At 54.2% G+C, this 43,895-nt stretch carries 44 protein-coding genes, 1 tRNA gene and 2 pseudogenes (1 of these 47 cut by a window edge); 28 read left to right on the forward strand and 19 right to left on the reverse strand.

Annotated features, from left to right (window positions below):
• Together FDW88_RS20615 and yjgA are read right to left on the reverse strand one after the other, a co-directional pair.
• Positions 1-210 carry the start of a DUF2628 domain-containing protein gene (locus FDW88_RS20615; RefSeq protein WP_117342407.1) on the reverse strand. Its footprint begins 234 nt before the window's first position, so the window shows 210 of its 444 coding nt (coding positions 1-210); the start codon lies at positions 208-210; its stop codon lies beyond the left edge, outside the window.
• A 205-nt stretch (positions 211-415) separates the two neighbouring features.
• Positions 416-967: a ribosome biogenesis factor YjgA gene (yjgA, locus tag FDW88_RS20620; protein ID WP_115259582.1), complete on the reverse strand. Its 552-nt coding sequence runs from the start codon at positions 965-967 to the stop codon at positions 416-418.
• Positions 968-1,062: 95 nt separating this feature from the next.
• Here yjgA and pmbA point away from each other — a divergent pair, with 95 nt between their 5' ends.
• The 13 genes and pseudogenes from pmbA to FDW88_RS20685 all read left to right on the forward strand — a co-directional run bounded on the left by pmbA (position 1,063) and on the right by FDW88_RS20685 (position 11,272).
• Entirely contained in the window at positions 1,063-2,415 is a 1,353-nt protein-coding gene (pmbA, locus tag FDW88_RS20625; protein ID WP_137363260.1) for a metalloprotease PmbA, read from the forward strand.
• 80 nt (positions 2,416-2,495) lie between these two features.
• On the forward strand, positions 2,496-2,882 hold the full coding sequence (cybC, locus tag FDW88_RS20630; protein ID WP_096758524.1) for a cytochrome b562: 387 nt from the start codon (positions 2,496-2,498) through the stop codon (positions 2,880-2,882).
• A gap of 344 nt (positions 2,883-3,226) precedes the next feature.
• Positions 3,227-3,547: a glycine dehydrogenase gene (locus FDW88_RS20635; protein WP_096758523.1), complete on the forward strand. Its 321-nt coding sequence runs from the start codon at positions 3,227-3,229 to the stop codon at positions 3,545-3,547.
• Positions 3,548-3,557: 10 nt separating this feature from the next.
• On the forward strand, positions 3,558-3,920 hold the full coding sequence (locus FDW88_RS20640; protein ID WP_096758522.1) for an SFCGS family glycine-rich protein: 363 nt from the start codon (positions 3,558-3,560) through the stop codon (positions 3,918-3,920).
• 2 nt (positions 3,921-3,922) lie between these two features.
• Positions 3,923-4,222, forward strand: coding sequence for a DUF4312 family protein (locus FDW88_RS20645; protein ID WP_096758521.1), 300 nt, complete (start codon positions 3,923-3,925; stop codon positions 4,220-4,222).
• 22 nt (positions 4,223-4,244) lie between these two features.
• A pseudogene (locus tag FDW88_RS20650) lies at positions 4,245-5,001 on the forward strand (DUF4311 domain-containing protein).
• A gap of 11 nt (positions 5,002-5,012) precedes the next feature.
• Positions 5,013-5,657 carry a DUF4310 family protein gene (locus tag FDW88_RS20655; RefSeq protein ID WP_096758519.1) on the forward strand — a complete coding sequence of 215 codons (645 nt, stop codon included), beginning with the start codon at positions 5,013-5,015 and terminating at the stop codon, positions 5,655-5,657.
• A 113-nt stretch (positions 5,658-5,770) separates the two neighbouring features.
• Entirely contained in the window at positions 5,771-6,904 is a 1,134-nt protein-coding gene (locus FDW88_RS20660; protein WP_137363261.1) for an amidohydrolase/deacetylase family metallohydrolase, read from the forward strand.
• The gene (locus tag FDW88_RS20665; RefSeq protein WP_096758517.1) at positions 6,888-8,006 is read left to right on the forward strand and encodes a DgaE family pyridoxal phosphate-dependent ammonia lyase; all 1,119 of its coding nucleotides are present in this window, start codon (positions 6,888-6,890) and stop codon (positions 8,004-8,006) included. Before FDW88_RS20660 ends, FDW88_RS20665 begins: the two co-directional genes overlap by 17 nt.
• Positions 8,003-8,743: a KDGP aldolase family protein gene (locus FDW88_RS20670; protein ID WP_115259578.1), complete on the forward strand. Its 741-nt coding sequence runs from the start codon at positions 8,003-8,005 to the stop codon at positions 8,741-8,743. The genes FDW88_RS20665 and FDW88_RS20670 overlap by 4 nt, the downstream gene beginning before the upstream one ends.
• A gap of 21 nt (positions 8,744-8,764) precedes the next feature.
• Complete coding sequence (locus tag FDW88_RS20675; protein ID WP_137363262.1) at positions 8,765-10,678, forward strand: BglG family transcription antiterminator; 1,914 nt, start codon at positions 8,765-8,767, stop codon at positions 10,676-10,678.
• A gap of 77 nt (positions 10,679-10,755) precedes the next feature.
• Positions 10,756-10,998 (forward strand): type II toxin-antitoxin system RelB/DinJ family antitoxin, encoded by a 243-nt coding sequence (locus FDW88_RS20680; RefSeq protein WP_115259576.1) that lies wholly within the window; start codon positions 10,756-10,758, stop codon positions 10,996-10,998.
• Positions 10,988-11,272: a type II toxin-antitoxin system RelE/ParE family toxin gene (locus FDW88_RS20685; protein WP_117342404.1), complete on the forward strand. Its 285-nt coding sequence runs from the start codon at positions 10,988-10,990 to the stop codon at positions 11,270-11,272. Before FDW88_RS20680 ends, FDW88_RS20685 begins: the two co-directional genes overlap by 11 nt.
• A gap of 3 nt (positions 11,273-11,275) precedes the next feature.
• On the opposite strand, the gene nrdG is transcribed toward FDW88_RS20685, so the two are convergent.
• From nrdG to treR, 5 genes are all read right to left on the reverse strand, one after another.
• Positions 11,276-11,740 carry an anaerobic ribonucleoside-triphosphate reductase-activating protein gene (gene nrdG / locus FDW88_RS20690; RefSeq protein ID WP_096759476.1) on the reverse strand — a complete coding sequence of 155 codons (465 nt, stop codon included), beginning with the start codon at positions 11,738-11,740 and terminating at the stop codon, positions 11,276-11,278.
• 121 nt (positions 11,741-11,861) lie between these two features.
• Complete coding sequence (gene nrdD, locus FDW88_RS20695; protein ID WP_137363263.1) at positions 11,862-14,000, reverse strand: anaerobic ribonucleoside-triphosphate reductase; 2,139 nt, start codon at positions 13,998-14,000, stop codon at positions 11,862-11,864.
• A 418-nt stretch (positions 14,001-14,418) separates the two neighbouring features.
• Positions 14,419-16,071: an alpha,alpha-phosphotrehalase gene (treC, locus tag FDW88_RS20700; protein ID WP_137363264.1), complete on the reverse strand. Its 1,653-nt coding sequence runs from the start codon at positions 16,069-16,071 to the stop codon at positions 14,419-14,421.
• A 49-nt stretch (positions 16,072-16,120) separates the two neighbouring features.
• Positions 16,121-17,539 (reverse strand): PTS trehalose transporter subunit IIBC, encoded by a 1,419-nt coding sequence (gene treB, locus FDW88_RS20705; protein WP_161959012.1) that lies wholly within the window; start codon positions 17,537-17,539, stop codon positions 16,121-16,123.
• A 157-nt stretch (positions 17,540-17,696) separates the two neighbouring features.
• Positions 17,697-18,644: a trehalose operon repressor TreR gene (gene treR, locus FDW88_RS20710; protein ID WP_137363265.1), complete on the reverse strand. Its 948-nt coding sequence runs from the start codon at positions 18,642-18,644 to the stop codon at positions 17,697-17,699.
• Between the two features lie 190 nt (positions 18,645-18,834).
• Between treR and mgtL the strand changes: the two genes are divergently transcribed.
• The 5 genes from mgtL to FDW88_RS20730 all read left to right on the forward strand — a co-directional run bounded on the left by mgtL (position 18,835) and on the right by FDW88_RS20730 (position 24,985).
• Positions 18,835-18,888: a mgtA regulatory leader peptide MgtL gene (gene mgtL, locus FDW88_RS22880; RefSeq protein ID WP_223240171.1), complete on the forward strand. Its 54-nt coding sequence runs from the start codon at positions 18,835-18,837 to the stop codon at positions 18,886-18,888.
• Positions 18,889-19,031: 143 nt separating this feature from the next.
• A complete protein-coding gene (gene mgtA, locus FDW88_RS20715; protein WP_137363266.1) occupies positions 19,032-21,740 on the forward strand; it encodes a magnesium-translocating P-type ATPase in 2,709 nt (902 codons plus the stop codon).
• 378 nt (positions 21,741-22,118) lie between these two features.
• Positions 22,119-23,096 (forward strand): TRAP transporter substrate-binding protein, encoded by a 978-nt coding sequence (locus FDW88_RS20720; RefSeq protein ID WP_096758508.1) that lies wholly within the window; start codon positions 22,119-22,121, stop codon positions 23,094-23,096.
• A 62-nt stretch (positions 23,097-23,158) separates the two neighbouring features.
• A complete protein-coding gene (locus FDW88_RS20725; protein ID WP_096758507.1) occupies positions 23,159-23,668 on the forward strand; it encodes a TRAP transporter small permease in 510 nt (169 codons plus the stop codon).
• Positions 23,669-23,698: 30 nt separating this feature from the next.
• Positions 23,699-24,985 carry a TRAP transporter large permease gene (locus tag FDW88_RS20730; RefSeq protein ID WP_006686394.1) on the forward strand — a complete coding sequence of 429 codons (1,287 nt, stop codon included), beginning with the start codon at positions 23,699-23,701 and terminating at the stop codon, positions 24,983-24,985.
• A gap of 91 nt (positions 24,986-25,076) precedes the next feature.
• Here FDW88_RS20730 and ridA read toward each other — a convergent pair whose 3' ends face one another.
• The 4 genes from ridA to pyrL all read right to left on the reverse strand — a co-directional run bounded on the left by ridA (position 25,077) and on the right by pyrL (position 27,086).
• Entirely contained in the window at positions 25,077-25,463 is a 387-nt protein-coding gene (gene ridA / locus FDW88_RS20735) for a 2-iminobutanoate/2-iminopropanoate deaminase (RefSeq protein ID WP_006686395.1), read from the reverse strand.
• Between the two features lie 76 nt (positions 25,464-25,539).
• Positions 25,540-26,001, reverse strand: coding sequence for an aspartate carbamoyltransferase regulatory subunit (gene pyrI, locus FDW88_RS20740; RefSeq protein ID WP_003025816.1), 462 nt, complete (start codon positions 25,999-26,001; stop codon positions 25,540-25,542).
• Positions 26,002-26,013: 12 nt separating this feature from the next.
• On the reverse strand, positions 26,014-26,949 hold the full coding sequence (pyrB, locus tag FDW88_RS20745) for an aspartate carbamoyltransferase (protein ID WP_137363267.1): 936 nt from the start codon (positions 26,947-26,949) through the stop codon (positions 26,014-26,016).
• Positions 26,950-26,951: 2 nt separating this feature from the next.
• The gene (pyrL, locus tag FDW88_RS20750) at positions 26,952-27,086 is read right to left on the reverse strand and encodes a pyr operon leader peptide (RefSeq protein WP_137363268.1); all 135 of its coding nucleotides are present in this window, start codon (positions 27,084-27,086) and stop codon (positions 26,952-26,954) included.
• A gap of 239 nt (positions 27,087-27,325) precedes the next feature.
• Here pyrL and FDW88_RS20755 point away from each other — a divergent pair, with 239 nt between their 5' ends.
• Positions 27,326-27,778 (forward strand): YhcH/YjgK/YiaL family protein, encoded by a 453-nt coding sequence (locus FDW88_RS20755; RefSeq protein ID WP_117342398.1) that lies wholly within the window; start codon positions 27,326-27,328, stop codon positions 27,776-27,778.
• A 117-nt stretch (positions 27,779-27,895) separates the two neighbouring features.
• On the opposite strand, the gene argF is transcribed toward FDW88_RS20755, so the two are convergent.
• Both argF and FDW88_RS22885 read right to left on the reverse strand, forming a co-directional pair.
• Complete coding sequence (gene argF, locus FDW88_RS20760; protein WP_096758496.1) at positions 27,896-28,900, reverse strand: ornithine carbamoyltransferase; 1,005 nt, start codon at positions 28,898-28,900, stop codon at positions 27,896-27,898.
• Positions 28,870-28,965, reverse strand: coding sequence for a hypothetical protein (locus FDW88_RS22885; protein ID WP_371414759.1), 96 nt, complete (start codon positions 28,963-28,965; stop codon positions 28,870-28,872). Before FDW88_RS22885 ends, argF begins: the two co-directional genes overlap by 31 nt.
• Before the next feature lie 99 nt (positions 28,966-29,064).
• Here FDW88_RS22885 and rraB point away from each other — a divergent pair, with 99 nt between their 5' ends.
• From rraB to FDW88_RS20775, 3 genes are all read left to right on the forward strand, one after another.
• Positions 29,065-29,496 carry a ribonuclease E inhibitor RraB gene (rraB, locus tag FDW88_RS20765; protein ID WP_117342397.1) on the forward strand — a complete coding sequence of 144 codons (432 nt, stop codon included), beginning with the start codon at positions 29,065-29,067 and terminating at the stop codon, positions 29,494-29,496.
• A 51-nt stretch (positions 29,497-29,547) separates the two neighbouring features.
• Positions 29,548-30,306 carry a tRNA isopentenyl-2-thiomethyl-A-37 hydroxylase MiaE gene (gene miaE, locus FDW88_RS20770; protein WP_137363269.1) on the forward strand — a complete coding sequence of 253 codons (759 nt, stop codon included), beginning with the start codon at positions 29,548-29,550 and terminating at the stop codon, positions 30,304-30,306.
• A gap of 148 nt (positions 30,307-30,454) precedes the next feature.
• Complete coding sequence (locus tag FDW88_RS20775) at positions 30,455-31,285, forward strand: topoisomerase II (RefSeq protein ID WP_137363270.1); 831 nt, start codon at positions 30,455-30,457, stop codon at positions 31,283-31,285.
• Between the two features lie 25 nt (positions 31,286-31,310).
• Here the strand turns inward: FDW88_RS20775 and FDW88_RS20780 are convergent, their stop codons facing one another.
• The 4 genes from FDW88_RS20780 to pepA form a co-directional block, all read right to left on the reverse strand.
• Complete coding sequence (locus FDW88_RS20780; RefSeq protein ID WP_115259564.1) at positions 31,311-31,814, reverse strand: GNAT family N-acetyltransferase; 504 nt, start codon at positions 31,812-31,814, stop codon at positions 31,311-31,313.
• A gap of 207 nt (positions 31,815-32,021) precedes the next feature.
• Entirely contained in the window at positions 32,022-34,877 is a 2,856-nt protein-coding gene (locus FDW88_RS20785) for a valine--tRNA ligase (RefSeq protein WP_137363271.1), read from the reverse strand.
• Positions 34,877-35,320 (reverse strand): DNA polymerase III subunit chi, encoded by a 444-nt coding sequence (gene holC, locus FDW88_RS20790; protein ID WP_096758490.1) that lies wholly within the window; start codon positions 35,318-35,320, stop codon positions 34,877-34,879. Before holC ends, FDW88_RS20785 begins: the two co-directional genes overlap by 1 nt.
• A gap of 122 nt (positions 35,321-35,442) precedes the next feature.
• A complete protein-coding gene (gene pepA, locus FDW88_RS20795) occupies positions 35,443-36,954 on the reverse strand; it encodes a leucyl aminopeptidase (protein ID WP_115259562.1) in 1,512 nt (503 codons plus the stop codon).
• Between the two features lie 153 nt (positions 36,955-37,107).
• Here pepA and FDW88_RS22605 point away from each other — a divergent pair, with 153 nt between their 5' ends.
• From FDW88_RS22605 to lptG, 3 genes are all read left to right on the forward strand, one after another.
• The gene (locus FDW88_RS22605) at positions 37,108-37,158 is read left to right on the forward strand and encodes a hypothetical protein (RefSeq protein ID WP_212723231.1); all 51 of its coding nucleotides are present in this window, start codon (positions 37,108-37,110) and stop codon (positions 37,156-37,158) included.
• A gap of 62 nt (positions 37,159-37,220) precedes the next feature.
• Positions 37,221-38,321: an LPS export ABC transporter permease LptF gene (lptF, locus tag FDW88_RS20800; protein ID WP_096758488.1), complete on the forward strand. Its 1,101-nt coding sequence runs from the start codon at positions 37,221-37,223 to the stop codon at positions 38,319-38,321.
• Positions 38,321-39,403, forward strand: coding sequence for an LPS export ABC transporter permease LptG (lptG, locus tag FDW88_RS20805; RefSeq protein WP_137363272.1), 1,083 nt, complete (start codon positions 38,321-38,323; stop codon positions 39,401-39,403). Before lptF ends, lptG begins: the two co-directional genes overlap by 1 nt.
• Positions 39,404-39,525: 122 nt before the next feature.
• Here lptG and FDW88_RS20810 read toward each other — a convergent pair whose 3' ends face one another.
• Both FDW88_RS20810 and FDW88_RS20815 read right to left on the reverse strand, forming a co-directional pair.
• Complete coding sequence (locus FDW88_RS20810) at positions 39,526-41,028, reverse strand: helicase HerA-like C-terminal domain-containing protein (protein WP_137363273.1); 1,503 nt, start codon at positions 41,026-41,028, stop codon at positions 39,526-39,528.
• A gap of 136 nt (positions 41,029-41,164) precedes the next feature.
• The gene (locus tag FDW88_RS20815; protein WP_137363274.1) at positions 41,165-42,184 is read right to left on the reverse strand and encodes an NAD(P)-dependent alcohol dehydrogenase; all 1,020 of its coding nucleotides are present in this window, start codon (positions 42,182-42,184) and stop codon (positions 41,165-41,167) included.
• 231 nt (positions 42,185-42,415) lie between these two features.
• Between FDW88_RS20815 and FDW88_RS20820 the strand changes: the two genes are divergently transcribed.
• The 3 genes and pseudogenes from FDW88_RS20820 to FDW88_RS20830 form a co-directional block, all read left to right on the forward strand.
• Positions 42,416-42,500: transfer RNA gene (locus tag FDW88_RS20820), tRNA-Leu, on the forward strand.
• 559 nt (positions 42,501-43,059) lie between these two features.
• On the forward strand, positions 43,060-43,626 hold the full coding sequence (locus FDW88_RS20825) for a hypothetical protein (protein WP_080528468.1): 567 nt from the start codon (positions 43,060-43,062) through the stop codon (positions 43,624-43,626).
• 23 nt (positions 43,627-43,649) lie between these two features.
• Positions 43,650-43,895, forward strand: a pseudogene (locus FDW88_RS20830) (hypothetical protein); the annotation flags it as partial.

Below are 43,895 nucleotides of genomic sequence, written 5' to 3' on the forward strand. Positions count from 1 at the left end.
AAATAATACCAGTCCCTTTTTCCATAAGCCCAGGATGCAGAAGTAGACAAAGCCGAAGAAAAAAGCATATAAGTTGGCTCCTATACTTATCCTCTGTCCAAACGTCATTGTTCTATACGTTTTCGTATAAGAGGGTGTTCCTGGCAATCCATGCGTACTCAGAAAGTCAAAACGCTCTCGCCATTTTTCATTAATTGATTCCTTCTCCATTTTATAATCCTTGTGAATATAAATATTATCCGAAGCGCTTCCGTTCAGAACTCAGAATTCAGATTCAATCACTTTCAGGTGCTGACTGCAACAATATTTGATCACTATAAAAATAGCTGGTAGGAATAGTATTGATTATTATATTAACAATATAAATGTCTTATAAGGGTAATAAATTACCCTTATAAGAGTCATTGCCGACGAATTAGACTTCGTTTTCTGCCAACTCACGCAAATACTGAAAAATCTGACGTGCTGATTTCGGCGGCTTATTGCCTTCCTGCTCTTTCTTCGCATTGCGAACCAGAGAACGAAGCTGTTGGCGATCGGCGTGCGGCCACAGTCTGAGGACTTCCGCTACCGCATCATCACCTTCAACGATCAAACGATCGCGCAGCTGCTCCAGCTTATGAAACATTACAACCTGTTGGTTGTGACGGTTCTTCAGCTTATCCAGCGCCTGACGGATAGGATCGACATCGCGCTGACGCAGCATCTTGCCAATCAGCTGCAGCTGGCGGCGACGGCCTTCCATCTTAATACGCTGAGCCAGCTCAATGGCGGCACGTAAATCCGCATCGAGCGGGATTTTATCCAGCGCGTTTTTCCCCAGTTTTACCAGTTCCACGCCCAGGTGCTTTAACTCCTCGGCGTCACGTTTTATTTCACTTTTACTGACCCAGATAATTTCATCGTCTTCGTCTTCGATGTCATCACCGGGAACGTCGTCGAGCCAGTCTTCGGGCTGCTTAGTCATGTCAGGCTCCTTAAAAAAAGAGGCTAATGTTACCAGTTAAGATGCGCACTGAAAAACGGTTCTCTGTTAGACTTCAGAGAAACTCTCTCTACATTATGGCATTTGCGATGAAAGTAATCTCACAAGTTGAAGCGCAGCGTAAGATTCTGGAAGAAGCAGTCTCGACAGCACTGGAATTAGCATCAGCTCAGTCGGACGGTGCAGAAGTCGCCGTAAGCAAGACGACGGGTATTAGCGTCAGCACCCGTTATGGTGAAGTGGAGAACGTAGAATTCAACAGCGACGGGGCGCTGGGCATTACGGTGTATCACCAGAACCGTAAAGGTAGTGCGTCGTCCACCGATTTAAGTCCACAGGCGATTGCGCGTACCGTGCAGGCTGCGCTGGATATTGCTAGTTACACCTCGCCGGACCCGTGCGCAGGCGTGGCGGATAAAGAACTGCTGGCCTTTGATGCGCCAGATTTAGACTTGTTCCACCCGGCGGAAGTCTCGCCTGACGAAGCCATCGAACTGGCGGCACGTGCTGAACAAGCGGCGTTGCAGGCCGATAAGCGCATTACTAACACCGAAGGTGGCAGCTTTAACAGCCACTACGGTATCAAAGTGTTTGGTAACAGCCACGGTATGCTGCAGGGCTACTGCTCCACGCGTCATTCTCTCTCCAGCTGCGTGATCGCCGAAGAAAATGGCGATATGGAACGCGACTACGCCTACACCATTGGCCGCGCAATCGGCGATCTGCAAACGCCGGAATGGGTGGGGGCCGACTGTGCGCGCCGCACCTTATCCCGTCTGTCACCGCGTAAACTGTCCACAATGAAAGCACCGGTTATTTTCGCCAATGAAGTGGCGACCGGCCTGTTCGGACACCTGGTCGGGGCCATTGCCGGTGGCTCGGTGTATCGTAAATCTACCTTCCTGCTGGACTCGCTGGGCCAACAAATTCTGCCGGAATGGTTGACCATTGAAGAACACCCGCATCTGCTGAAAGGGCTGGCCTCTTCGCCGTTCGACAGCGAAGGCGTGCGTACGGAACGTCGCGATATTATCAAAGACGGCATCCTGACTCAGTGGCTGCTGACCAACTATTCTGCCCGCAAGCTGGGACTGAAAAGCACCGGTCATGCCGGTGGTATTCATAACTGGCGTATTCCCGGACAAGGTCTAAGCTTCGAGCAGTTGCTCAAAGAGATGGGCACTGGTCTGGTCGTAACCGAGCTGATGGGGCAGGGCGTGAGTGGTATCACCGGCGATTATTCGCGCGGCGCGGCGGGTTTCTGGGTCGAAAACGGTGAAATTCAGTACCCGGTGAGTGAAATCACCATCGCCGGTAACTTGAAAGACATGTGGCGCAATATTGTCACCGTCGGTAACGATATTGAAACGCGCAGTAATATACAGTGTGGTTCTGTGCTACTGCCGGAGATGAAAATCGCCGGGCAGTAATACCCGTCATACTTCGAGCTGCGGCGTGAATTATTACGGGTATCTGGCGTTATTCTTAATAATAAAAAAGGAAGTGAGCAATGCGTAAACACCTGTTAGCGATCGTCGCGGCTTCAACGCTGGTTTTAGGTTCATCTGCGTTTGCAGCCGATCTCGAAGACGATATGGGGATCCTCAACGACAACCTGAAAATCGTGGAAAAAACGGATAACGCAACTGAACTGAAAGACGCGTTAACCAAAATGCGTGCAGCCGCGCAGGATGCACAAAAAGGAACGCCACCGAAGCTGGAAACTAAATCCCCGGACAGCCCGGAGATGAAAGATTTCCGTCACGGCTTTGACACGCTGATCGGCCAGATCGACGGCGCGTTAAAACTGGCGAACGAAGGTAAAGTCAAAGAGGCGAAAGCGGCAGCGGAAGAGCTAAAAACCACCCGCAACGCTTACCATAAGAAGTACCGTTAATTTATGTATCCGGCCTGCGCGACGTCGTAGGCCGGATAAGACGCGACAGCGTATCCATCCGGCACCGCCCCCCATAAGTAAACGCTATACCCATCACATTTTTTAACTTTTAACGCCAATCCGTTTTTCCTGCCGCTTGCGGTTTCCCTGCTATCTCGTGCGATCCCCATCACGTTATCCAGGCGATAAATAACCAATCCCGCCCTTTTTGCGGCACAGATCACTATCGTTGCTCACCTTTCCACTTCGAAGTGGAAAACAACTCGCTACAAACTTTTAACCTCCACCGTTAGTTTACGCTTAGAGCCATTAGTGGGGTATGACGAGTGAATAACGGAGCGGTAATGAATGACAGGGGGGAATCGGTGACACCGTCTGGTGAACTGGCCGAACGCATGCTGGCGCAGGTGTATGCCCTGTTGCGCGCACGCCACATCATTCCCAATGCCGTACAGGAACAAATGCTGACATCGCATGTTCGCGCCATGGCGCACCGCTCGGTGACGGGTGAACCGCTACCTGAAGTCGATGCCAGCTTATTTGATGAAATATCTGCCGAATCAATGGCACTTGCCCGCGACATCGTGGCGGAGTTTGGCAACCTTCCTGAAGAAGAGGCCTGGCTGCTGTCGGTACATTTCGAAGTCGCAAAAGAGAACCTTTAAGGAGCACAAGATGGAACAGATTACTGTGGTGATTGGCGATCGTCTGGGTAAAGGCCAGAAAGTGGCGGCAGGCGTTGAGAAAGCAGGCGGTCGTGCGGTCGTGGTACCGGGCGTGGCGGCAGATATGAAGCTGGGTGACATGATGAAAGCGGAAAACGCCACCTTTGGCATTTCGTTTTGCGGCAGCGGCGGCGCGGGGGCTATCACCGCGCAGACCAAATATGGTTACAAAGCCAAATACGGTATGCGCTCGGTTGAAGAGGGCGTCACCGCCATCAACGAAGGCTGCAACGTGCTGGGATTCGGCTTTATGGACAAAGAAGAGCTCGGCGAGCGCCTGGTGCAGGCGTGGCAAAAGAAATACGGCGCTTAAGTATGAAAGAGCAATTCACCACAACGGTGAGAGTCACGGGTAAGGGTGACGCCAAAGCGCGCGCCTTTGCCGATGCCCTGAACCACGTTCAGGCCGCGGTGATGAAAGGGTCACCGCATATCTTACTGCGTATTGAGCCACAGGATGTGCAGGTTGTTCAAGCGCGTGAAACGGTGCGTAAAGAGGCGTTTTTATTCCTCTTTTTGCGCCGCGAAAGACGCACTTTCAGCGTGGAGCTGGATGTGACCGTCAACGTGACTGCCATCAATCTTGAGAAGGTGGATTTCGTCACGCAACGCTGATTCACTATTAAAAGGCATAATTATGTTCCTGATAATATTAATAAAATCGCTCATCATCGGCGCGCTGGTTGGCGTAGGTGTCGGCGCTGGGGCTGCACGCATGTTTCATGCGCCTACCTCTCAGGGGATGGGCGCGTTTCGTACTCTGGGGGAGCTGAATTCCTGTGAAGGGGATCCTGCTTCTCACTTCTCATTCGGCCTGGGCTTCATCCGTTGCGGCGGGGGCGTTCACGCAGGACGTTGACCACCGCATCATCCCTAACTGGGGTGCGGCGGCATTGATGCTTAAAAACCGTAATGTCGGTGAGACGCTGCATGACCCCAGACGCATGGCGATTGCCTGTGGCGTGATTGGCATGATTGTCGTGACCTTCCTGAACCTGACCGCGTCATCCGTACCGGCGGTGCTGCAGGTTACTGCCGTGAAGGTGCTGGTACCAGCGGCAAACCTGCTGGTCAACACCGTGATGCCGGTGATCTTCTGGCTGGCGGCAATCGATGCTGGCAAGAAATCGGGTTTCTGGGCGACCGTCTTTGGCGGCGCAGCGCAGCTGATAATGGGCAACGCCGTACCGGGTCTGGTGCTCGGTATTTTGATTGGTAAAGGCGTCGAAGAGAGCGGCTGGAACCACGTCACGAAAGTGATGATGGTGGCTATCGTGGCGCTGTTCGTGCTGAGTGGTTTCTTCCGCGGCTTCGATATGAAGATGATCGAATCCTTCCATCTGACCGTGCCTAACTGGCTGGAACTGATCCACAACTCACTCAGCGGCAAATAACGGAGGCCACAATGGAACAGAATAAAGGTTTTTGGTTCGCCGACTGGTCGTTCCCGATCTTCGTGGGCCTGCTCTCCTCCGGCGTCTTTGCCGGCACGCACATGTACTACCTGTATGGCATCGGTGCGTTTAACGAAGTGGCCTTTGTGGCAATGCTGAAAGCGGGAATGGACACCGGTTCTTACGGGGCGGTAGCGGCGTTTGGTGCGAGCTTCCTGTTTGCCCGCATTATTGAAGGTTCGCTGGTGGGTATCCTGGACATCGGCGGGGCCATCCAGACCGGCGTTGGTTTGGGCGTGCCGGCACTGCTGCTGGGGGCTGGCATTATTTTCCCGGTCGCTAACTTTGCTGCCTCGCTGGTCACCGGTCTGGTGATTGGCCTGGCAATTGGCTACATCATCATTCTGGCGCGTAAGTTCACCATCAATCAGAGCGATTCGACCTACGGGGCGGACGTGATGATGGGAGCCGGTAACGCCTCAGGTCGCTTCCTTGGACCGCTAATCATCCTCAGCGCGATGACGGCTTCCATCCCTATCGGCGTTGGTTCTCTGGCCGGGGCGCTGTTGTTTTACCTGTGGCAGAAACCGATCACCGGCGGTGCGATCCTTGGGGCCATGATCCTCGGTTCCATCTTCCCGATTGCGATTAGCTAATTGCCTGATGGCGCTGCGCTTATCAGGCCTACAGCATCGTACTCGTTGTAGGCCGGATAAGACATTTATGTCGCCATCCGGCAACCGATTTCCTCTTTCTACAGGAGAGTGTGATGTTTGATTTACTCCTGCGCCATGCGCGTCTGGTAGACGATACGGTAAGCGATATTGCGGTCAAGGACGGCAAAATTGCGGCGCTGGGCGAGATAACCGATCCGGCGGTGAAAACCGTCGATTTACGCGGTGAGTGCTACGTCAGCGCCGGGTGGATTGATTCTCACGTCCACTGCTACCCGAAATCCCCGATTTATCATGACCAGCCTGACAGCATCGGGATTGCCACCGGCGTCACCACGGTGGTGGATGCCGGCAGCACCGGCGCTGACGATATTGATGATTTCTATACCTTAACCCGCGAAGCGACCACCGATGTTTATGCCTTGCTGAATATTTCCCGCGTGGGGCTGATTGCGCAAAACGAGCTGGCCAATATGGCTAATATCGACGCTGACGCGGTGAAGCAGGCGGTGCAACGTCACCCGGATTTTATTGTCGGCCTGAAGGCGCGGATGAGCAGCAGCGTGGTCGGTGAAAATGGCATTATCCCGCTTGACCACGCCAAAGCGATGCAAGCGCAGAATGGTGACCTGCCGCTAATGGTGCACATCGGTAACAACCCGCCGGATCTGGATGAGGTAGCCGAACGCCTGACAGCGGGCGACATTATTACCCACTGCTATAACGTCAAACCGAACCGTATTCTGACGCCAAAAGGCGAATTACGGGCCTCGGTAACGCGGGCGATTTCGCGCGGCGTACGCCTCGATGTTGGACACGGTACCGCCAGTCTGAGCTTTGCGGTGGCGAAACGCGCCATCAGCTTAGGCATTTTGCCGCACACCATCAGCTCAGATATTTACTGCCGCAACCGCATCAGCGGCCCGGTGCATTCATTGGCCAACGTGATGTCGAAATTTCTCGCCATCGGTATGTCGCTCCCGCAGGTCATTGAGTGCGTGACCGCCAGTGCCGCCGACGGCCTGCGCCTGAAAAATAAAGGCCGACTTCAGGTCGGTCTGGATGCCGATCTCACCCTCTTTACGCTGAAGCGCCAGCCCGCCGTGCTGGTCGATGCCGAAAACGACAGCCTGCAGGCTGAACAACTGCTGGTACCGCTTGCCGCAATACGTGCGGGCAAGGGCTATATGACCGAACAAGGGAGCGCGGAACATGCCTTCGATTTTTGAGAAATACCATTTAAAACAGGTTATTAATACCTCTGGGCGCATGACGGCGCTTGGGGTCTCTACGCCGCGACCCGAAGTGGTACAGGCCGCGATGGCGGGGATGAATCAGTACTTCGAAATGAAAGATCTGGTCAATAAAACCGGAGACTACATCGCGAAGTTGCTCGAGGTGGAAGGCGCCACGGTGGTGTCCTGTGCCTCGGCGGGGATTGCCCTGTCAGTGGCGGCTGTGCTGGTAAAAGACAGCGACTGGCTGCTGGAAAACCTGCACGCCACACCAATCGACAACAACGAAATCGTGCTGCCTCGCGGCCATAACGTCAACTTTGGCGCACCGGTTGGCAGCATGGTGGCGCTTGGCGGCGGCAAGTTAGTCGAGGCCGGCTACGCCAATGAATGCTCAGCGGCGCAGCTGACAGCCGCCATCTCGCCGCGCACGGCGGCCATTCTGTATATCAAATCGCACCACTGCGTACAAAAAAGCATGCTCAGCGTAGAGCAGGCCGCCGTGGTCGCACGTACGCATAATCTGCCGCTGATTGTGGATGCAGCGGCGGAAGAAGATTTGCAGTGCTACTACCGTGTCGGTGCGGACCTGGTGATTTACAGCGGCGCCAAGGCGATCGAAGGGCCAACCAGCGGCCTGGTGATTGGTAAAACACAATATGTGGAGTGGGTGAAACGCCAGACGGCAGGTATTGGCCGGGCGATGAAGGTCGGCAAAGAGGGCATTCTCGGGCTGACCTGCGCCATCGAACTGTACCTCAGCGCGCAGAAAGAGAGCGGCGCGGAGATGGTCGAAAAAATGACGCCGTTTATTAATACGCTGAATACCTTCAATGGCGTCAGTGCGCGGGTGGTGTGGGACAGCGCAGGGCGCGACATTGCACGTACCGAAATTAAGTTTGACGAAGCGGTAACCGGGATCGCCACCGGCGAGCTGGTTGAGGCGCTTAAGCAGGGCGAGTATGCGATCTACTTCCGCGGCTACAAAGCCAACGAAGGTATTATTGAAGCGGACGTGCGCAGTGTAGACCGCGCGCAGCTGGAGATAGTGGCGCGTCGTATTGCGGACGTGACCGGGCAGGAGAAAAAAGCATGAAACTGACGCCTAACTTTTATCGCAATCGCGTCTGCCTGAACGTGCTGGCGGGGTCAAAAGAGAACGCCAGTGATATTTACGCGGCGGCCGAAGGCCATGTGCTGGTCGGCGTGCTGTCCAAAAATTACCCGAGCGTTGAAAGCGCGGTGGCGGATATGCGTGAATACGCGGCGCTTATCGACAATGCACTGTCCGTTGGTCTCGGGGCGGGCGATCCGAACCAGTCGGCGATGGTCAGTGAAATTTCCCGTCAGGTGCAGCCGCAGCACGTCAATCAGGTGTTTACCGGCGTGGCGACCAGTCGGGCGCTGCTGGGGCAATCTCAAACGGTGGTCAACGGTCTGGTTTCGCCAACCGGTACGCCGGGTTGGGTGAAGATCTCCACCGGCCCGCTCAGCAGCCAGTCAGCAGATGGCGTGGTACCGGTGGCAACCGCCATTGCACTGCTGAAAGACATGGGCGGCAGCTCGATTAAATACTTTCCGATGGGTGGTCTGCAATGCCGCGACGAATATCAGGCGGTGGCTGAAGCCTGCGCCCGGCATGACTTCTGGCTGGAGCCTACGGGCGGTATCGACCTGGACAACTTTACTGAGATTCTGCAGATTGCCCTTGATGCCGGCGTGAGCAAAATCATTCCTCACATTTATAGTTCTATTATTGATAAGGTGAGCGGCAACACCCGGCCTGACGATGTGCGCCAGCTGCTGGCAATGACCCGGGCCTGCGTAGGTTAACTGATTAGTGAGGAAACTGACGTGCGATTCCCCAACCAACGTTTAGCGCAGCTGTTTGGCATGCTGCAAAGCGAGGCGCTGCCGCAGGATGAGCTGGCGCAGCGGTTGTCGGTTTCCACACGCACGGTCAGGGCGGATATTACCGCGCTGAACGCGCTTCTCACCCCGTATGGCGCGCAGTTTGTCCTTAGCCGGGGCAATGGTTATCAGTTGAAAATTGACGATCCGGCACGCTACCAGACATTACAAACGCAGCAGCCCGAGCGGTTGCTGCGCATTCCGCGTACCAGCCAGGAGCGGGTACACTGGCTGGTGGTTCGTTTTCTGACATCGGCTTTTTCGCTGAAGCTGGAAGATTTAGCTGATGAATGGTTCATCAGCCGGGCGACGCTGCAAAACGACATGGCAGACGTGCGTGAGCACCTGCAACGCTATCGACTGACGCTGGAAACGCGCCCCCGACATGGGATGAAGCTGTTTGGCAGTGAGATGGCGATCCGCGCCTGTCTGACCGATCTTCTGTGGACGCTGGCGCAGCAGGACCCGGCCCATCCACTGGTGATGGAAGAGGCGCTCAATGCGGGCGTCCCGCAACAGCTGCAGCCGGTTTTACAGGATATTTTCACCCGCTTTCATATTCGCCTGACCGACGAAGGAGAGCTCTTTCTGTGCTTATATTGTGCGGTGGCGGTACGCCGGATTAGCGAGGGCTATCCGCTGCCGGAATTTACCGCAGAAGAGGTGGAACATGAGGTGTGCCTGGCGACGCGGGAAATTGCTTCGGTCCTGCACCAACTGGCAGACAAACCACTCTCCGTGTTTGAGGAGAACTGGCTGAAGGTACATATCGCCGCCCGTCAGGTACAGGATATCGCCCCCAGCGCGATTAACGCCGATGATGACGAAGCGCTGGTCAATTACATCCTGCGTTTTATCAACACGCAGTACAATTACAACCTGATGAACGATCGGCAACTGCATGCCGATCTACTGACTCATATTAAGACCATGATCACCCGGGTACGCTACCAGATCATGATCCCCAATCCGCTGCTGGAAAATATTAAACAGCACTATCCGATGGCATGGGATATGACGCTGGCCGCCGTGTCGGGGTGGGGGAAATACACCCCGTATACCATTAGCGAAAATGAGATTGGCTTCCTCGTGCTGCACATTGGCGTTGGGCTGGAACGTAGTTACAACATCGGTTACCAGCGACAGCCTCGTGTGCTGTTGGTTTGTGACGCAGGAAACGCCATGGCGCGCATGATTGAAGCGGTGCTGGCGCGTAAATATCCGCAGATTGAGATTGTCGGCACCGTGACGCTGCGCGACTACGAACAACGGGACGCCATCAGCGAAGACTTCGTGATTTCTACCGCACGAATAAATGAAAAAGATAAGCCCGTGGTGATGATCGCCCCGTTCCCCACTGATTATCAGCTGGAGCAAATTGGTAAGCTGGTGCTGGTGGATCGCACCCGCCCGTGGATGCTGAACAAGTTCTTCGACGCCGCCCATTTTCGCATTATTGACGAACCGATGGATCAACAGACGCTGTTCAACACGTTATGCGGCCAGCTGCACGATGAAGGCTTTGTCGATGCGGAGTTTCTCGACTCCGTCGTTGAGCGCGAGGCCATCGTCAGCACCTTGCTGGGTGATAGCATTGCCCTGCCGCACTCCCTCGGTTTGCTGGCTAAAAAAACGGTGGTCTATACGGTGCTCGCCCCGCAGGGCATTGCCTGGGGAGACGAAACCGCACATGTGATCTTCTTGCTGGCCATTAGTAAAAGCGAGTATGAAGAAGCGATGGCCATCTACGATATTTTCGTCACCTTCCTGCGTGAACGCGCTATGACGCGGCTCTGTGCGTGTCAGAATTTTACCGACTTCAAAACGGTTGCCATGGAGTGCGTCAGTCGTTTTTGAGAGGTGTTATCCATAATTCGATGTAATGCGAATGTAATGCTAAACTGCATTACACATTCGATTCTACCGGAGGCATAATGGCCACGCTGAACGTCCGTCTGGATGACAAACTCAAAAATGAGGCTTATGCCGTGCTGGATAAACTGAACATTACTCCAACGGAAGCCGTGCGATTACTGTTCCAGTACGTCGCGGAAACGGGGCGCATGCCAGTGAAAACCGTCACTCTTAGCGATAGTGAAGATGCACTGATTCAGACAGTTCGGGAGAGGCTGTCTAGTCCGCAAAAGGGAATCAAGGTTAGTCTGGATGACTTATGAACTGGAATTCGACCCTAGGGCCTTAAAAGAGTGGCATAAGCTGGGCGATACAGTGAAGGCTCAGCTTAAGAAAAAGTTGGCTGATGTGCTATTGAACCCCAGAATTGACTCTGCCCGTTTAAACGGTCTTCCTGACTGCTATAAAATTAAGCTTAAATCGTCCGGCTATCGTCTGGTGTACCAGGTTCGGGATGAAGTTGTGATTGTGTTTGTTGTCGCGGTAGGCAAGCGACAACATTCAGCCGTCTATCACGATGCAAACAAACGGCTTTAGCGATCATCGCAAGTGATGTACCACCTGGTTGCTGCTGCCGCGCCAGATCAGCGCCGGGTCTTTCAGATCCTGCACAAATTTGCCGTCGACCAGCACGTTGATGAGATCCACCACCTGCATTTGCGCGGCGTTGAGTTCATCAAGCTTGTAGCCGGTCCATACCCAGATGTCTTTCCCCGGACACTCAGCGTGAATGCGTTGCACCAGTTTCAGGATATCCGGCACGTTTTGCGGATGTAGCGGATCGCCGCCGGACAGTGAGATCCCCTGGCGAGGGATCCGCGTATCGTTGAGATCGGCAATGATCTTGTCTTCCATCTCTTTGGTAAACGGCTCGCCGGAGTTCAGACGCCAGGTGCTTTTGTTATAGCAGCCGGGGCATTCATGCACGCACCCAGAGACAAACAGGGTGCAGCGCGTACCGGGGCCGTTGACGATGTCGACGGGGTAGTATTGATGATATCGCATAGAGGATGTCCAGAAAGAATGTAGGCCGGATAAGGTGCTTGCACCGCCATCCGGCAACATTGTGATGCCTGATGGCGACGCGATTACGTCTTATCAGGCCTACGGTCTTTGCAAACGGAAATTAACCGAGCTGCCCGTTACCTAAGTGCTTCACGCGGCGCTTCACTTCTTCCTGCTTACCGGCGTTAAACGGACGTGCGTCCGGGCTGCCTAAATAACCGCAGACGCGACGGGTGACTGACACGCGCGCAGCGTCGTGGTTACCGCATTTCGGGCAGGTGAAGCCTTTGCTGGTGCATTCGAATTCACCGGTAAATCCGCACTCGTAGCACTCATCGATCGGCGTGTTGGTTCCGTAATACGGCACGTGCTGATAGCTGTAATCCCAGACGTCTTCCAGCGCTTTCAGGTTGTGCTGAATGTTCGGGTACTCGCCATAGCAAATGAAGCCGCCGTTCGCCAGCGGTGGATACGGTGCTTCGAAATCGATTTTGTCGTACGGGTTAACCTTTTTCTCCACGTCGAGGTGGAAGCTGTTGGTGTAGTAGCCTTTGTCGGTCACGCCCGGCACTACGCCAAACTCGGCGGTATCCAGACGGCAGAAGCGGTCGCACAGGTTTTCACTTGGCGTGCTGTACAGGCTGAAGCCATAGCCGGTTTCGTCTTTCCATTTATCGACGGCCTGACGCAGGCGTTCAACAATGGCGATGCCTTTGGCGCGAAGCTGCTCGCTGTCGTACATATGCTTTTCGCCAAACAGCGCGTTGATGGTCTCGTGAATACCAATGTAGCCCAGAGAGATCGACGCCCGGCCGTTTTTAAAGATTTCAGACACATCATCGTCGGCTTTCAGACGCACGCCGCAGGCACCTTCCATATACAGGATTGGCGCCACGCGCGCTTTTACGCCTTCCAGACGCGCGATACGGGTCATCAGCGCTTTGCGCGCCAGCACCAGGCGATCGTCCAGCAGTTTCCAGAAGGTGGCTTCATCACCGTGTGCTTCCAGTGCAATACGCGGCAGGTTGAGGCTAATCACGCCAAGGTTGTTACGCCCGTCGTGAACCTGTTCGCCGTTCTCGTTTTCCCATACGCCGAGGAAACTGCGGCAGCCCATCGGGGTTTTGAACGAACCGGTCACTTTTACGACCTGATCGTAGTTCAGGATGTCCGGATACATACGCTTGCTTGCGCATTCCAGCGCCAGCAGTTTGATGTCGTAGTTCGGATCGCCAAACTTGTGGTTCAGACCGTCACGAATCGCGAACACCAGTTTCGGGAACACGGCGGTTTTACGATTTTTACCCAAACCGGCAATGCGGTTGCGCAGAATAGACTGCTGAATCAATCGTGATTCCCAGCTGGTCCCCAGGCCAAAGCCAAAGGTGACGAATGGAGTCTGGCCGTTGGCGGTATGCAACGTGTTCACTTCATACTCGAGGGACTGGAATGCGTCGTAGCACTCTTTCTCGGTACGGGAATGCGCATAGCCATCGGCATCCGGGATCTGCCACTCTTCTGCGGTTTTACGGTGCTTGTTAAAGCTCTCGGTGACGAACGGCGCGAGAACTTCATCGATACGGTTAATGGTGGTGCCGCCGTAAATGTGGCTGGCAACCTGGGCGATAATCTGCGCGGTGACCGCGGTCGCCGTGGAGATGGATTTTGGCGGCTCAATCTCCGCGTTACCCATCTTAAAGCCCTGCGTCAGCATACCTTTCAGGTCGATAAGCATACAGTTAAACATCGGGAAGAACGGCGAGTAATCGAGATCGTGGTAGTGAATATCACCGCGCTCGTGTGCCTGAACTACATCACGCGGCAACAGGTGCTGGCGCGCATAGTGTTTGGCGACGATACCGGCCAGCAGGTCGCGCTGGGTTGGGATCACTTTACTGTCTTTGTTGGCGTTTTCGTTCAGCAGCGCGGAGTTGGTTTGCTCAACCAGACCCCGAATTTCCTGGTTCAGGCGGCCACGTTTTTCACGCTGGATATCACGGTCGTGGCGATATTCGATGTACGCACGGGCGAGTTGTTTGTACGGGCCAGACATCAGCTGGTTTTCCACCGCTGTCTGGATCTCGTTGATATCGACCTGGCTGCGCTCATTCATCTGACTGCTAACGACTTCTGCGACGGTGGCACAGTAATCTGCGTCATCGACTCCCGCTGCTTTAGCTGCACGCAGAATGGCTTCTTTGATGCGCTCTGATTTAAACGGCACTTTACAGCCATCACGCTTCATCACATGCGGTGTCATGATCACTCCATATTTATAAGAACATTATAAGAACAGGTTATCCACAGAGGGTGGGAAGCACTCACTGGTTTATTCATCTCTCTGGTCAATGACTTCCCGTAATTCAGACCCCATTTATCCACATTTCCACCGCTACCGAGGGAAATGGCGTTGTAGCAATTGTAGTCGATTAATACAACATATTGGGTCGGCGTGCATTTTAAGTTCTATATGTAGTGATTTGCATCAAGGATGTTTGCGATTTTATTGATGTAGCTCAAAGTAAAAACCAGAGCGTACAGATGACGGGCAGTACAGCGATTGTAAATTGCCCGTAGAAAATTCTGATTAATTATTCAGCAAAAACAGACGGGTAAGTTGAGCGTATGCCGTGAAGCCCGGCAGCGCTATACGCGCCGGGCTTGATGCCAATTGCAAGCTATTTTTGCACCCACCAGATAGCTTCAAAAGGACGTAGCGTCATCGCGCCGGGCTGGTGGGCGACCTCGTCATAGTTGTGCATCAACACCTGCCAGTTGTCGCGAGTGTTCGCCGGTTGCCAGGGCTGGAAGGCGTTGCTCAGATTAGCAACGACCAGCAGCCGTTGTCCCTGCCATTCGCGCTGATAGCACCAGACATGCGGACTGTCCGGCAACAGATCCTGATAATCGCCCCAGGTGAGAATCGGTTCTGTTTTGCGTAAGGCAATCAGCTTCTGATAGGTGTAAAACACCGAATCGGAATCCCTTAGCGCGGCAGCAACGTTGATCTCCGCCGCGTTGTCGCACAGGTTGATCCACGGCTCCCCCTGGGTAAAGCCCGCGTGTTGGCTTCCGTCCCACTGCATCGGCGTGCGGCTGTTATCGCGGGATTTACTGGCGAGGATCGCCAACAGCTCGTCGGCATCACGCCCGCTAGCATTCAGCTCGGCAAACATGTTATGGCTTTCGACGTCGCGATAATCGGTAATCTGGCGAAAATGTGGGTTGGTCATGCCAATTTCTTCGCCCTGATAGATATAAGGCGTGCCCTGCATCCCGTGCAGCACCATCGCCAGCATTTTGGCGGCCGGCACGCGGTATTGTCCTTCATCGCCAAAGCGTGAAACGATGCGCGGCTGATCGTGATTACACCAGAACAGCGCGTTCCACGCGACGTTGTGCATCCCCTGCTGCCATTGGCGGAACAGGGTTTTCAGCGCCACGTAATCCGGTTTGGCTAACGACCACTTCTCACCATTCGGGTAATCGACTTTCAGGTGGTGGAAGTTAAAGGTCATCGACAATTCGCTGCCGTCCAGTGCGGCGTATTGCTGGCAATGTTCGAGCGTGGTGGAGGACATTTCACCCACTGTCATCAGGCTGCGTGGGGTGAAGACATCGCGGTTCATCTCGCGTAAGAATTCATGCACGCGCGGACCATCGGTGTAAAAACGGCGGCCATCACCGTCAGGATCGCTCGGGAAGTCCTGATCCTTGGAGATCAGATTCACCACGTCGAGGCGCAGTCCGTCTACGCCGCGATCGGCCCAGAACTCACACACTTTTTTCAGCTCGGCGCGAACCGCCGGATTTTCCCAGTTCAGGTCGGCCTGTTCCGGGGCAAAGAGGTGTAGATAATACTGTTCGCTTGCGGCGTGCCAGTCCCAGGCGTTGCCGCCAAATTTGGAGCGCCAGTTGTTCGGGCAGGCCTCAGGCGTACCGTCACGCCAGATATAGAACTGACGATACGGACTGTCTTTATCCAGCGCTTCACGAAACCAGGCGTGCTGCGTCGATGTATGGTTAAACACCATATCAAGAATAATGCGTATGCCGCGCGCTTTTGCCTGCGCCACCAGTTCGTCGAAGTCATCCAGTGTGCCGTAGGCCGGGTCAACGGAGATATAATCTGCAACGTCGTAGCCGTTATCAACCTGTGGCGAAATGTAGAACGGCGTCAACCATATCGCATCAACGCCCAGCGTTTGCAGATAGTCGAGACGCTGCGTAACGCCGCGCAAATCGCCGGTGCCGCTGCCGGTGGTGTCCTGAAAACTCTTGGGGTAAATCTGATAGATAACGCCGTGTTGCCACCAGTGTGGAATAGTCATTGTGGTTTCCTGCAAATGCGGAGGAGTGCAATGGCACCCCAAAAAAGAGTCAGACAATTTGTAACGTGCCCTGACGGTATTTACGCTGGTAGACGAACGAGGTCAGTACCATCGGGATAACAATCGCGATGACCATCGCCAGGCCAAATACCTGCCAGTAAGTCGGCTGGATGGAGAGGATGCCAGGTATACCGCCGACGCCAATCCCGTTCGCCATCACGCCGTTCAGGCCGCACAGCAGACCGGCGAGGCCGGAACCGATCATTGCGCACAGCATCGGGAAGCGGTATTTCAGGTTGATGCCGTACATTGCCGGTTCGGTCACGCCGAGCCAGGCGGAGATAGCGGCAGGTACCGAGATTTCACGTTCGTTTTGCTTGCGGCTGGCGATGATAATCCCTATTACCGCCGAGCCCTGGGCGATATTTGACAGTGCAATCAGCGGCCACACCGGCGTGCCGCCCATGCTTTGGATCATCTGCATATCAATGGCCAGCGTAGTTTGATGCACGCCGGTGATCACCAGCGGGGCGTACAGGAAGCCAAACAGCGCTGCGCCAATCGGGGCAAAGCTGCCGGTCATCAGATGACGCACGGCAAAGGCGACGCCATCGCCAATCCAGCGACCAAACGGACCAATAAACGCGTGGGCGAGGAACACCGCGAGGATCAGCGAGCACACCGGGACGATCACCAGATACAGGTAATCCGGGACGAGGCGTTTCAGGCGCGTTTCAATCAATCCCAGCGCCAGACCTGCCAACAGAGCAGGAATAACCTGCGCCTGGTAGCCGACTTTTTCGATCGTAAACAGGCCGAAGTTCCACACTTCCGGCACCTGCTGGCCCAGCAAATAGGCGTTCATCAGCTGCGGTGAAACCAGCGTGACGCCCAGCACGATGCCGAGGATCGGCGTGCCACCCATTTTCTTCACCGCTGACCAGCAGATGCCGACCGGCAGATAGAAAAAGATCGCTTCCCCGATCAACCACAGGAAGTCATAGAGGGTTTTCAGCGACGGGTACATCTGCGCCAGCGTCTGACCGTTGCTCATCGGCAGATCGCCGATCACATTGCGAAAACCTAAGATCAGGCCGCCGCTGATCAGCGCGGGCAGCAGGGGGAAGAAGATCTCCGCGAAGTGCGAGATCAGCTGCTCGTGCCATTTCATGTTCTGTCGCGCGGCTTTTTTCGCCTGCTCTTTGTCGGCACTGGCCTGTCCGGTGGTGGCCAGCAGCGCTTTGTAGTAGTCGCCCACCTCGGTGCCAATCACCACCTGAAACTGCCCGGCGTTGGTGAAGCAGCCTTTGACCATCGGCAGCTGCTCGATCTCTTTCGGTCTGGCATTCGCGGGCTGATTCAGCACAAAACGCAGGCGCGTGATGCAATGACTCACCGTGGCGATATTGTCGCGCCCGCCAACCAGCTCTACCAGCCGGTCGATGTCTGCTTGTTTTACTTTGCTCATGATGAAGTGTCTTCCCCGTAGGCCGGATAAGAGGCGTTAGCGTCGCCATCCGGCAACGTTCTTGTTGTTGGCGCAAGAGTATATCTTCGCTGGATATTTAAAAATGGGAACGTTCCCGAAACGCAGCGAAGATCACAAATTAGCGCTCAGAAAGCGATCAGGAAAGGGTGGCGGGAATGACGATCTGTCGGGGTTCGCTGCGGCCGTTGATCTGCTCGATCAACTGCAACGCCGCCTGCCGCCCGGCTTCGGCGTAACCGGGATCGACGGTGACGATCTCCGGATGGAGGAATTTCATCAGCGGTGTGCTGCCCACGCTCGCCAGCTGCAGATGTTCAATGCGCTGCTCCTGCAAATATTTGCTGACCCCAAGAGCCAGAGTATCCGTGGCGCACACTAAGGCGGTGGTCTCTGGGGTAATGACATCGGCAGCGTGTTCGTAGCCCTGCTTCATGGCGAGACCCGGCAGGGCCGCAACAGGATGCAGTTGATGTTTTTTACAGAAGGCCAGGTAGGCGGCATGACGCCGTTGACCGGTGGTGACGTCGCTGTGGGGAACGCCAAGAAAACTAATATGGCGGTGTTGGCGATCGTATAAACACTGCATCAGGGTATGGATTGCGCCTTCATCGTCATAACAGACCGAGGCAAAACCGTTAGCATCCCTTGCCAGCAGCACCAGGGAGTCCTGCCAGGAGGCGATCATCGCTTCGGTAATACCGGTAAAACCGAACAGCACCACGCCGTCAATGTTGCGGCGTCGGAGCATACCCAGGTGTTCTTCCACCAGCTCCGGCGAGAACTGGCTTTCCATCATAATCGGGTCGTAGCCCTGCTCATAGAAGACGGGCAGCATGGTCTGCACGGCCAGATTCTCGGAAAGCGAATCCAGTCGCGTGACGATAATCGCCACCACTTTGTCACTTTGCCCACGCATGGCACGGGCAGAGCGGGAAGGGGAAAAACCGTGCTGATTCATCACCGCTTCAACGCGTTCGCGGGTGCGCTCACTGACGCCGCTTTCATTGTTGAGGACGCGGGAAACGGTTGATTTTCCCACACCGCTTAAGCGGGCGATGTCTTTAATGGTCAGCCGATTTTGCATCCTGTATTCCCGTGTCGCGTGTGAAGTTATGCCAAAAGAGAATAACTTTACTCATGCTCAGCGCAATGGGCAAAGTCTGGTATACGTTTGGTTTAGTTTCTGTGCTTTATCATACCGCCATAATTGCCACGAACCTTATAGATTTATCCCTATAATGCGCGGGGCAAATCATTCACTTACCGGAGGCTGTATGGATCCCGATCCCACCCCTCTCCCGAAACGGAGAAAAACCCCTTTCCGGTAAGCCTGCTTTCACTGTCTTACCGGAAACGTAAGACAGTGACGTTCTGACGTCCCTGTTGTGATTTTATGATTGCCATCAGGCAAGGCTTTGCCACGCCTGAAGGATTCACTGCGCCTGTTGATACCCGCGCAGAGGGACTGCCTATGTTAAAAAATATCACCCGCCAGCTGTTTGCCCGGCTGAACCGCCATTTACCGCATCGTCTGGTGCATCGTGATCCGCTGCCGAACGCCCAGACCGTTGCCAGCACGCCCATTCCGCCTTCTCTGAGTGAACATTGCCTGAAGATGGCGCTGATGAACGAAGAGACGCTGTGGAAAACCTTTAATACCCACCCTGAAGGCTTGAACGCCGCGGAAGTGGAAAGCGCCCGTGAGCAGCATGGCGAAAACCAGCTGCCGGCGCAGAAACCGTCGCCGTGGTGGGTACATCTGTGGGTCTGTTACCGCAACCCGTTTAATATTCTGCTCACCATTCTGGGCGGGATTTCCTATGCCACCGAGGATCTGTTTGCCGCAGGCGTGATTGCCCTGATGGTGATTATCTCGACGCTGCTGAACTTTGTGCAGGAGGCGCGCTCCACCAAAGCGGCGGATGCGCTAAAAGCGATGGTCAGCAACACCGCCACGGTCCTGAGGGTGATTAACGAGACCGGCGAAAACGGTTGGGTTGAACTGCCTATCGATCAGCTCGTGCCCGGTGACATTATCAAGCTGGCGGCGGGGGATATGATCCCGGCGGATTTACGTATCGTTCAGGCGCGCGATCTGTTTGTCGCGCAGGCCTCGCTGACCGGTGAGTCACTGCCGGTTGAGAAGGTGGCGACCAGCCGTGACCCGCAGCAAAGCAACCCGCTGGAGTGCGATACCCTGTGCTTTATGGGCACCAACGTGGTGAGCGGTACGGCGCAGGCGATCGTCATTTCTACCGGGGCGAACACCTGGTTTGGACAGCTGGCGGGTCGCGTGACCGAGCAGGATAGCGAGCAGAATGCATTCCAGAAAGGGATCAGCCGCGTCAGCATGCTGCTGATCCGCTTTATGCTGGTGATGGCGCCAATTGTGCTGATTATCAACGGTTACACCAAAGGCGACTGGTGGGAAGCGGCGCTGTTTGCCCTGTCCGTGGCAGTAGGCTTAACGCCAGAAATGCTGCCGATGATCGTCACCTCAACGCTGGCGCGCGGGGCGGTGAAGCTGTCAAAACAAAAAGTTATCGTTAAGCACCTCGACGCCATCCAGAACTTTGGTGCGATGGATATTCTGTGTACCGATAAAACCGGTACGCTGACCCAGGATAAAATTGTGCTGGAGAATCATACCGATATCTCCGGTAAACCCAGCGAGCACGTTCTGCATTCTGCGTGGCTGAACAGCCATTATCAGACCGGGCTGAAGAACCTGCTGGATACGGCGGTGCTGGACGGTGTGGATGAAGAATCGGCGCGTCAACTCTCGACCCGCTGGCAGAAAATCGATGAGATCCCGTTTGATTTCGAACGCCGCCGCATGTCGGTGGTGGTGGCAGAAGTGGGCGATGTTCACCAGTTAGTGTGCAAAGGCGCGCTGCAGGAGATCCTCAACGTCTGTACCCAGGTGCGCCACAACGGTGAAATTGTTCCGCTGGACGACAACATGCTGCGTCGGGTGAAGCGCGTGACCGACACGCTGAACCGTCAGGGGCTACGCGTGGTGGCAGTGGCAACCAAATACCTGCCCGCGCGTGAAGGGGACTACCAGCGTATTGATGAGTCCGATCTGATCCTCGAAGGGTACATCGCATTCCTCGATCCACCGAAAGAGACTACCGCCCCGGCGCTGAAGGCGCTGAAGGCCAGCGGCATTACGGTAAAAATCCTCACCGGTGACAGCGAACTGGTGGCGGCAAAAGTGTGTCATGAAGTCGGTCTGGACGCGGGTGAGGTGGTGATTGGTAGCCACATTGAAGGGTTGAGCGACGACGAGCTGGCCCGGCTTGCCCAGCGCACCACGCTGTTTGCCCGCCTGACGCCAATGCACAAAGAACGCATAGTAACCCTGCTCAAACGCGAAGGCCACGTGGTCGGCTTTATGGGCGATGGCATCAACGATGCCCCGGCGCTGCGCGCGGCGGACATTGGTATCTCCGTCGATGGTGCGGTCGATATTGCCCGTGAAGCGGCGGATATCATCCTGCTGGAAAAGAGCCTGATGGTGCTGGAAGAAGGGGTGATCGAAGGGCGTCGAACCTTCTCGAACATGCTGAAGTACATCAAAATGACGGCCAGCTCCAACTTTGGTAACGTCTTTAGCGTGCTGGTGGCGAGCGCATTTCTGCCGTTCCTGCCAATGCTACCGTTGCACTTACTGATCCAGAACCTGCTGTACGATGTATCCCAGGTGGCAATTCCGTTTGATAACGTCGATGAAGAGCAGATCAAAAAACCACAGCGCTGGAATCCCGCCGAACTGGGGCGCTTTATGCTGTTCTTTGGACCGATTAGCTCGATCTTCGACATTCTGACCTTTTGCCTGATGTGGTTTGTCTTCCATGCCAATACGCCAGAGCATCAGACGTTATTCCAGTCGGGCTGGTTTGTGGTGGGGCTGCTATCACAAACGCTGATTGTGCATATGATCCGTACCCGCCGCGTACCGTTTATCCAGAGCCGCGCCGCATGGCCGCTGATGCTGATGACGCTGGTGGTGATGGTGGTGGGGATTGCGCTGCCATTCTCCCCGCTGGCGAGCTACCTGCAATTGCAGGCATTGCCGCTGAGCTACTTCCCGTGGCTGATTGCGATTCTGGCGGGTTACATGACGTTGACCCAATTAGTGAAAGGTTTTTATAGCCGCCGTTACGGCTGGCAATAACCGTTTCGTTTCTCTGCCGAATGGTGCGGGTACAGCCATTCGGCATTTTTCTTTTTCATTCGAAGATATTCCCTCGCAATATTTGTGTTTTAATTTTATTGAAATACTAACGGGGTAAAGTATTAACATATCCCGTTCTCGCCTTTTGTTTTTTCTCAATAAAACGATCTCCGTTGCAAAAATGAAACAGTGTGCTAAAAATTATTAGTATTGACGTTTTTTTGTGAAGGCAGTCATCGAAATAAATTGTTACACCAGCTAGTCTGCGCAGGTAACGTCGTTAAAAAAGTTTCTCGCTGCCCATTTTTAATTCCGGCAGTCATTTGCTCTGCATACCATTTCTATTAATGGAAATTATGAACTTCTGGAGAAGGACAAATGAAACTGACAAAAAACCTGTTAAGCCTGTGTATTGGCGCGTCAGTCTTGCTGGCCAGTCATACCACGTTAGCCCAAACCTTCCGTGCCGCCGATGTGCATCCGGCTGATTACCCGAACGTTGTTGCCGTGAAGCACATGGGGGAAAAACTCAGTGCGGCGACCGACGGGCGTCTGGAGATTAAAACCTTTCCCGGTGGCGTATTAGGCGATGAGAAACAGATGATTGAGCAGGCGCAATTAGGCGCCATCGATATTATTCGCGTCTCAATGACCCCAGTTGCCGCCATACTCCCTGAAATTAACGTCTTTACCCTGCCGTATATTTTCCGCGATGAAGACCATATGCATAAGGTGCTGGACGGGATGATTGGCCAGGAGATTGGCGACCGTCTGACCGCAAACAGTAAATCACGACTGGTATTCCTTGGTTGGATGGATGCAGGTACGCGCAACCTGATCACTAAAAATCCGGTTATCAAGCCAGAAGATTTACATGGGATGAAAATCCGCGTGCAGGCCAGCCCAATCGCGCTGGATACCTTAAAAGCGATGGGCGCGAACTCCATTGTGATGGGGGTCAGCGAAGTGTTTAGCGGCATGCAGACCGGCGTAATTGATGGCACGGAAAATAACCCGCCAACGTTTGTGGCGCACAACTATTTACCGGTGGTTAAAAACTACACCTGGAGCAAACATTTTATTATTCCTGAGCTATTCCTGTTCTCGAAAACGAAATGGGATAAATTGAAAAAAGAAGATCAGGATCTCATTATTAAGCTCGCGAAAGAAGCGCAGGTAGAACAGCGTAAATTGTGGGAAGCCTATAATGCGAAATCACTGGAAACTATGAAAGCCAATGGTGTTCAGTTCCATGATATTGATACTGATGTTTTCTATAAAGCCACGCAGTCGGTAAGGGATAATTACGGTAAAGATCACCAAGATTTGATCAAACGTATTCAGGATGTGAAGTAGTTCATCAGGCGGATGGCATTCACCATCTGCCTGAGTCTTTTGATTAATTCGAGGTGATGATTATGGGTGAATGCTATTCATCGGTAATGGATTTTTTTTACCGGGTCTCAATGTGGATTGCCGGGATGGCATTATTAGTGATGGTCGCCATCATCCCAATTGGGATATTTGCACGATATGTTCTGAACAATGCCCTGTCATGGCCTGAGCCTGTCGCTATTCTCTGTATGGTGACATTCACCTTTATTGGCGCCGCGGTGAGTTATCGCGCAGGTTCGCATATCGCGGTAAGCATGGTGACCGATCGTTTGGGTGAAACCGCCCGCCGTTACTGCTCTCTTATCGCCGATATTATGCTGACGGCGATTAGCCTGTTTATTCTCTGGTACGGCACCACGCTGTGTCTTGAACTGTGGGAACAACCCGTTGCGGAATTCCCGCTGTTAAGCGCCGGGCAAAACTACCTGCCGTTACCGATTGGCTCTGCCATCACGCTGCTTTTTATTGTTGAGAAGATCTGCCGTGGTCCGCAGTACCAACGTCCTGTTGTCATGCTGGGTTCGACCAGCTAGTTACCGCCCCCATTTCAGAAAGGAAAGCAGATGGATGCATTTATTCTCGTCTTTACGCTCGGCATTATGCTGGCGATTGGGGTACCGGTAGCGTACGCGGTGGGTATTAGCGCGATCATTGGCGCCTGGTACATTGATATTCCACTGGAAGCGGTAATGATCCAACTGACCAGTGGGGTGAATAAATTTTCATTGCTGGCGATCCCGTTCTTTATTCTGGCCGGAGCGATTATGGCCGAAGGCGGGATTGCGCGTCGGCTGGTGAATTTTGCCTACATATTCGTGGGCTTTATTCGCGGCGGACTGTCGCTGGTGAATATTGTGGCCTCCACCTTTTTTGGTGCGATTTCCGGATCGTCCGTAGCCGACACCGCCTCTATTGGTTCGGTGATGATCCCGGAGATGGACAAAAAAGGCTACCCGCGTGACTTTGCGGCGGCGGTGACCGCCAGCGGATCGGTACAGGCGATCCTGACGCCCCCCAGCCATAACTCGGTGATTTACTCGCTGGCGACCGGCGGTACGGTGTCTATTGCCGCGCTGTTCATTGCCGGCATCTTACCGGGTCTGCTGTTGAGCTTTAGCCTGATGGTGATGTGCGTAGCGTTTGCGCACAAACGCGGTTATCCAAAAGGGGAGCGCGTACCGTTTCGCCAGGCGTTGAAGATTTTTGTCGACACGCTGTGGGGCCTGATGACGGTGGTGATCATTATGGGAGGGATCCTCTCGGGTATCTTCACCGCGACGGAATCCGCGGCGATCGCCTGCCTGTGGGCCTTCTTTGTCACCATGTTTATCTATCGTGACTACAAATGGTCTGAGCTGCCGAAGCTGATGTTCCGCACGGTGAAAACGGTCACTATCGTGATGATCCTGATCGGCTTTGCCGCCGCCTTCGGCGCGGTAATGACCTATATGCAGCTGCCGATGCGTATCACCGAAGCCTTTACCAGCATCTCGGATAACAAATACGTCATTCTGATGTGCATTAACATCATGCTGCTGCTGATCGGTACGCTAATGGACATGGCGCCGCTGATCCTGATCCTGACTCCGGTCCTGCTGCCGGTGACCAACGCGTTGGGTATCGATCCGGTGCATTTTGGCATGATCATGCTGGTGAACTTAGGGATTGGCCTGATTACGCCGCCGGTAGGATCGGTGCTGTTTGTCGCCAGTGCGGTGAGTAAGCAGAAGATTGAGCAGGTGGTGAAGGCGATGCTGCCGTTCTATGCGGTGCTGTTCCTGGTGCTGATGTTGGTGACGTATATTCCGGCGATTTCGTTGTTCCTGCCGAAACTGTTTGGTGTAATGTGATAAATGCCCGGTGGCGCTCGCGCTTACCGGGCCTGCAAACTACGCTTCCCCAGGTCGGATAAGGCTAAGCCGCCATCCGGCACAAGAAGGTTTAGCGACGAACGGCGATCGCTTCAATCTCGATTTTCACGTCTTTTGGCAGACGGGCCACTTCCACGCAAGAGCGTGCCGGGAAGGTCGCGTTGTGCTCGGTGAAGAACGCTTCGTAGGTGGCGTTGACGGTGGCGAAATCGTTCAGGTCTTTAACGAAGACCGTAGTTTTTACGATGTCGCCTACTTTCAGGCCTGCTGCTTCTACGATAGCTTTAACGTTTTCCAGCGACTGACGCGCCTGAGCGGACACGTCTTCCGATACGGCACCGGTTTTTGGGTCAACCGGGATCTGACCGGAAGTGATTACCATGCTACCCAGATCAACACCCTGAACGTATGGGCCGATTGCTGCTGGTGCATTTTCCGTCGCGATAGTCTTGCTCATGATTTCTCCTGAATTACAGCGGTAATAGAATGTTCCCGCTCATTATAGGGAGCCGGGATCTCATAACCAACCCCAATTAGTTGGCCAGCACCACATAATGGGAAAACTCTTTTTCACAGTATTTGCATTTGAGTGCGATGTCATCGGCACGCTTTTTCACTGCAAAACTGGAGGAAACCGGCTCGGCATGACTGATACAGTTACTGTTCGGGCACACCAGCACGTTATCGATACGCTCAGGCAGGCTGGGACGTGATTTACCCACCACGTCATAGTCATCAATGCGGTTTACCGTGGCCTGCGGGGCGTACAGCGAGAGCTGGTTGACCTGCTCGTCGGTCAGGAAGGTATTTTCAATTTTGATCAGGTCTTTACGCCCCATCTCACCGGACGGCAGGTTCAGGCCGATGGTGATACGCTGATCGGTCTCTGTCAGTTTGAACAGCGTCAGCAGCTTAAAACCCACCTGTGCGGGAATATGGTCAATCACGGTGCCACGTTTGATGGCTTCAACCTGCAGTTTGTTATCGTGTGTCATCGTCATGTCCTCTTACAGTGCCAGTTCGCTATTCAGTACCAGTGCCAGTAACGCCTGGCGGGCGAAGATGCCGTTGCCTGCCTGCTGGAAATACCAGGCGTGTGGCGTCTTATCGACGTCGGGAGTGATCTCATCGATGCGCGGCAGCGGGTGCAGCACCTTCATGTTCTCTCTGGCACCTTCCAGGTCACTGGCGCGCAGAACGAACTGTGCTTTCACGTTGGCGTATTCGGACGGGTCCAGGCGTTCTTTTTGCACGCGGGTCATGTAGAGGATGTCTACGTCCGCCATCACTTCTTCAATCGTGCCGTGCAGGCTCCAGGCGATGCCTTTTTCATTCAGCATGTCCAGAATGTACTGCGGCATTGCCAGCGCATCCGGGGCGATAAAGTAGAAGCGGTTGCCTTCGAACTTCGCCAGCGCCTGAGTCAGAGAGTGAACGGTACGGCCATATTTCAGATCGCCCACCATCGCAATTTGCAGATTGTCCAGGCGACCCTGCGTTTCCTGAATAGTGAACAGGTCCAGTAGCGTCTGGGTCGGATGCTGGTTAGAGCCGTCTCCCGCGTTCAGTACCGGCACATTGCCGGAGAACTCCGTGGCCAGACGCGCGGCGCCTTCCTGCGGATGACGCATTACAATGGCGTCGACGTAGGTGCTGATTACGGAAATGGTGTCAGCCAGCGTTTCACCTTTTTTGCCCAGTGAGGTGTTGCTGCTGTCAGAGAATCCCACCACGCTGGCGCCCAGACGGTGCATCGAGGTTTCAAAAGATAAACGGGTGCGGGTTGAGGCTTCGAAGAAACAGCTGGCGATCACCTTATGCTTCAACAGCTCCGGCTGCGGGTGGGCTTTTAGTCTCGCCGCCGTCGCGAGTACCAGATTGAGGTCATCGCGGCTGAGGTCGTTTATGGAAATGATGTGTTTTTGATAGAGCGGGTTAGCCATGTTTATCTCCTGACGCCTGGGCAAAAAAAAAGCCCCTCAATTGAGGGGCTTAGAATGATGAGCAACGGGAAGAAAAACGGCAGGCCAGCGTTTTTTTTCAGACGCGGTAAGACAAAATGTCGTACACACTGAACCATAGATCCTCCCGGCAAATTGTCGGCGATTATACTCAGCTACGTTATAGGATCAAGCGAATAATGCACAAATTATTCATCGCAAACGATTCTCATGAATATTCATTCACCCAAGCCCGCGGGGACCGCCGCAGGCGATAAACATGCGTTGACGCAAAATATCGGTAAATAGCAGTGGTATGGCAGACGGATTTTTCGTATAACAACTAAAATGAAACAATGTTTTAATTAAGGGGTTTGAAATGATTATCGGCAATATTCATCACCTGGAAGCATGGCTGCCGGAAGAGCTGCGTCAGGCAATTGAACACATTAAAGCGCACGTGACGGACACAACCGAAAAAGGGAAACATGATATCGACGGTAACCGCCTGTTTTATCTGATCGCCGAAGATATGACCGAGCCGTTTGAGCAGCGTCGCGCCGAGTATCATGCCCGTTATCTGGATATTCAGATCCTGCTAAAAGGCCAGGAAGGGATGACCTTCAGTACGCTGCCTGCGGGCACGCCGGAAACCGACTGGCTGGCGGACAAAGATATCGCTTTCTTGCCGGAAGGGGCGGAAGAGAAGACGGTGGTGCTGAATGAAGGTGATTTTGTGGTGTTCTATCCGGGCGAAGTGCATAAGCCGCTGTGCGCGGTAGGTACGCCTGCGCTGGTGCGCAAAGCCGTGGTAAAAATGCTGGTCGAATAAGTGATTTTATGATGCCGGATGGCGACGCAATAGCGTCTTATCCGGCCTACGGGAGCACGGTTGTAGGCCGGATAAGATGCGTAGCATCGCCATTCGGCATTCTTTTCATCTACACGCTCACTTCGCTAATGTCGCCACCATCACCGCTTTAATGGTGTGCATGCGGTTTTCTGCCTGATCAAAGACAATACTGGCTGGTGACTCAAAGACCTCATCGGTTACTTCCATCCCACCGTGCAAACCGTATTCTTGCGCCATTTGTTTACCCAGCGTGGTTTGGTCATCATGAAATGCTGGCAGGCAGTGCAGGAATTTTACCTGCGGATTGCCGGTTAGCGCCATCATCGCGCTGTTGACCTGATAGTTACGCAGCAGGGCAATTCGTTCGGCCCACTTCTCTTTGGCTTCACCCATGGATACCCAGACGTCCGTATAAATGAAGTCCGCACCTTTCACGCCTGTCGCAATATCGTCGGTCAGGGTGATATTACCGCCGTTTTTCTGTGCCAGCGCTTTGCATTCGGCTACCAGGCTCTCTTCTGGCCAGCAAGCCGGTGGTGCCACCAGGCGCAGATCCAACCCAGTTAACGCGGCGGCTTCCAGCATTGAATTGCCCATGTTGTTACGGGCATCGCCGGTGTACACCAGCGTCATCTCATTAAACGCTTTGCCCGGCAGGTGTTCCTGCATGGTTAGCAGATCGGCCAGTAACTGGGTGGGGTGGAATTCGTTGGTCAATCCGTTCCATACCGGAACCCCGGCATATTCGGCCAGCGTCTCCACCACCTCCTGACCGTGGCCGCGATACTGGATACCGTCATACATGCGGCCCAGTACGCGGGCGGTGTCTTTTATCGACTCTTTATGGCCAATCTGGCTGCCGCTTGGCCCGAGATAGGTCACGCGCGCGCCCTGATCGTAAGCGGCAACTTCGAAAGAGCAACGAGTACGGGTCGAGTCTTTTTCGAAGATGAGCGCAATATTTTTACCGGTCAGCATAGCGACCTCTGTGCCGTTTTTCTTGTCCGCCTTGAGCCGGGCGGCGAGCTGCAGCAGTGACGTGAGTTCAGCAGAGGTAAAATCGAGCAGTTTCAAGAAGTGCTTCTGATAAAATGCAGACATGGTTCCCTCACATGGCTTAGGCCATTTATTGAATTAAAATTCAATTTATATGTATGTTTATTCATTTGCAACCTTGTTTAACAAATCTTTCCTGGAAAGGTGGAGGCAATGTCAGCGGTATGTGACAATAAGAGTATCGGCAGGACATTATGAGGATATGAGCCATGGCAAACCCGGAACACCTGGAAGAACAGCGTGAAGAAACACGCTTGATTATTGAAGAGTTACTTGAAGATGGTAGCGATCCTGACGCGCTGTATACCATTGAGCATCACCTTTCCGCGGATGACTTTGAAACCCTGGAAAAAGCAGCGGTAGAAGCCTTCAAGCTGGGTTATGAAGTCACCGAGCCGGAAGAGCTGGAAGTGGAAGAAGGCGACACGGTCATTTGCTGTGACATCCTCAGTGAATGTGCGCTGAACGCCGAGCTGATTGACACTCAGGTTGAACAACTGATGAACCTGGCTGAAAAATTTGACGTGGAATACGACGGATGGGGCACTTATTTTGAAGACCCTAACGGCGAAGAAGGTGAAGGTGAAGACGGCGACGATGACGATCTCGTCGACGAAGATGATGACGGCGTGCGTCACTAAGTCATCTGCTGACCTACGGCGGCGCATGCTGCCGTAGGGCAAGGACAACGTATGGATTACCCGCAAATACTCTCCCCGATTCTGGATTTCCTGCACTGCAAAACGCCCGAGGCCTGGCTTGATAAAGCGCGCGACCCGGCAAATTTTCCCCTGCTGCTGACTGACCATCTGGTCTGCGAGCTGAAAGCGGCGCAAACCGCGATGCTGCTGGTGCGTAAATATGTTGCGGATAAGCAGGGATCGCAGGCGATGCTGGAGTGGCTGAAACCCTATGAAGCCTTTGCCTTCCGGGAAGGGGAAGAGCCGGATTTCACCTTGCTGAACAAGCAGATCAGCAAAAGCATCATGCCCCAGACTGACGACCCGTGGGGGCGACAGCTTATCGACAGCATGGTGCTGCTGATCAAAGAAGAGCTACACCACTTCTGGCAAGTGCGTGAAGCGATGCTAAGCCGCCAAATTCCGTATATCAAAATGACCGCCAGTCGTTACGCCAAGGGCATGCTTAAAGAAGTCCGTACCCATGAGCCGTTAACGCTGATTGATAAGCTGATCTGCGGCGCCTACATTGAGGCGCGATCCTGCGAGCGTTTTGCCGCGCTGGCACCGTATCTGGATGATGAATTACAGGCGTTTTATCTGTCGCTGCTGCGCTCAGAGGCGCGCCATTATCAGGATTATCTGGCGTTGGCACAGCAGGCGGCCGACCATGACATCAGTGACCGGGTACGGTTTTTTGGTGAGGTGGAAGCATCCCTGATCTTATCACCGGACGATGAGTTTCGTTTTCATAGCGGCGTGCCAGCCTAGCTCCACTCTCTGGTACGGTGTCTCTCTTCCTCCTTCCTGGTAGCTAAAATCTGGTGGCTAGAAATCGATCGCACCTGCCGCAATAATCAAACCACTTGAAGGGGAAATATATCCCCGCCATATGCATTGATATGAAAAAGGATGGTGAATGAACTGGGCACACGTATTGTTGGCAGGCTATATCGGGGCGGTGATTGCGACCGTGGTGGGCGTCTGTCGTAAAAAGGGCTGGGTAGGTAAGGTCTCCGGTGCGGTGATTTTTGTCGTGGCGATTATCGGCTGGAATCTGTTTGATACGCACTATCTCATCCCGCGCGAAAGTCCGGACTATGGGCTGACTGAAACGCAGAAATTCGAGAAAGCAATGCTGGCAATGCCCGTCTATGAGGTCATTAAGGAGCAGGAACCCGCGCTATGGCAGACGATTCTCAACCAGGCGGTGGAGATGAAAACGGCGGGGAAAAGCGAGCAGCAGATTATTGACACCATACAGCCGCAGATCCTGACGTTCCAGATGGCGCGCTTACAGCAGGCACCCGATGCCAACGTGATTGCCTATATGCAGGTGAACCTCGCGCAAATTGACGCGATAGCGAAAGTAGGCGGTGACGAATGCTTTCGCTTCCTGTTCCCGGCGGTAAAGGGCGGTATCAACCCGGTACAGCTTATTCCACGTGAAATTATGAGTCGCCGTATGGCGAATGACATGATGATGCTGCAGGCGGCTTATGGCCCGGGAAAACATACAGTTACGGCGGAAGAAAAAGAGCTGGCGCTTCAGGATCTGCAAGCCATTAGTCCGGGACTGGTGCAGCGCTATGGGCCGGATATTCAAATCATGGCCGACCCGAATAAAGGCGTGGGTAAAGAGCAACTGGCTTGCGATATGGTTCAGGATCTGTGGACGCAGGTTCTCAAATTGCCGACCGCTCGCGCCGCCGGCGTGATTCGTCTGATGCTCTCAGCCGAAATGCAATAACGCAGTATTGCCCCTTTGCCTAACGTCAGAGGGGTTTTAGCATCCGCACTTCGCAATCTACATGCCCCGTGCAGCCCAGCGGCTCGGCAATATGCGCAAAGCCCAGACGTTCATAGAGGTGAATCGCCTCGGTCAGAAATTCGGTGGTTTCCAGATAGCACTGTTTAAATCCCTGCTCACGGGCGTGATCGAGAGCCATCAACGCCAGCTTTTTCGCCAGTCCCTGACCACGCACGCTCGGCAGAAAGTACATCTTCTGTAATTCGCAAATATCCGGCTCGCTACAGCCTAATGGCGCAACGCCACCGCCACCGACGACCTGCCCATTTTGTTCAACCACCCAATAGGCCGCACCCGGCTGGCTGTATACCTGGAATAACTCATCGAGATTAGGGTCAGCCACCGTGTAACCTTTATCAGCGGTCAAACCGTATTCGGCGGAGACCTGGCGGATCACGTGGGCAATGGCGGTGTTATCGTCGGCAGCAATGCGACGCAGCGTCGCCGAGACAGGTGTAATGACACTCATAGCGAACTCATGACGTAAAAGTGGGACATATGCAGTTAATACCACTGCGGAGAGGGAAAGCGCAAGCGAGGATAATTCAATAAAAAGCCTCTGGGCGAGTGCGTCAGAGGCTTTTATCGTCTGCGGTGTCGGATGCGCTACGCTTATCCGACCTACGATGACGGTGCCTGTTTGCCGGATAAGCGTAGCGCCATCCGGCAAACAGTTTTACAGCGCGGCAATAACCGCCTGCTGTTCAATCAGCTTCGCTTTCGCTTCAGCGTAACCTTCCAGCTTCTCACGCTCTTTAGCGATCACCGCTTCCGGCGCGCGTGCGACAAAGCCTTCGTTGGACAGTTTGGCTTCAATGCGGCCAATCTCACCGTCGATTTTGGTCACTTCTTTCGCCAGACGTGCCAGCTCATCTTCTTTATTGATCAGGCCAGCCATCGGGATCAGCAGCTCGGCGCCGTCGATAATTTTAGTCACAGAAACCGGACCTTTATCATCAGCAGGCAGCACTGTGATGCTTTCCAGACGTGCCAGGTTCAGCAAGAAGCTACGGTTGTCGTTCACACGACGCATCGCGGCTTCGCTGCAACCACGCAGCAGCAGCTCCAGCGGTTTGCCCGGCGCGATGTTCATTTCCGCACGGATGTTACGGATGGCCACGATTGCCTGCTTCAGCCATTCGGTATCGGCCAACGCGGCTTCATCAACCTGCGCCGCATCGTATTCCGGGAACGGCTGCAGCATGATGGTGTCGGCAGTGTTACCGCAAATGACCTTCACACGCTGCCAGATGGTTTCGGTGATGAATGGGATGATTGGGTGCGCCAGGCGCAGCAAACCTTCCAGCACGGTGACCAGCGTATGGCGGGTGCCGCGCAGCTCAGACTCAGAACCACCGGTCATGACCGGCTTGGTCAGCTCCAGGTACCAGTCGCAGAACTGGTTCCAGGTGAACTCGTACAGAATGCCCGCGGCGATATCGAAGCGGAAGTTATCCAGTGCCTCGCGGTACGCTTTGATGGTCTGGTTGAATTCCGCCAGAATCCAACGGTCCGCCAGCGACAGGGTCATTTCACCGCCGTTGAAGCCGCAATCCTGATCTTCAGTGTTCATCAGCACAAAGCGGCTGGCGTTCCACAACTTGTTACAGAAGTTACGGTAACCTTCCAGACGCTTCATATCCCAGTTGATATCGCGACCGGTTGAGGCCAGTGCCGCCAGGGTGAAACGCAGGGCGTCGGTACCGTGCGGCTCGATGCCGTCCGGGAACTGCTTCTCGGTACGTTTAGCAATTTTCTCAGCCAGCTGCGGCTGCATCATGTTGCCGGTACGTTTCTCCAGCAGGTCCGGCAGGGAAATACCATCAACCATATCCAGCGGGTCGATAACGTTACCCTTGGACTTGGACATCTTCTGGCCTTCGTCGTCACGAATCAGACCGGTCATGTAGACCGTCTTAAACGGAACCTGCGGCTTGCCGTTTTCATCTTTGATGAAGTGCATGGTCATCATGATCATGCGGGCAATCCAGAAGAAGATGATGTCGAAGCCAGAAACCATCACGCTGGTTGGGTGGAACTGACGCAGCGCGTCGGTGTTTTCCGGCCAACCCAGCGTAGAGAAGGTCCACAGCGCGGAGGAGAACCAGGTGTCGAGAACGTCTTCGTCCTGACGCAGCGCAACGTCGGCGCCGAGGTTGTTTTCCTGACGTACTTCGTCTTCGGTACGGCCGACATAGACGTTGCCGTCGTTGTCATACCAGGCCGGGATGCGGTGACCCCACCACAGCTGACGGGAGATACACCAGTCCTGGATATCACGCATCCAGGAGAAATACATGTTTTCGTACTGCTTCGGCACGAACTGAATGTCGCCGTTCTCAACCGCTTCTACCGCCGGTTTTGCCAGCACGTCGGCACGGACGTACCACTGGTCGGTTAGCATCGGTTCGATAACCACGCCGCCACGGTCGCCGTAAGGCACGGTCAGGTCGTGCGGTTTAATCTCTTCCAGCAGGCCCAGCGCGTCGATAGCAGCAACCACCGCTTTACGTGCGGCAAAGCGCTCCAGCTTCTGGAACTCAGCCGGGATCGCGTTGGAATAGACGTCAGATTCTTCGCCTTTGATGTCGTACACTTCCGCGGTTTCGCGGATGTCGCCGTCAAAGGTCAGGATGTTGATCATCGGCAGGCCGTGACGTTTACCGACTTCATAGTCGTTAAAGTCGTGCGCCGGGGTGATCTTCACGCAGCCGGTGCCTTTTTCCATATCGGCGTGTTCATCACCAACAATCGGAATACGGCGGTTAACCAGCGGCAGGATAACGAATTTGCCGATCAGATCTTTATAACGCGGATCTTCCGGGTTGACGGCCACACCGGTATCGCCCAGCACGGTTTCCGGACGCGTGGTGGCGACCACCAGATAATCTTTCCCGTCTGCGGTTTTTGCGCCGTCAGCCAGCGGATAGCGGATGTGCCACATTGAGCCTTTTGACTCGCGGTTTTCTACTTCCAGATCGGAGATGGCGGTGCGCAGTTTCGGGTCCCAGTTTACCAGGCGCTTGCCACGGTAAATCAGGTCTTCTTTGTACAGGCGAACAAAGACTTCTTTCACGGCATTGGAAAGACCTTCGTCCATGGTGAAGCGCTCGCGCTCCCAGTCCACGGAGTTGCCCAGACGGCGCATCTGACGGGTAATGGTACCGCCGGATTCCGCTTTCCACTGCCAGATTTTATCGATAAACGCATCGCGACCGTAGTCGTGACGGGTTTTACCTTCTTCAGCGGCAATCTTACGCTCAACCACCATTTGGGTGGCGATACCCGCGTGGTCGGTACCGGCCTGCCACAGGGTGTTTTTACCCTGCATGCGCTGGTAGCGAATCATGGTGTCCATGATGGTTTGCTGGAAAGCATGACCCATATGCAAACTGCCGGTGACGTTCGGCGGCGGGATCATGATGCAGAAGGACTCTTTGCTTTCATCGCCGTTAGGTTTGAAATAGCCCTGCTTTTCCCAGTGCTCGTAAAGCGGCTGTTCGATATCTTGTGGGTTGTATGTCTTTTCCATTATTTCCAGGTTGCCGTATTCAGGTTAAAACCAGCCACGCGGTAAGCTTTGTAGCGCTCGCGTGCCGATTGTTTCAAAGAATCTTCATAAGGGACGAAGTCTACCACTTCTGTGAAAGCGGTGGCAAAATCTACAAAGCCGACGCGCAAACTGATCAGCAGATCGCGTGGGCTGCTGTTGCGTTTTTCTGGCCAGGCTATTTCGACCGGAGCACCACCACGTGGACCTTCCCCCGCTAGATTATGCGGCACGAAGCTTTCTGCCGGTCTTGCCCACAGCGCTTCATCCAGCCGAATAGCCTGTTTTTCGTCTTCACAGGCGATCAGTACGCGCTTGCCCGCGCGCCAACGTTCTGCGGCAATTTCACACACCAGTTGTTCAACGGCGCTTAAGCCATCTTGTTGTGTGTCGTTATCCAGAAGATAGAACGTTGCGTTTCTCATAATATGGGGCTTCTTGTTGTGGATTTAAATGCAAAGCCGGATGGCGCTACGCTTATCCGGCCTACGGTTAAATACTCACTGTAGGCCGGATAAGCGTAGCGCCATCCGGCAATCAAGCAAACTTACTCTTCGCCGTTAAACCCGGCGCGATTGAGCAGGAACTGCGACAGCAGCGCCACCGGACGACCGGTTGCACCTTTGGCTTTTCCTGAACGCCAGGCGGTTCCCGCGATGTCGAGGTGTGCCCAGTTGTACTTACGGGTAAAGCGCGACAGGAAGCAGCCAGCGGTAATCGCGCCACCAGGGCGTCCGCCGATGTTCGCCATATCTGCGAAGTTGGACTCCAGCTGTTCCTGGAACTCATCACCCAGCGGTAAACGCCATGCGCGATCGCCCGCCTGTTCGGACGCGCCAATCAGCTCGTGCGCCAGCGGGTTGTGGTTCGACATCAGGCCAGTGATGTGATGACCCAGCGCAATCACGCAGGCACCGGTCAGGGTGGCGACGTCGATGACCGCTTCAGGTTCGAAACGCTCGACATAGGTTAACACGTCGCACAGCACCAGGCGGCCTTCGGCATCGGTGTTCAGTACTTCAACAGTCTGACCGGACATGGTGGTTAACACATCACCCGGACGATACGCGCGCCCGCCAGGCATGTTTTCACAGCCCGCCAGCACGCCGACAACGTTGATGGGTAACTGAAGTTCCGCCACCATGCGCATCACGCCGTACACTGCCGCCGCGCCGCACATGTCGTATTTCATTTCATCCATGCCTTCGGCAGGCTTGATGGAAATACCGCCGGAGTCAAAGGTTAGCCCTTTACCGACCAGCACAATCGGGCGCACGTCTTCTGACGGGTTGCCTTTGTACTCGATAACCGACATCAAGGACTCGTTCTGCGAACCCTGGCCGACGGCAAGATAAGAGTGCATACCTAGCTCTTTCATCTGCTGCTCGCCAATGACGCGCGTGACGACATTTTTGCTGTAGCTGTCGGCCAGTTGACGCGCCTGAGAAGCCAGGTACGCTGCGTTACAGATGTTCGGCGGCATGTTGCCGAGATCTTTCGCGGCTTTAATACCGGCGGCGATCGCCAGGCCGTGCTGAATGGCGCGCTCGCCGCTGGTCAGTTCACGGCGGGTAGGGACGTTGAACACCATTTTACGCAGCGGGCGACGTGGCTCGCTTTTGTTGGTCTTCAACTGATCAAAACTGTAGAGGGTCTCTTGTGCTGTCTCGACAGCCTGACGCACTTTCCAGTAGTTGTTACGGCCTTTAACGTGCAGTTCGGTCAGGAAGCAGACGGCTTCCATGGAGCCGGTATCATTCAGAGTATTGATGGTTTTCTGAATAACCTGCTTGTACTGGCGCTCATCAAGCTCACGCTCTTTGCCACAACCAATGAGAAGAATGCGCTCAGACAGAACGTTAGGAACGTGGTGTAGCAACAGGGTCTGACCCGGTTTGCCTTCCAGTTCGCCACGACGCAGCAGGGCGCTGATGTACCCGTCGCTGATCTTATCGAGCTGCTCTGCAATCGGAGAAAGGCGGCGTGGTTCAAAGACGCCCACGACGATGCAGGCACTCCGCTGTTTCTCTGGGCTACCGCTTTTTACACTGAACTCCATGCACTACGCTCCTGAATCTTAAAGACAACGGCGGTGGCTACGGATAGAATTGCAAGCTTTCGTAACTCATACCCGCTGTTGCGGTGACTTCGTGTTAATCTTAACGTTATTACGGCATTGGCACGTCAGAACAATTTCTGAGAGGTGGATCCGTTGAGTATAATGATCTTAGCGACGATTTCGACGACTCAAGAGAATAAATGACGTTTAAGCCATGAAACAAGCTATTTTCCTGCAAAAGACGGGTTTTTACGGGCGTATTTAAAGTGATAATCATAAGATATCTGGTACGGGAAACGCTCAAAAGCCAACTTGCGATCCTATTCATCCTGCTGTTGATCTTCTTTTGTCAAAAGCTGGTCAGGATCCTCGGTGCGGCGGTTGACGGTGACATCCCGGCAAATCTGGTGCTCTCGCTGCTGGGGCTGGGCGTGCCAGAAATGGCGCAACTTATCTTGCCATTAAGCCTGTTCCTCGGGCTGCTCATGACGCTGGGCAAACTGTATACCGAAAGTGAAATTACGGTGATGCACGCCTGCGGGCTGAGTAAGGCCGTACTGGTGAAAGCGGCGATGGTGCTGGCGCTGTTTACCAGTATCTTTGCGGCGATCAACGTGATGTGGGCGGGGCCCTGGTCTTCAAAGCATCAGGACGAAGTGCTGGCGGAAGCGAAAGCGAACCCCGGCATGGCGGCACTCGCGCAGGGACAGTTCCAGCAGGCCACTAACGGCAGCTCGGTGCTGTTTATCGAAAGCGTCGATGGCAGTAATTTCAAAGATGTGTTCCTCGCGCAGATCCGCCCAAAAGGTAACGCCCGTCCTTCCGTGGTCGTGGCCGATTCCGGACATCTGACGCAACTGCGCGATGGCTCCCAGGTGGTGTCGCTGAACGAAGGTACGCGCTTTGAAGGGACCGCGCTGCTGCGTGACTTCCGCATTACCGACTTCAAGGACTATCAGGCAATTATTGGCCATCAGGCCGTGGCGCTGGATCCGAACGATACCGACCAGATGAGTATGCACACGCTGTGGACCACCGACACCGATCGCGCCCGTGCGGAGCTGCACTGGCGTATCACGTTAGTATTCACCGTGTTTATGATGGCGCTGATGGTGGTACCGCTGAGTGTGGTGAATCCACGTCAGGGACGCGTACTGTCGATGCTGCCCGCCATGCTGCTGTATCTGATGTTCTTCCTGATCCAGACCTCACTGAAGTCGAATGGTGGCAAAGGGAAACTGGATCCAGTGTTCTGGATGTGGACGGTTAACCTGAGTTATCTGGCTCTGGCGATTGCGCTTAACCTGTGGGATACGGTGCCTGTGCGCCGCTTGCGTGCCCGTTTTCTGCGTAAAGGAGCGGTATAATGCAGCCCTTTGGTGTACTTGACCGCTATATCGGTAAAACCATTTTTACCACCATCATGATGACGTTGTTCATGCTGGTGTCGCTCTCCGGCATCATCAAGTTTGTTGACCAGTTGAAAAAGGCCGGGCAGGGGAGCTACGACGCGATGGGGGCCGGGCTGTATACGCTGCTCAGTGCCCCTAAAGACATTCAGATCTTCTTCCCGATGGCGGCGCTGCTCGGCGCGCTGCTGGGATTGGGCATGCTGGCCCAGCGCAGTGAACTGGTGGTGATGCAGGCGTCTGGTTTTACCCGCATGCAGGTTGCGCTGTCGGTGATGAAAACCGCTATTCCGCTGGTGCTGTTGACGATGGCCATCGGGGAATGGGTTGCGCCGCAGGGTGAACAGATGGCGCGTAACTACCGCGCACAGCAGATGTACGGTGGCTCGCTGCTGTCTACCCAGCAAGGGCTGTGGGCGAAAGACGGCGACAGCTTTGTCTACATCGAGCGGGTGAAGGGCGACGAAGAGTTAGGGGGTATCAGTATTTATACCTTTAACGACCAGCGTCGTTTGCAGTCCGTGCGCTATGCGGCGTCTGCCAAATTTGATAAAGACAATAAGGTCTGGGGTCTGTCGCAGGTGGATGAGTCCAACCTGCAGGATCCGAAGCAGGTTACCGGTTCACAAACCGTGAGCGGCACCTGGAAGACCAACCTCACGCCAGACAAACTCGGTGTCGTGGCGCTGGATCCGGATGCGCTGTCGATCAGCGGTCTGCATAATTACGTGAAGTACCTGAAGTCCAGCGGCCAGGACGCCGGACGCTACCAGCTCAACATGTGGAGCAAAGTCTTCCAGCCGCTGTCCGTGGCGGTGATGATGCTGATGGCGCTGTCGTTCATCTTTGGCCCGCTGCGTAGTGTGCCGATGGGCGTGCGTGTAGTGACGGGGATTAGCTTCGGTTTCGTGTTCTACGTGCTGGATCAGATCTTTGGTCCGCTGACGCTGGTATACGGTATTCCACCGATTATCGGGGCGCTGCTGCCAAGTGCCAGCTTCTTCCTGATAAGCCTGTGGCTGATGCTGCGTAAATCGTAATTACAGCCCGCCATCCGGCAACGTCACACGCAGTGCCGGATGGCGCTGCGCTTATCCGGCCTACTCAGGACCCGGAGGCCAGATAAGGCGTTAACGCCTTATCTGGCAAAGTAACACAGGCACTAGCGTTTTCTTCCGCCCATCAAACTTCCCAACATGCCACGAATAATCTGATTGGTGACCTGACGCGCCGCGCTTTTCGCCACGCTCTGCACCACACCATCACGCTTGCCGCCGCGCGGCCCGGTGCTACCAAACAAGATATCCTTCAGCCCGCCGAGAATACCGTCGTCCACTGCGACCACTTTGCCGTTGGCGGGAGGTGTGTTTTGCTGCTCAGTACTGGCCTGCACGCCTTGCTGTAAGCGCTCATAGGCCGACTCACGGTCAACCTCTTCTTCATATTTGCCGTACAGCGCGGAGTGATTAATCAGCCCGTTGCGCTCATCGTCGGTTACCGGTCCCATGCGCGAGCACGGCGCAATCACCATCGCCCGCTCCACCACCGACGGACTGCCTTTGGCATCGAGGAACGAGATTAGCGCCTCGCCGGTCCCCAGTTCCTGAATGGCTTTTTCGGTATCAAATGCCGGATTGGCTCGCATGGTTTGTGCCGCGGTTTTCACCGCCTTCTGGTCTTTGGGGGTGAATGCGCGCAGGGCGTGCTGCACGCGGTTACCCAACTGACCGAGCACGTTGTCCGGAATATCCGACGGGTTTTGCGACACGAACCACACGCCGACGCCTTTCGAGCGGATAAGGCGGATCACCTGTTCGATTTTATCCAGCAATACCTGCGGGGCATCGTTGAACAACAGATGGGCTTCGTCGAAGAAGAACACCAGCTTGGGTTTTTCCAGATCGCCCGCTTCCGGCAACTGCTCGTACAGCTCGGAGAGCATCCATAGCAGGCTGGCGGCGTACAGTTTGGGCATCTGGTACAGTTTTTCTGCGCTAAGGATGTTGATTATCCCCTTGCCGCTGGCGTCGGTACGCATCCAGTCTTTGATATCCAGCATCGGCTCGCCAAAGAAGTGCGCCGCGCCCTGTTGCTCCAGCGACAGTAGCCCGCGCTGGATAGCCCCGACCGAGGCGCTACTGATATTGCCGTACTGATTCTGGAAGGATTTAGCGTTATCGCCGATGTACTGAGTGATAGCCCGCAGGTCTTTGAAATCGAGCAGCAGCAGCCCCTGGTCATCGGCAATGCGGAAGATAATGTCCAGCACGCCGGACTGCACATCGTTCAGGTTCAGCAGGCGGGCCAGCAGCAGCGGGCCGAGATCCGATACCGTGGCGCGCACCGGGTGACCTTTCTCACCGAAGATATCCCACACCGTGACCGGATTATCATGCGGCTGCCAGTCGGTAATACCGATGTTGTTCAGGCGGGTCAGCAGCTTTTCAGACGCCTGTCCTGCCTGCGCCACGCCGGTTAAGTCGCCTTTAACATCGGCCATAAACACCGGCACGCCGATCTCCGACAGCGATTCGGCCAGCTTCTGCAAGGTGACGGTTTTACCGGTCCCGGTCGCGCCGGTAATCAGCCCGTGGCGGTTGGCCATGCCAGGCAGTAAAAACAGTTCGGTGTCCGGCGTGCGGGCAATTAACAGGGGTGCGCTCATTGAGATTTCCTCCATTTATCCTGCCTGGAGTATAGGCAACCGTGACGGACTCTTCACCGCTAAATTGCGGAGATTGCGAGGAGAATTCCAAAGCGGTGGGAAAGGCCGAGTGACATACTTCACCCGGCAGAGACGATCAGAAATCGGCTTTTAGCACCACGCGGTAACGGGCTTTGCCGTCGCGCACGTGCTGGATAGCTTCATTGATTTTTGACATCGGGTACTGCTCGGTGACTGGCGACACCTTGCTGCGCCCGGCAAACTTCATCAGCTTGCGCAGTTCGAACGGCGTGCCGGTTGCCGAACCGGAGACGCTGCGATCGCCGGCAATTAAAGTAAACGCCGGCACTGGCAGCGGCTTCAGCACCGCGCCGACGGTGTGGAAATTACCGCCGTAGGCCAGCGCTTCAAAATAGGGCTGCCAGTCGAGATCGACGTTAACCGTATTAATGATGAGATCGAACTGGCCCGCCAGCGCTTTTAGCGCCTCCGGATCGCGGCTGTTAACCACTTTATCGGCCCCCATCGCCAGCACTTCCTGTTCTTTCGCCGGGTTGGAGCTGAACGCGGTGACTTCGCACCCCATCGCGTGCAACAGCTTAATGGCGATATGCCCCAGGCCGCCGATCCCAATCACCCCGACGCGGCTGGTGGCGGTGATGTGGTGCATCAGCAGCGGTTTGAACACCGTGATGCCGCCGCACAGCAATGGACTGGCAGCCGCATGATCGATGCTCTCCGGCAGCGGGATCACCCACTGCCAGTCTGCGCGCAGCTTCTCGGCAAAGCCGCCGCGATTGAGGATCGTGGGAACGGCACCTTCCAGGCAGTTAATCTGATTACCGCTGATACAGGCATCGCAGTGCCCGCAGCTGCGCGCCGTCCAGCCGATGCCGACACGCTGGCCGACCTTCAGGCCTTTATCCTGCGCCGCACTGCCGAGCGCCGCCACGCGACCAATCACCTCATGCCCGGCAACCAGCGGATACTGAGAGAACCCCCATTCGTTGTCGATCATCGACAAATCGGAATGGCAGATACCGCAGTATTCGACCTGTACTTCGACATCTTCCGGCTTTAGCTCGCCTGCATCATATTCATAGAGTTCGAGTTCGCTGCCCGCCTCTTTTGCGGCGTAGCTTTTTATCATCGACATCGTGTTTCCCTCAGTGTGGTGTTGAACAGGAAGTGTAGAGCATGGGGAAATAGGGTGCTTCGCAGAAGGGGGGGATTAGGGTGATGGTTGCATGGGCTAAACCGTGATGCTGGTTGCAGGTACGAAAGGTAATGCTGAAATTTTCAACACTTAGCGCTTCAGGTACACGCTGGCGCTTGCATGGTGGCGCACGACAGGTATAATCCACAACGTTTTCCGCATCCCTTCCGTGCCGGAGTGGCGAAATCGGTAGACGCAGTTGATTCAAAATCAACCGTAGAAATACGTGCCGGTTCGAGTCCGGCCTTCGGCACCAATCACTTAAATTTCTTATAAATCAATGAGTTAGTGTGAAAATCCCGCCTCATTTGCATGTAAGAAATGTCAGTTTCTCATCAAGTACAAAAGCCACTGTGATTGTTAATGGCTTATGGTATGTTATCACGCAGTGGCAAGTAGTTACCAGGCTCAACCTTGTACTGCATACGCCTGTATGCCCCCCTTTGAAGCCGGAAGACGTGCCGCCGTCTCTAAATCCTATACCAAACACTTACAGTGAAGCGCATTTTTTGCCGATGCTCCCACATGCCACACGTCGAGATGACGTTGCAGGGAATAAACAGGTTTTATGGTGGTGTTCGCTACGCTCACGTAGTGTTCTTACGTCCCTGCACACGAAATGCAGGCTCTGCCAGCGGTTCGGCCTCGCTCCTTCGGGTACATGGTCATCCTGATAAACTTCACTGTCTGACATACCCTGATGTTGTCGCCTAACGGCTCCGCGCGTTGTCTTACCACCAACGGGCTTATTGGCTGCTATTCCCTTAATTTAAGTATGGTACTATGTAGGGAAAATCTTAAAAGAAGGGTGGTTTATGAGCTGGTCTTCGTTGGTTAGGATAACCATTGGTACATTTCTATTAGCTGGGTTGTCGTTCTCTACATACGCGAAGAACTGCAAGAAAGGTATACCATGCGGTAATTCGTGCATTGCGGTTGGAAAAACGTGCAGGATTGGATCAAGTACCTCTTCTGCGTATAAAAATTATTCTTACTCTTACCCATCATCTTCTCTTCATAGTTCAATCCCTAACTCCTCTTCACATTCCCCTTCAGCGAAGGTTGAGGGAAAAAACACAGCTTCAACTGCGAAAACCTATCTCTGTCAGTACGCTATTGCAGCAGTACAGAATGGTAGAATAGGTGCTTTACGTGTGCTGGGTAGTGCAGAGGTAACGTTGTATGTCGATAGCTTCAAAGCTAACCGTTTAAACGGTACATACCTGCTCTCACCAAAGCTGAAAACTAACGGTAAGTTGATGATGGCAGATGATAAAAGCAAAGTGTATGCCTATGATTCGTCGCTGATGAACTTTGCAATTAGTGACCGCATCGCAAGAAGCACTGAGCAATGGGATAATTGTAAACTGGTTCACAATTAATAAACTCAATTCGTGGGGATGGAATGAAAAAATTACTAATGGCTTTCGTGATTCTAACTTTACCTCTGCTCTCATTCGCTAAGGGTATTGGTTATGGAAATACTAAATGGGACATGAATCCGTCAGAAGTTGTTGCGGCTCAGGGCAATGGCGCACATTTGATCTCACCAGAGAAGTATAAAGATAATTTTGGGAAAGTGCGGATTGATAATGTATCGATCGGTAGCGGTCTTTATACTGTGGTAATCCCCCCGAAAAACCGGTGTGTT

It is taken from the genome of Citrobacter sp. wls829, assembly GCF_005280825.1.
GTDB classification, from domain to species: Bacteria; Pseudomonadota; Gammaproteobacteria; order Enterobacterales; family Enterobacteriaceae; genus Citrobacter; species Citrobacter gillenii.

Excerpts from the sequence above, each read along its gene's own strand:
- FDW88_RS20670 (WP_115259578.1), top strand. The coding sequence starts at position 8,003 with ATGAAACTGACGCCTAACTTTTATCGCAATCGCGTCTGCCTGAACGTG.
- pyrI (WP_003025816.1), bottom strand. The coding sequence starts at position 26,001 with ATGACACACGATAACAAACTGCAGGTTGAAGCCATCAAACGTGGCACC.
- FDW88_RS20755 (WP_117342398.1), top strand. The coding sequence starts at position 27,326 with ATGATTATCGGCAATATTCATCACCTGGAAGCATGGCTGCCGGAAGAG.
- FDW88_RS20680 (WP_115259576.1), top strand. The coding sequence starts at position 10,756 with ATGGCCACGCTGAACGTCCGTCTGGATGACAAACTCAAAAATGAGGCT.
- FDW88_RS20660 (WP_137363261.1), top strand. The coding sequence starts at position 5,771 with ATGTTTGATTTACTCCTGCGCCATGCGCGTCTGGTAGACGATACGGTA.
- FDW88_RS20665 (WP_096758517.1), top strand. The coding sequence starts at position 6,888 with ATGCCTTCGATTTTTGAGAAATACCATTTAAAACAGGTTATTAATACC.
- miaE (WP_137363269.1), top strand. The coding sequence starts at position 29,548 with ATGGATTACCCGCAAATACTCTCCCCGATTCTGGATTTCCTGCACTGC.
- FDW88_RS20635 (WP_096758523.1), top strand. The coding sequence starts at position 3,227 with ATGAATGACAGGGGGGAATCGGTGACACCGTCTGGTGAACTGGCCGAA.
- FDW88_RS20685 (WP_117342404.1), top strand. The coding sequence starts at position 10,988 with ATGACTTATGAACTGGAATTCGACCCTAGGGCCTTAAAAGAGTGGCAT.
- FDW88_RS20775 (WP_137363270.1), top strand. The coding sequence starts at position 30,455 with ATGAACTGGGCACACGTATTGTTGGCAGGCTATATCGGGGCGGTGATT.
- FDW88_RS20725 (WP_096758507.1), top strand. The coding sequence starts at position 23,159 with ATGGGTGAATGCTATTCATCGGTAATGGATTTTTTTTACCGGGTCTCA.
- cybC (WP_096758524.1), top strand. The coding sequence starts at position 2,496 with ATGCGTAAACACCTGTTAGCGATCGTCGCGGCTTCAACGCTGGTTTTA.
- FDW88_RS20720 (WP_096758508.1), top strand. The coding sequence starts at position 22,119 with ATGAAACTGACAAAAAACCTGTTAAGCCTGTGTATTGGCGCGTCAGTC.
- FDW88_RS20810 (WP_137363273.1), bottom strand. The coding sequence starts at position 41,028 with ATGAGCGCACCCCTGTTAATTGCCCGCACGCCGGACACCGAACTGTTT.
- treC (WP_137363264.1), bottom strand. The coding sequence starts at position 16,071 with ATGACTATTCCACACTGGTGGCAACACGGCGTTATCTATCAGATTTAC.
- treR (WP_137363265.1), bottom strand. The coding sequence starts at position 18,644 with ATGCAAAATCGGCTGACCATTAAAGACATCGCCCGCTTAAGCGGTGTG.
- rraB (WP_117342397.1), top strand. The coding sequence starts at position 29,065 with ATGGCAAACCCGGAACACCTGGAAGAACAGCGTGAAGAAACACGCTTG.
- FDW88_RS20640 (WP_096758522.1), top strand. The coding sequence starts at position 3,558 with ATGGAACAGATTACTGTGGTGATTGGCGATCGTCTGGGTAAAGGCCAG.
- FDW88_RS22885 (WP_371414759.1), bottom strand. The coding sequence starts at position 28,965 with ATGAATAAACATACATATAAATTGAATTTTAATTCAATAAATGGCCTA.
- treB (WP_161959012.1), bottom strand. The coding sequence starts at position 17,539 with ATGAGCAAAGTAAAACAAGCAGACATCGACCGGCTGGTAGAGCTGGTT.
- FDW88_RS20655 (WP_096758519.1), top strand. The coding sequence starts at position 5,013 with ATGGAACAGAATAAAGGTTTTTGGTTCGCCGACTGGTCGTTCCCGATC.
- pyrB (WP_137363267.1), bottom strand. The coding sequence starts at position 26,949 with ATGGCTAACCCGCTCTATCAAAAACACATCATTTCCATAAACGACCTC.
- mgtA (WP_137363266.1), top strand. The coding sequence starts at position 19,032 with ATGTTAAAAAATATCACCCGCCAGCTGTTTGCCCGGCTGAACCGCCAT.
- yjgA (WP_115259582.1), bottom strand. The coding sequence starts at position 967 with ATGACTAAGCAGCCCGAAGACTGGCTCGACGACGTTCCCGGTGATGAC.
- FDW88_RS20730 (WP_006686394.1), top strand. The coding sequence starts at position 23,699 with ATGGATGCATTTATTCTCGTCTTTACGCTCGGCATTATGCTGGCGATT.
- nrdD (WP_137363263.1), bottom strand. The coding sequence starts at position 14,000 with ATGACACCGCATGTGATGAAGCGTGATGGCTGTAAAGTGCCGTTTAAA.
- nrdG (WP_096759476.1), bottom strand. The coding sequence starts at position 11,740 with ATGCGATATCATCAATACTACCCCGTCGACATCGTCAACGGCCCCGGT.
- holC (WP_096758490.1), bottom strand. The coding sequence starts at position 35,320 with ATGAGAAACGCAACGTTCTATCTTCTGGATAACGACACACAACAAGAT.
- FDW88_RS20645 (WP_096758521.1), top strand. The coding sequence starts at position 3,923 with ATGAAAGAGCAATTCACCACAACGGTGAGAGTCACGGGTAAGGGTGAC.
- pepA (WP_115259562.1), bottom strand. The coding sequence starts at position 36,954 with ATGGAGTTCAGTGTAAAAAGCGGTAGCCCAGAGAAACAGCGGAGTGCC.
- ridA (WP_006686395.1), bottom strand. The coding sequence starts at position 25,463 with ATGAGCAAGACTATCGCGACGGAAAATGCACCAGCAGCAATCGGCCCA.
- FDW88_RS20785 (WP_137363271.1), bottom strand. The coding sequence starts at position 34,877 with ATGGAAAAGACATACAACCCACAAGATATCGAACAGCCGCTTTACGAG.
- FDW88_RS20815 (WP_137363274.1), bottom strand. The coding sequence starts at position 42,184 with ATGTCGATGATAAAAAGCTACGCCGCAAAAGAGGCGGGCAGCGAACTC.
- pmbA (WP_137363260.1), top strand. The coding sequence starts at position 1,063 with ATGGCATTTGCGATGAAAGTAATCTCACAAGTTGAAGCGCAGCGTAAG.
- lptG (WP_137363272.1), top strand. The coding sequence starts at position 38,321 with ATGCAGCCCTTTGGTGTACTTGACCGCTATATCGGTAAAACCATTTTT.
- FDW88_RS20825 (WP_080528468.1), top strand. The coding sequence starts at position 43,060 with ATGAGCTGGTCTTCGTTGGTTAGGATAACCATTGGTACATTTCTATTA.
- pyrL (WP_137363268.1), bottom strand. The coding sequence starts at position 27,086 with ATGGTTCAGTGTGTACGACATTTTGTCTTACCGCGTCTGAAAAAAAAC.
- argF (WP_096758496.1), bottom strand. The coding sequence starts at position 28,900 with ATGTCTGCATTTTATCAGAAGCACTTCTTGAAACTGCTCGATTTTACC.
- FDW88_RS20780 (WP_115259564.1), bottom strand. The coding sequence starts at position 31,814 with ATGAGTGTCATTACACCTGTCTCGGCGACGCTGCGTCGCATTGCTGCC.